The sequence below is a fragment of the Providencia manganoxydans genome, assembly GCF_016618195.1.
Classification (GTDB): domain Bacteria; phylum Pseudomonadota; class Gammaproteobacteria; order Enterobacterales; family Enterobacteriaceae; genus Providencia; species Providencia manganoxydans.
In genome coordinates this window covers 3,863,985-3,921,655 of the sequence record NZ_CP067099.1, presented here as the reverse complement: position 1 = coordinate 3,921,655, position 57,671 = coordinate 3,863,985, and the positions used below count along the sequence as shown (strand labels likewise).

The 57,671-nt window shown below is 37.3% G+C and carries 49 protein-coding genes and 1 pseudogene (2 of these 50 cut by a window edge); 30 read left to right on the top strand and 20 right to left on the bottom strand.

The window, feature by feature from the left end; genetic code table 11:
• Positions 1-309 (top strand): annotated as a pseudogene (locus JI723_RS17840) (tyrosine-type recombinase/integrase) (it extends 445 nt beyond the left edge of the window).
• Between the two features lie 574 nt (positions 310-883).
• Entirely contained in the window at positions 884-1,228 is a 345-nt protein-coding gene (locus tag JI723_RS17835) for a type II restriction endonuclease (RefSeq protein WP_337979623.1), read from the top strand.
• A gap of 81 nt (positions 1,229-1,309) precedes the next feature.
• On the opposite strand, the gene dcm is transcribed toward JI723_RS17835, so the two are convergent.
• Entirely contained in the window at positions 1,310-2,614 is a 1,305-nt protein-coding gene (dcm, locus tag JI723_RS17830; protein WP_337979622.1) for a DNA cytosine methyltransferase, read from the bottom strand.
• A 69-nt stretch (positions 2,615-2,683) separates the two neighbouring features.
• Between dcm and JI723_RS17825 the strand changes: the two genes are divergently transcribed.
• The gene (locus JI723_RS17825) at positions 2,684-4,348 is read left to right on the top strand and encodes an AAA family ATPase (RefSeq protein ID WP_337979621.1); all 1,665 of its coding nucleotides are present in this window, start codon (positions 2,684-2,686) and stop codon (positions 4,346-4,348) included.
• Positions 4,341-5,597, top strand: a complete 1,257-nt coding sequence (locus JI723_RS17820; RefSeq protein ID WP_337979620.1) for an LlaJI family restriction endonuclease — start codon at positions 4,341-4,343, stop codon at positions 5,595-5,597. The genes JI723_RS17825 and JI723_RS17820 overlap by 8 nt, the downstream gene beginning before the upstream one ends.
• 312 nt (positions 5,598-5,909) lie before the next feature.
• Here the strand turns inward: JI723_RS17820 and JI723_RS17815 are convergent, their stop codons facing one another.
• The 7 genes from JI723_RS17815 to JI723_RS17785 form a co-directional block, all read right to left on the bottom strand.
• Entirely contained in the window at positions 5,910-7,067 is a 1,158-nt protein-coding gene (locus JI723_RS17815; protein ID WP_337979619.1) for a sugar diacid recognition domain-containing protein, read from the bottom strand.
• A 174-nt stretch (positions 7,068-7,241) separates the two neighbouring features.
• Positions 7,242-8,387 carry a glycerate kinase gene (locus tag JI723_RS17810; RefSeq protein ID WP_337979618.1) on the bottom strand — a complete coding sequence of 382 codons (1,146 nt, stop codon included), beginning with the start codon at positions 8,385-8,387 and terminating at the stop codon, positions 7,242-7,244.
• Between the two features lie 82 nt (positions 8,388-8,469).
• Complete coding sequence (locus JI723_RS17805; protein WP_140183071.1) at positions 8,470-9,792, bottom strand: MFS transporter; 1,323 nt, start codon at positions 9,790-9,792, stop codon at positions 8,470-8,472.
• A gap of 130 nt (positions 9,793-9,922) precedes the next feature.
• Entirely contained in the window at positions 9,923-11,425 is a 1,503-nt protein-coding gene (locus tag JI723_RS17800; RefSeq protein ID WP_140183070.1) for a xylulokinase, read from the bottom strand.
• Positions 11,426-11,445: 20 nt separating this feature from the next.
• Positions 11,446-12,486: a zinc-dependent dehydrogenase gene (locus JI723_RS17795; protein WP_140185908.1), complete on the bottom strand. Its 1,041-nt coding sequence runs from the start codon at positions 12,484-12,486 to the stop codon at positions 11,446-11,448.
• 36 nt (positions 12,487-12,522) lie between these two features.
• A complete protein-coding gene (locus tag JI723_RS17790) occupies positions 12,523-13,332 on the bottom strand; it encodes a class I fructose-bisphosphate aldolase (RefSeq protein WP_070925331.1) in 810 nt (269 codons plus the stop codon).
• 31 nt (positions 13,333-13,363) lie between these two features.
• Positions 13,364-14,323: a D-2-hydroxyacid dehydrogenase gene (locus JI723_RS17785; protein ID WP_337979617.1), complete on the bottom strand. Its 960-nt coding sequence runs from the start codon at positions 14,321-14,323 to the stop codon at positions 13,364-13,366.
• 486 nt (positions 14,324-14,809) lie between these two features.
• Between JI723_RS17785 and JI723_RS17780 the strand changes: the two genes are divergently transcribed.
• From JI723_RS17780 to JI723_RS17760, 5 genes are all read left to right on the top strand, one after another.
• Entirely contained in the window at positions 14,810-15,394 is a 585-nt protein-coding gene (locus tag JI723_RS17780) for a HutD/Ves family protein (RefSeq protein ID WP_319067228.1), read from the top strand.
• Positions 15,395-15,543: 149 nt separating this feature from the next.
• Complete coding sequence (locus JI723_RS17775) at positions 15,544-16,215, top strand: heavy metal response regulator transcription factor (RefSeq protein ID WP_070925333.1); 672 nt, start codon at positions 15,544-15,546, stop codon at positions 16,213-16,215.
• A complete protein-coding gene (locus JI723_RS17770; protein ID WP_140185904.1) occupies positions 16,212-17,579 on the top strand; it encodes a heavy metal sensor histidine kinase in 1,368 nt (455 codons plus the stop codon). Before JI723_RS17775 ends, JI723_RS17770 begins: the two co-directional genes overlap by 4 nt.
• A 125-nt stretch (positions 17,580-17,704) precedes the next feature.
• Complete coding sequence (msrP, locus tag JI723_RS17765) at positions 17,705-18,712, top strand: protein-methionine-sulfoxide reductase catalytic subunit MsrP (RefSeq protein WP_070925334.1); 1,008 nt, start codon at positions 17,705-17,707, stop codon at positions 18,710-18,712.
• Positions 18,712-19,314 carry a protein-methionine-sulfoxide reductase heme-binding subunit MsrQ gene (locus JI723_RS17760; protein WP_140183065.1) on the top strand — a complete coding sequence of 201 codons (603 nt, stop codon included), beginning with the start codon at positions 18,712-18,714 and terminating at the stop codon, positions 19,312-19,314. The genes msrP and JI723_RS17760 overlap by 1 nt, the downstream gene beginning before the upstream one ends.
• Positions 19,315-19,398: 84 nt before the next feature.
• Here JI723_RS17760 and JI723_RS17755 read toward each other — a convergent pair whose 3' ends face one another.
• From JI723_RS17755 to JI723_RS17745, 3 genes are all read right to left on the bottom strand, one after another.
• On the bottom strand, positions 19,399-19,680 hold the full coding sequence (locus tag JI723_RS17755; RefSeq protein ID WP_070925335.1) for a helix-turn-helix domain-containing protein: 282 nt from the start codon (positions 19,678-19,680) through the stop codon (positions 19,399-19,401).
• Between the two features lie 88 nt (positions 19,681-19,768).
• Positions 19,769-20,227, bottom strand: a complete 459-nt coding sequence (locus tag JI723_RS17750) for a FidL-like protein (protein WP_337979616.1) — start codon at positions 20,225-20,227, stop codon at positions 19,769-19,771.
• A gap of 7 nt (positions 20,228-20,234) precedes the next feature.
• The gene (locus JI723_RS17745) at positions 20,235-20,981 is read right to left on the bottom strand and encodes a winged helix-turn-helix domain-containing protein (RefSeq protein ID WP_140183063.1); all 747 of its coding nucleotides are present in this window, start codon (positions 20,979-20,981) and stop codon (positions 20,235-20,237) included.
• 1,388 nt (positions 20,982-22,369) lie between these two features.
• On the opposite strand from JI723_RS17745, the gene JI723_RS17740 reads away from it, so the two are divergent.
• The 10 genes from JI723_RS17740 to olsF all read left to right on the top strand — a co-directional run bounded on the left by JI723_RS17740 (position 22,370) and on the right by olsF (position 32,448).
• Positions 22,370-22,636 carry a helix-turn-helix domain-containing protein gene (locus JI723_RS17740; protein WP_319067218.1) on the top strand — a complete coding sequence of 89 codons (267 nt, stop codon included), beginning with the start codon at positions 22,370-22,372 and terminating at the stop codon, positions 22,634-22,636.
• Positions 22,637-22,824: 188 nt separating this feature from the next.
• Entirely contained in the window at positions 22,825-23,373 is a 549-nt protein-coding gene (locus JI723_RS17735; RefSeq protein WP_070925338.1) for a fimbrial protein, read from the top strand.
• Positions 23,374-23,439: 66 nt separating this feature from the next.
• Positions 23,440-24,018 (top strand): fimbrial protein, encoded by a 579-nt coding sequence (locus JI723_RS17730; RefSeq protein ID WP_070925339.1) that lies wholly within the window; start codon positions 23,440-23,442, stop codon positions 24,016-24,018.
• A gap of 72 nt (positions 24,019-24,090) precedes the next feature.
• On the top strand, positions 24,091-26,619 hold the full coding sequence (locus JI723_RS17725; RefSeq protein WP_337979976.1) for a fimbria/pilus outer membrane usher protein: 2,529 nt from the start codon (positions 24,091-24,093) through the stop codon (positions 26,617-26,619).
• Between the two features lie 97 nt (positions 26,620-26,716).
• Positions 26,717-27,424 (top strand): fimbrial biogenesis chaperone, encoded by a 708-nt coding sequence (locus tag JI723_RS17720; RefSeq protein ID WP_404826928.1) that lies wholly within the window; start codon positions 26,717-26,719, stop codon positions 27,422-27,424.
• 30 nt (positions 27,425-27,454) lie between these two features.
• Positions 27,455-27,841, top strand: a complete 387-nt coding sequence (locus JI723_RS17715; protein WP_070925341.1) for a hypothetical protein — start codon at positions 27,455-27,457, stop codon at positions 27,839-27,841.
• On the top strand, positions 27,834-28,367 hold the full coding sequence (locus JI723_RS17710) for a fimbrial protein (protein ID WP_070925342.1): 534 nt from the start codon (positions 27,834-27,836) through the stop codon (positions 28,365-28,367). The genes JI723_RS17715 and JI723_RS17710 overlap by 8 nt, the downstream gene beginning before the upstream one ends.
• Positions 28,367-28,900, top strand: coding sequence for a fimbrial protein (locus JI723_RS17705; RefSeq protein ID WP_319067215.1), 534 nt, complete (start codon positions 28,367-28,369; stop codon positions 28,898-28,900). The genes JI723_RS17710 and JI723_RS17705 overlap by 1 nt, the downstream gene beginning before the upstream one ends.
• 14 nt (positions 28,901-28,914) lie before the next feature.
• A complete protein-coding gene (locus JI723_RS17700) occupies positions 28,915-30,033 on the top strand; it encodes an adhesin (protein WP_337979615.1) in 1,119 nt (372 codons plus the stop codon).
• Between the two features lie 687 nt (positions 30,034-30,720).
• Complete coding sequence (gene olsF / locus JI723_RS17695) at positions 30,721-32,448, top strand: bifunctional ornithine lipid synthase OlsF (RefSeq protein ID WP_070925344.1); 1,728 nt, start codon at positions 30,721-30,723, stop codon at positions 32,446-32,448.
• Between the two features lie 120 nt (positions 32,449-32,568).
• Here olsF and yegD read toward each other — a convergent pair whose 3' ends face one another.
• Positions 32,569-33,921, bottom strand: a complete 1,353-nt coding sequence (yegD, locus tag JI723_RS17690; RefSeq protein WP_337979614.1) for a molecular chaperone — start codon at positions 33,919-33,921, stop codon at positions 32,569-32,571.
• 140 nt (positions 33,922-34,061) lie between these two features.
• On the opposite strand from yegD, the gene JI723_RS17685 reads away from it, so the two are divergent.
• The 5 genes from JI723_RS17685 to JI723_RS17665 all read left to right on the top strand — a co-directional run bounded on the left by JI723_RS17685 (position 34,062) and on the right by JI723_RS17665 (position 39,343).
• On the top strand, positions 34,062-35,261 hold the full coding sequence (locus JI723_RS17685; protein WP_337979613.1) for a nicotinamide mononucleotide deamidase-related protein YfaY: 1,200 nt from the start codon (positions 34,062-34,064) through the stop codon (positions 35,259-35,261).
• Between the two features lie 420 nt (positions 35,262-35,681).
• On the top strand, positions 35,682-36,650 hold the full coding sequence (locus JI723_RS17680) for a siderophore ABC transporter substrate-binding protein (RefSeq protein ID WP_140182957.1): 969 nt from the start codon (positions 35,682-35,684) through the stop codon (positions 36,648-36,650).
• A gap of 3 nt (positions 36,651-36,653) precedes the next feature.
• Entirely contained in the window at positions 36,654-37,616 is a 963-nt protein-coding gene (locus tag JI723_RS17675; RefSeq protein WP_140182958.1) for an ABC transporter permease, read from the top strand.
• Positions 37,603-38,586: an iron chelate uptake ABC transporter family permease subunit gene (locus tag JI723_RS17670; protein ID WP_140182959.1), complete on the top strand. Its 984-nt coding sequence runs from the start codon at positions 37,603-37,605 to the stop codon at positions 38,584-38,586. The genes JI723_RS17675 and JI723_RS17670 overlap by 14 nt, the downstream gene beginning before the upstream one ends.
• Before the next feature lies 1 nt (position 38,587).
• Positions 38,588-39,343: an iron ABC transporter ATP-binding protein gene (locus JI723_RS17665; RefSeq protein WP_070925350.1), complete on the top strand. Its 756-nt coding sequence runs from the start codon at positions 38,588-38,590 to the stop codon at positions 39,341-39,343.
• A 128-nt stretch (positions 39,344-39,471) separates the two neighbouring features.
• Here the strand turns inward: JI723_RS17665 and JI723_RS17660 are convergent, their stop codons facing one another.
• The 3 genes from JI723_RS17660 to JI723_RS17650 form a co-directional block, all read right to left on the bottom strand.
• On the bottom strand, positions 39,472-39,963 hold the full coding sequence (locus JI723_RS17660) for a RidA family protein (protein ID WP_070925351.1): 492 nt from the start codon (positions 39,961-39,963) through the stop codon (positions 39,472-39,474).
• Between the two features lie 163 nt (positions 39,964-40,126).
• Positions 40,127-41,548, bottom strand: coding sequence for an NAD(P)/FAD-dependent oxidoreductase (locus JI723_RS17655; RefSeq protein ID WP_319067207.1), 1,422 nt, complete (start codon positions 41,546-41,548; stop codon positions 40,127-40,129).
• A 1,024-nt stretch (positions 41,549-42,572) separates the two neighbouring features.
• Positions 42,573-42,893 carry a helix-turn-helix domain-containing protein gene (locus JI723_RS17650; protein ID WP_319067206.1) on the bottom strand — a complete coding sequence of 107 codons (321 nt, stop codon included), beginning with the start codon at positions 42,891-42,893 and terminating at the stop codon, positions 42,573-42,575.
• 517 nt (positions 42,894-43,410) lie between these two features.
• Here JI723_RS17650 and JI723_RS17645 point away from each other — a divergent pair.
• On the top strand, positions 43,411-46,437 hold the full coding sequence (locus JI723_RS17645) for an autotransporter domain-containing protein (RefSeq protein WP_337979612.1): 3,027 nt from the start codon (positions 43,411-43,413) through the stop codon (positions 46,435-46,437).
• A gap of 55 nt (positions 46,438-46,492) precedes the next feature.
• Here the strand turns inward: JI723_RS17645 and JI723_RS17640 are convergent, their stop codons facing one another.
• On the bottom strand, positions 46,493-47,815 hold the full coding sequence (locus JI723_RS17640; RefSeq protein WP_319067202.1) for an MFS transporter: 1,323 nt from the start codon (positions 47,813-47,815) through the stop codon (positions 46,493-46,495).
• A gap of 843 nt (positions 47,816-48,658) precedes the next feature.
• Here JI723_RS17640 and dmsA point away from each other — a divergent pair.
• The 4 genes from dmsA (at position 48,659) to dmsD (ending at position 53,443) form a co-directional block, all read left to right on the top strand.
• Positions 48,659-51,103 carry a dimethylsulfoxide reductase subunit A gene (gene dmsA / locus JI723_RS17635; RefSeq protein WP_404826921.1) on the top strand — a complete coding sequence of 815 codons (2,445 nt, stop codon included), beginning with the start codon at positions 48,659-48,661 and terminating at the stop codon, positions 51,101-51,103.
• 11 nt (positions 51,104-51,114) lie between these two features.
• A complete protein-coding gene (locus JI723_RS17630; RefSeq protein WP_070925356.1) occupies positions 51,115-51,732 on the top strand; it encodes a DMSO/selenate family reductase complex B subunit in 618 nt (205 codons plus the stop codon).
• Between the two features lies 1 nt (position 51,733).
• The gene (locus tag JI723_RS17625; protein WP_319067200.1) at positions 51,734-52,591 is read left to right on the top strand and encodes a DmsC/YnfH family molybdoenzyme membrane anchor subunit; all 858 of its coding nucleotides are present in this window, start codon (positions 51,734-51,736) and stop codon (positions 52,589-52,591) included.
• Between the two features lie 237 nt (positions 52,592-52,828).
• Complete coding sequence (gene dmsD, locus JI723_RS17620; protein WP_319067199.1) at positions 52,829-53,443, top strand: Tat proofreading chaperone DmsD; 615 nt, start codon at positions 52,829-52,831, stop codon at positions 53,441-53,443.
• A 130-nt stretch (positions 53,444-53,573) separates the two neighbouring features.
• Here dmsD and JI723_RS17615 read toward each other — a convergent pair whose 3' ends face one another.
• The 3 genes from JI723_RS17615 to JI723_RS17605 all read right to left on the bottom strand — a co-directional run bounded on the left by JI723_RS17615 (position 53,574) and on the right by JI723_RS17605 (position 55,083).
• Complete coding sequence (locus JI723_RS17615; protein ID WP_337979611.1) at positions 53,574-53,903, bottom strand: hypothetical protein; 330 nt, start codon at positions 53,901-53,903, stop codon at positions 53,574-53,576.
• 422 nt (positions 53,904-54,325) lie between these two features.
• Positions 54,326-54,526 (bottom strand): helix-turn-helix domain-containing protein, encoded by a 201-nt coding sequence (locus tag JI723_RS17610; RefSeq protein WP_070925360.1) that lies wholly within the window; start codon positions 54,524-54,526, stop codon positions 54,326-54,328.
• 2 nt (positions 54,527-54,528) lie between these two features.
• Positions 54,529-55,083 carry a hypothetical protein gene (locus tag JI723_RS17605; RefSeq protein ID WP_319067197.1) on the bottom strand — a complete coding sequence of 185 codons (555 nt, stop codon included), beginning with the start codon at positions 55,081-55,083 and terminating at the stop codon, positions 54,529-54,531.
• 442 nt (positions 55,084-55,525) lie between these two features.
• On the opposite strand from JI723_RS17605, the gene JI723_RS17600 reads away from it, so the two are divergent.
• Positions 55,526-56,845 carry a polysaccharide deacetylase family protein gene (locus JI723_RS17600; RefSeq protein WP_319067195.1) on the top strand — a complete coding sequence of 440 codons (1,320 nt, stop codon included), beginning with the start codon at positions 55,526-55,528 and terminating at the stop codon, positions 56,843-56,845.
• A gap of 68 nt (positions 56,846-56,913) precedes the next feature.
• On the opposite strand, the gene JI723_RS17595 is transcribed toward JI723_RS17600, so the two are convergent.
• A protein-coding gene (locus JI723_RS17595) for a fatty acid desaturase family protein (RefSeq protein ID WP_319067193.1) crosses the window boundary here: on the bottom strand, positions 56,914-57,671 show its 3' portion. 340 nt of this gene lie beyond the right edge of the window; only the last 758 of its 1,098 coding nucleotides appear in the window; its start codon lies beyond the right edge, outside the window — the gene reads right to left on this strand; it ends in the stop codon at positions 56,914-56,916.

Below are 57,671 nucleotides of genomic sequence, written 5' to 3'. Positions count from 1 at the left end.
AACACAGTAAACAATGCATTAGGTGTGATGGGATATGACACCAAGACGGAAGTGTGTGGGCATGGTTTTAGAACAATGGCATGTAGCTCGTTGCTCGAGTCAGGGTTATGGTCGAAGGACGCAGTAGAACGCCAGATGAGCCACCAAGAACGCAACTCAGTGAGAGCGGCTTATATTCATAAGGCAGAACACATTGAGGAAAGGCGGCTGATGGTGCAGTGGTGGGCGGATTATTTGGATGCGAATAGGGATAAGGAGATTTCGCCGTTTAGTTTTGCTAAATTGGGTAATCCATTAAATACAATCTAAATTAGATAATTGAATTGTTGGGATATAAAGGAAAGCTTACTCGGTATGGTTTTCGCCCTATGATGAGATCAATTTTGCATGAGAAGGGATATAACTTTACATGGGCTGAGCTGGGTATATCGATAGGTATGCGATTTGTGGTATGTATAATCACGTTCAGTATTCAGTATTCAGTATTCAGTATTCAGTATATGGATGGGTGTAGAGTATTGACGTAGTAGTATACGGATTACACGGATAAATTGTATGGGGGTATTTTTTATAAAATGATCACAAATTTATGAAACTTACAATAGGGCAATAGGATATGGTAAGTAGTACGAGATACAGTCGTAAAAATATAGTACTATTGGGAGTAATATGCTCCCCCCCCCCTAATATGTATTCAGTAGCATTGAAGTAATCATTCTACTCAAAGTAGTTTTACCCAATAAAGTTTGAATTTTCATTGAAAAGACATAATCAAAATTTATATACTCATAGGTTATTTTTACAGATTTTTGATAATGATCTGAGAAATATTATGAATCCTGTTTAATATATTCACTTTATCTGAATTTAAAAAAGGTTTTTTATGATAGGTGCGTTAAATTTAAGTCCTTCGTGTGTGAAAACTTTATCAGCGGTAGAAGCCCTTCCTTCTAGCTCAAATCAGCATGAATTGAATGGGGTTTCTGAATTAAAGAATATATTAGGTCTTGATAGAAAAACTTTTAATGTTAAATTTTCTCTTAGGGGAAAAGATGGGTATGTAGAATCTAGAGTCACTTGGTATGATGCTAGAGAGAATCATGTTTCTCGTTCTGAATACCGACTTTATTTTCAAACCAATACAGTGATGAGTATGGCTAGAGAGGGGAGTACATTAGTTTTTGGAATTGGTCGTGATAACCAGTTTTGGGCAGAACTGATTTTATAGATCAGAAAAAACAAATTATATTGAAACACATTAATTCATTGGTGAGCTATGTAAGTATATCTCACCAAAGTTCTGTAAAAATCAATTCTTTTTTGAAAGAACTAATAGCGTATCAATCATTTTTGTAGCTACTGCTTCTACCACTTTAACACATACAGAATTACCGAACTGTTTATAAATTTGTCCTTGTGATACAGCATCAACAATGTAGTTTTTGGGGAAACCTTGGAGATTCGCACATTCTCTAGGCGTTAGTTTTCTTGGATTTTTACCAAGATGACTTTGGTCAATCAAGATCTCTGAGCCATCTTTATAATAGCGGGCACTGATTGTATTAGTATATTCACTTTTCGAGTTAAATAATGTATATCCGAAACCATTTCCTTTTATCTTATGCTCTTCTTTTCTTTTTTTATGTCCATGCCATAGTTGGTCAGAAATAGTATATTTGTCTTTACCTGTTTTTTTGATCTCGGCTTCTAATTCTTCCTGTGGTTGAAGAATATCGCCAACTCGAGTGTCTGATTTTGGTGGGATAGGCCATTTAAACAAGCTATCAAAATCGATACCTTTAAAATAATCTCGATCATATCCAACGATAAAAATACGTTCTCTATTTTGAGGAATACCAAAATCTGCAGCGCGAAGTATTTTAAAATCAACCCAATAATTAAGTTTTACTGAGAGAGCATGGCGCGCTTCTTCACTCATTGGAATCTCGTTAGGTATACCTTGATTATGCTTCCCTTGTAATATGTTAATGATGGTTTGTAGTGTTCGGCCTTTGTCGTGCCCTTGAAGTTGTTTTACATTTTCTAAGAGGAATGCTTTAGGCTTTTTTTCTGCAAGTATCCGCTGTATCTCAAAAAACATTGTTCCTCGAGTATCATTAAAACCTTGTTTTAATCCAGCTTGTGAGAATGCTTGACAAGGGAAGCCACCTAATAAAATATCATGGTCAGGTATATCTTTTGCTGAGATTTGAGTAATATCTCCGTTCGGCATTTCTCCATAATTCGTTAAATACGTTTTTTGAGAAAATTTATCCCATTCGGATGAAAATACACAGTGCCCATTAAGATTTTGGAATGGTAACCGTATCCCACCGATCCCTGCGAATAAATCAATAAAAGTAAAATCAGCTTCTTCTAAAGATTTTTGTTTGAATGGTGCATTTTTTGAATGTTTGGCTAAGGATTTTTCTAAATCAAGTATGCTCTGCCATTTTGCAGGTGTTGGAGTATGTTCACCATTTTCCCAACCACGTATAGTTCTTTCTCCTGTTGCATTCATGCCTAGAAGATTTGCCATTTCTGTTGGGCCTAATCCAAGTTTTTTTCTCAATAGTCTGATATATTCTGCTTTATCTAGGATTTCAATTGTCATAGGTGTCTACTTATCCGGTTTTACTCCCGGTGATACTAGCACTGTATATCTAAACAGGCAAGGTGAATTGTGCTAAAAAATTTAAATGATGTAATCCATCAATGTCGAGAGTCTTTTGATAACTTAAACCATCGTAGTGATATACACATAGATTTGGTTTTAGCATCACTTTTGAAGAATGCATTAGCGGAAGTTGAACCGAGATCTTCATTTGAGATTCAGCCATTTTCAATACTATTAATAAATGAGAATGGTCTCCGTACAGATTTACCTTCTTCCTTGCTTTGGTATGGAGCAACCTTCTGGGAATTAGATGAAGCGTTGTGTGAATATCAGCAAAAAATTAAAGAACTCAGAGAGTTTTTAAAAAATAAAGAGCATAGTAGTGTCTCGATCAAAGAGTTCTTAAATAAGTTGCCATCTGAAGAACTTAATAATACATCTGAAATTGCTAACGATACTAAATTATTCTTGAGGGCTATGGAGCCTAGTGATGCTATATTATTTGAACGGTTTTTAACGGATCGAGACTGGTGGTTTCAACCTCTTAAAAAAACAGATCAAATGAATGGTAAAACATTGGATAGAGGTGATGTATTTCAATCATCTTTTGATTTAGCTGCTCGAGTTATTGTTGCCAATTCATCACGGCTTTTAACTATTGTTAAGGCTTTTACAGCATCTGGAGATTTAAGGCGTTATTTTGAAACTCTGAGTAAAGAGCCAGTAAAATACTTAGACGAAGATACTTCAAGCATAATACATTTGGCTCCTACTAAACCTGCTAAAATAGGATGTAACTATATCTATTATGGAGCACCTGGTACAGGTAAAAGCCACCAGCTTAATGAGCTAACAGAAGGTGATAGAAAAATTGTTACCGTTTTCCATCCTGATACTCAAAATTCAGATTTTATTGGTTCTTTGAAACCAACGAATGTAAGTGGTGCTGTTACTTATGCTTTCAGGCCCGGCCCTTTTACCACAGCATTACTTGAAGCACTAAAGAATCCAGAACAAAATGTTTACCTAGTTATTGAGGAGATTAATCGAGCACCTGCTGCTGCGGTATTTGGTGAGTTATTTCAACTCTTGGATAGAGAAAACGGAGCAAGCAAGTACGAAATTGATTTCACTGATCCTGATATGCAGGCTTACATTAATGAGCAACTTAAAGCCGCGGGTTTAGGCTATCTTCCAAAATTATCAATACCTGCAAATTTGTCTTTACTTGCAACTATGAATAGCAGCGACCAAGCGGTTATGCCTTTGGATACTGCATTCAAAAGACGTTGGTCGTTTAGATATATAAAGCTTGATTTTGATAATCCTGCAGTTAGTTTACAAAGGCTGCGAATTATGACTAGTCAAGGTGCTTATGATATTACTTGGAAAAATTTCGCTAATAAAGTGATCAATCATCAACTTAAAGAAATGAAAGTTCCAGAAGATCGCTTAATTGGCCCATTTTTTCTTAATAGTACTGAATTATCAAATAGTGAAACATCTCATGAAGCAATCAGCGGAAAATTATTTGTGTATCTTTGGGATGATGTATTACGTCATAAGGGGCGGAATATTATTTTTGATAAAAGTATTGGTACATTTGGTGAATTGCATGAACAGTTTATTGGGGGAAAAAAATCTGTTTTCAGCGAGATAGTTGAATCGCTAATTATCTCGAATGGTAACACAGTTGATGATAGTACAGGAGTTGCGGAAGGAGATGAGTAGCTTTCAATTTTACAGAGATCGTTCTATCATCAGCCAGTTACCTGATGAATTGTCTTGTAAGATGCGTGAAATGGGATTAATAGCCCCAGATCATTATAGGATTCGTTTTTGTGGTTTCTTTTCTTGGTCTGGGACTACAGCAGTTTTCCTACCGGTAAACAGCGTGCTAACAGATAATGGAGAGTTAGCCGCTCATTATTTGTTTCAGTCACTAAATCGTTACTATTCAGATAAATTAACAGGTATACAAGATACTGATGGTGATTCATTGATTGGGGGTAATTTAATTTTTACTTCAATCAGTTTATTTGAAGACTATATAACAAATGGTTTATATGTTAGGAGACATAAAATTCAGTCAGTTAATAAAGGTAAAACAAACTGGTCCCGTACAGTATCTCGACATATACCATTTATATCCGACTCATCTCCTGTTTATTTAGAACTTGAATCATCTCAGATAAAGAATATATCAGATAGTGAAACCGCTAGGATCCATGCTGCAATCATTAGAGACATTAAGAAAAAATTTGGTGTGCTTATAAATGGTGAAGAGATTCATTTTGATGTAAATCTAGAGGAAATGCCAGTACCCTCCGGCGACCAAGAAACTCAACTCGCTCATTTAAATCGTGAACTCTCTTTAAGTTATTCTGAACGAGATATTAACTTAATCAGATTATTAAAACGATATATTGAAAGCATAGATGGTATAAACAATAACATATTGATAATAGGTACTCGTCATTTTCAGAATGTGTGGGAGAGCATGCTACATAAAGTGCTACTCGGAGAAAAAGCATACAATCAAAAATTACCTGTTCCTTATTATCTACAAAACTCTAAATATCATGAGGTTGCAGAAAAAGGACAAAGAACTGATATAGTCATTAGTGACAAGTCTAATCAACGGGTTGCTGTCGTCGATGCTAAATATTATTCCGCTTTGACACCAAAAGATGCTCCTGGTTGGCCTGATTTAGTTAAGCAATATTTTTATGAAAAAGCTGTCAAATCTACAGTAAGTAGAGATGTTAAAGTTACAACTCACTTTGTATTTCCTGGAGCAGAACAAAAATTAATATCGGCTCATGTTGGAAAAAGAGGACAAGGGGGAACAGATTTATTTATTGGCGAATTAGAGTATCCAGTAATTTATTGCCATTACTGCGAGCCTATAGGAGTAATGGAATCTTATGTTAACCATAAGATTTGCTATGAATTTAAGAAGCAAATTTTTGAAGTATGATTGTACATTAATTCAAAATTTATTCCTTTATGGAAGATCGTTCTAGACTTATCTACTCTTTTGACCTCTTGATACATTACGTGAACCTCATTGTATTTTAGGTGCTTGTTTTATCGTGACGAGAGAACATTTATAGTTGTTAAGTGCCTTCTCGGTACTATTATCACATCATCAAGCTTAGCTAATACCACAACACTACCCATCCTATCCGAAAAACCGCCATTATTGTTGAAAATTTATGAAGGATATCCGTTTGGTGATGGCATTATAGCTTAGGAGAAAACGATATTTTCGTCCTAAGCCATTATTGAATTAATTTTTCAGCTGTAGCGCAACATACAATAAAACTTTACTTTCAATGGTCAATAAATCTAACTTTGTGATATCTGATATTCTTTTTAGTCGGTAATCTAATGTATTGCGATGAATGAATAATTCTTTAGCAGTCTCACTCATGATTAAATTGTTTTTAAACCATATTGTTAATGTTTTAATTAAGACACCATTTGCATCTTCATGTAGTAATATATTTAGCGGCTTTAATAGTTCTTCTGATGACCATTTGAAATTTAGGCCATATAATAAAACAGGTAACATGATATCTTGGTAGCAATAAACCCTTAATTTTGGTTTTTTAGCTTTTCCTACCTGAAGGGTTATTTTGGCTGTTTCATAAGATTTTTTTATTGCTTCTTCTGGTGATTCAAAGAAAAAATTACCCAATGCGATTTTTACTTGTAATTTAAACAACCTTTGGATATCAGATTCTAGACTGAAAATTTTCTTTTTTTTCTCTTCAATATCCCAACGATTAAATTTATTTAATGCTGGGCTTAAGCAGATAATCTCAGTCAGTGATTGAATGGCGACTAAATTATCTGAATTATTATATTCAATTAATTTTTTAATTTCCTGTAATTCACTAAATGCACTATTTACCCCTAATTGACCACTATCAACCTCAATAATGAAAGCAACTCTTGGGATAGAAAAATTAATATTAAGTTTTTTAGACCATTCAGTTATGTTATCGGGTATAGTGCCATTGTCGATATAAGCGAGAATAATCTCTTCTTTAAAACGGTCATTTAAATTTAAATGATTATAAATCTCTGCCTGTTCTAGCATCATAACCGCAGTCATAGAAACAAGTTCACCAAATTGTTTAATCTGTGTAGGTTCTCCGGTTAAACCAATCACACCAACAATTTTACTGTTCAAATAAAGCGGCAAATTAATACCTGGCCTAACACCATGTAAATGATTTGCCATCGCTTCATCAATAACAACTGTTCGTTTTTGTTTGATTGCGAGCAAAGCTCCTTCATGAAATTCACCTAATCTATTACTATCTCCACTTCCTATTATACATCCGTTCTCATCCATAACATTAATATTGCAATCAATAATGTTCATTGTTCTATCAACGATTTCTTGAGCTAATTGGGAGGTAAGACAATAATCATACATATTTCAACCTCTTTACTGGTGCTGTAAAATAGAAATCAATTTTTAAATCATAAGTTTTAATAATATTTATTTTTTAATTTAATAACTTCAGTATTCAATAACTATTAAAAAAATCAAGAGAAATAAACTCAGTTTAAAATATAGTAGATAAAGTTAAATTTTAAGTGTGTCACTTCAGATCATGTCACTTATTTTAATATTCAATGTGTTCGCAATGTTTTTAGTGCAATTAAATAAATTACTTTCAGCGCTATTTAGCGCTTCTGGTAGCGTACTGACTTTATGTAAAATGCTAAATGCGGCATCAATACCATATTGTTGTAAATGACAGAGATCATCGCCAAGGCTTCCGACAATAGCAATCACGGGGATGTGATGTTTTTTCGCTAATTGAGCGACACCAAAAGGGACCTTACCATTTAAACTTTGGCTATCTAATCTTCCTTCTCCAGTGATAACTAAATTCGCCTTTTTGATTTTCGACTCAAGGTCTAGTGTTTTTGCGATAATATCAAATCCTGGCTTTAATTCTGCTTGAAAGAAAGCCAGCAATGCAGCGCCCATTCCACCTGCTGCGCCTGCACCTGCAATGTAGTGAACTTCAACATGTAAATCGCGCTTAATGATGTCGGCAAAATGTTCTAAATTTTTGTCCAATATTTGGATATGCTCATCTGTCGCACCTTTTTGAGGGCCGAATATAACGGATGCTCCATTTTTACCAATTAATGGGTTAGAAACATCACAAGCAATACTGAATTGGCACTCTTTTATCCTAGGATCCATCATACTCACATCAATGTGAGCTAAATCAGCTAGTGCTAACCCCCCAAGTTTAATTTGTTGCCCATGTGAATCCAACAATTTGGCTCCTAGAGCCTGCAACATTCCTGCACCACCATCATTAGTTGCACTTCCACCTATACCAATAATAATTTGCTTTACCCCAGTATCTAGGCAGGCTTTTATTAACTCACCAGTGCCATAAGAGGTTGTTAATAAAGGATTTCTTAATTCAACAGGTACCAGTTCTAGACCGCTGGCCGCAGCCATTTCAATAAACGCCTGTTGTTTATTTTGGGATAATCCATAAAACGCTTGAACACTAGTTCCTAATGGGCCTATCACATCAATAAATCGTATTTCCCCATCCGTTGCCTCAATCATCGTTACTACCGTTCCTTCTCCACCATCAGCGATAGGGCATTTAATATAAGTAGCTTGAGGAAATACCTCTTTGAACCCGTCTTCAATAATCGTTGCGACTTTCAATGCAGATAAACTCTCTTTAAATGAGTCAGGTGCAATGACTATTTTCATACAAATAATCCTTTTGAAATTTTATGTTCAATAATTTTAAAATTCAGGTGAGTGTTAGCTACTCACCTGAGACGGCTTTTGATTATTTAGGTTCATCAAGTAATAGGATCATAATTAAGCCAATCACCGCACAAATACCAAAGTAGGAGAAGACTGCGTCAAATTTACCTGTCATGTCTAATAACAGCCCAGCCATCATAGGGGAAACAAAACCGCCCAAGTTCCCACCACTATTGACTACTGATATCGCAATTGGGTAGTTGTTATTATCAGCCACTCCCATTGGATAGGCGGTAAATGCAGGCCAACCAATATTGAGAAATAGACCAACAGAGAACAAAGCGACTGCAACGGCGGTGGTACTTTCAGGAACATTCAGCATGACTAACATCATGGCGATGGTAGCAACGGCGGTGAATAGCATGGTTGGTTTACGACGACGACCAAAAACTTTATCGGAGATCCAACCGCCAAATATGGAGCCAATAAACCCGCCGATAAATGGCATGGAAGCAACAAATCCCATTTTCATAAATGAAAATCCTTTTTCATTTACCAGATAAGAAGGGATCCACGTTAAAATTCCATAGAGAATACTGACCATCATGAAATAAGAAATGGTATTACACCAAATATTTTTCGATTTAAATACTTGAGATGCGGAATTTAATGGTGTAACTGATTTAACACGAATGAATTTATCCAACGTATTAAATTTAGGGTTAAGAACGATATTTCCTTCTACTTTCTTTTCTGCAATTTCTGAATTATCTGCACGAATATAATCTAATTCACTCTGTGAAACAAAACGACTTTCTTCTGGTTTTGTTCTAACAAATAAATACCAAATAATTGCAAGGAAAATACCTGGAATAGCAAATAGAATAAAGACCCAACGCCAACCATAAGTTAATGCAATCCAAACGACTAAAGGGGGAACAATAATTGGTGCAAACATTGTTGAGGCGATATAAACCCCTGTTGCTGTCGCCTTTTCTTTTGCTGGAAACCAGTTGTTAATCGTCGATGTTAGCCCAACGGGCGTTGGTGCTTCTGTCATACCTAAACCTAGGCGTAACCATTTAATGGCAAAGGCTGATTGTGCTAGACCAATAAACCAAGTCATGGCTGAGAAACCGAGTATAGATAACGATACCATACCCCTTATCCCGCGTTTCGCCATCCAAAAACCTGCGGGTATTTGGCATAACGCATAACCGAGAAAAAACATACTGGCTAGAGAGCCGGCTTCGAGGTTAGTTAATTTAAACTCATCTGTAATAAAAGGTAAAACAGCACCAATATTACTTCTATCTGCATAATTTACAGCATAGACGATAAAAATCAGGGCTAATACAACCCAACGATAATTCGTCTTTGGTTTAATCGGATTTGAATTTATCATTATTTTCGCTCCAGAGCAGCTTATTATTTAATACACGTTTTATTACCTGCTTTTTTTAGAATGAGACAATTCCTGTTAATTAATAAATTAACATTAAGAATTTTTTTAGTTTAAAATCTATGTAATGAATCTATTTATTCGACAATCTATGCATTGTTTCTTTTAATAATGGATACAGTTCATTATAAATCGTAAATTGTTTGTGATAAGTATCTTGTATTTTCTTATCTTGATTTGGTGCGAAGGTAATATCTTCAGTTTTTATAATCGGTAAGTCTGGATCATTAATACCACAGAAAAAACCGGCGCCAGTTGCACCAACCATTGCAGCACCAAAAGCCGCTGCATCTGCTGTTTGAGCAATATTGTATTCAACCTGAAGAATATCCGCTTTAATTTGAGTCCATAACGTATTGCGTGATCCTCCTCCGACACTCAGTAGCTCATCCAATACGACTCCCCATTTTTCATTAGCAATATTCAAAATTTGTTTTAAACCATACGCAGTACCTTCAAAAGCGGCTCTAACCATATCATCACGAGTATGATTCAAGCGTAGGCCAATCCAAGCACCTGATGCATTCACATCCCAAATAGGGCTACGTTCTCCAGCTAAATAAGGCAAATAAATTAATCCATTTGCGCCAGGCACTGATGATTTCGAAAATATTTCTAATTGCTCATGGTCATTTACCTCAGGCCAAATAGCTTGATTTAACCAGTTAAAAGTTCCTCCTGTTGTCGACATTGCCCCATGCGCTAACCACTGATTTGGCACAATGTGGTAGCGATTCATAAAGCGGGGATCAAAGTTTGGCTCTTCTAGGCAAAACGTAATCACCCCAGATGTTCCTGTTGATTCAAATGCGGTTTCAGGATCAAGTAACCCAACTGCAAATGCAGCTGCTGCTGTATCTGCTGAGCCTAAAATAATCGGTGTATTTTCTTGTAGTCCCGTTTCTTGAGCAGCTTCATGGCTCACTTTCCCTACAACAGAAGTACACTGATAAATAGGTGGTAAAATATCGTGGTTAAACTTCCAATATTTTAATAATTCCTTTGACCACTTAGGTGCCTTGGCCAGTACTACAGCCCCTGAATAGGCAGCTTGAGTCGGGTCAATGGCCGCTTTCTTACTGCCTAACTTTAAGGATAAAAAACTATTGAGTAGGACAACTTTATGCACTTTCTGCATGAGTTCGGGGTGTTGTTGTTGCAGCCAACCCAATGTACCTACCCAGCATGCAGATGGACTTGGACTATTACAAGAAAGTGCCCGAACATGCGTTAAATTTTCCCCGAGTGTTTGCTGTATAAAACTTTCAGAACGCCCATCAAGATACGTAATACCATTTGCGACAGGTTTATGATTTTTATCTAATAAAACCAGCGTTGGACAAGCAACAGAGAAGCTCACAGAAACAATATTCTTCACTTGAGTCGTGATTTCTTTGACTGCGTCTGCGGTCTTTTTCCAAAAGTCATTTAAGTCAATTTCATGGTTTTTGGGAGATTTGGAAATAATATTGGTGTCGCGAGAAGCCTTTGCCAGTAATTCGCCATGAAAATTAAAAGCGCATACTTTTACACTACTGCTGCCCGCATCAATTCCCAAATAGACACTGTCCATCATGTTGCCTCCAACGCCTGTTTTTAATTGTTATGTATAATAATTTTAATCGCGTCACCTTTTTGGGCGGTTACCATTGCTTCATTAATGTCATCTAGTGCGAATCGATGTGTCACCAATTTCTCAATATCAATTAATCCAGAAGAAATCAGTGTTAATGCTTGCTGATATCCCTCGCGACTTAAAGCACTGGCACCAGTCAAAATGAGCTCGTTATAGTGGATAATATTGACATCCACTTGTGCCATATCATCTTTTGAGAAACCGGCAAACAGGTTAACGCGCCCACCTTTTCTAGCGAGCTCTAAGGCTGGATTGACTAATGCAGGGATCCCTATCGCAATAATTACAACATCTGCACCAACGCCTTCTGTTAAGCCTTTCACAACCTCTAGCAAGTTTTCTTGCTGGCTATTAACGACGCGTGTGGCACCACAATTTAATGCAGCTTGTTGGCGTTGCTCATTGAGTTCACTGACAATAATATTTGTTGCACCAGAGAAACGAGCGAGTAGTACATGCATTAATCCGATTGGTCCTGCACCAATAATTACCACCGTATCTCCAAGCTCAATACCCACATTTTTCTGCCCATTGATGCAGCAAGCTAATGGTTCTGCTAATGCTGCGGCTTCAAAAGACATCCCTTGAGGGATTTTAAAGACATTGCCGGATGACAAAGCGGCTTCAGGTATTCGTACATATTCTGCAAAAGCACCATCAAATTCATAGCCGATAGCTTGGCGATTTAAACAGACATTTTCTTTACCTATGCGGCAGTAAATACAAGAACGGCACGGTACAACAGGGTCAACCGCAATTGCATCTCCTACTTTAAGGTCAGTTACATTTTCGCCGACCTCAACGATTTCTCCTGAAAATTCATGGCCTATCACAGAGGGATAACGTACACCTTTGGTTTTTTTACCTGAAATAATTCGTCCATCGGTTCCACAAATCGCGGCTGCTTTAACTTTAATGACGACATCACCCTTACCAACTTGTGGATATTTAATTTCAGCCACTTTGAGTTCATTGGGTGCATACAATACCGCTGCTTTCATTTTTTCCTCCCTATGCACTGTCGTGATGAATGTGGATTATTTTCCGCCTGCTTGCTTATATTCAGCGATAGCTTGCTCAACTGAACAATCATCATTAATAAGTGCATTCAAAGCCTTAATCACAGCTGTTGGGTTTTCGTGTTGCCATACAAAGCGACCGTATGTCACACCACCCACACCAATATCGAGTGCTTTACGGGTATTGGTTAAAAAGCTTACGAGGTCATTACCCATATCACCCCCTGCTAAAGCGACCATTGCAGGGCAGCTATCGACTACAGATTTAAATGTTTCAGGAGAGCCTGACCATAGCGTTTTGATAATATCAACGCCTAGCTCTGCGCCTGCACGGACACAATAGGCTAAGTTTTTAGCATCAAAACTGTCTTCAATCATTGGGCCTTTTGGATAAATATGCGCAACTAAAGGTAGACCCGCAGAAGCCGCGGCTTTAGATACTTGGCCTAAGAATGTGAGTTGTTGTGCTTGTTCTGGACCTCCCATAATACAACCAACTGAAATCGCATCCGCTCCTAAACGAATGGCTTCTTCCACATCCGCAACTGGCGTGTCATAGGCTTCATGGTAAGGAATTGAGTAGCTAGTCGCTTTCATGATGATAGAAACATCAGAAGCAACATACGGAGGATAGACTTTTTCAATAATGCCTTTATGCATGGTAATAGCATCAGGCTCTCCTGCCACAACTTGTTTCATCACTGATTTAATATCGCCAATTCCAGGTAATACACCGCGCGTAATTGGATGATCCATAGTAATAGCAAGAAGGCGACCCGATTTTTTATTTAATAATCTTTTTAAACGAATTTCTTTTCCTAAAAACATATTAATGACCTCTTTTAAATCAATGAGTAAATTAATTAACTAGATTCTTGGGATGACCGGATAAAAAGGCTTCGATGTTATCCATCATCATATCTGATAATGTTTGTATAGCTTCAAAACTTGCCCATGAAATATGTGGAGTAAGAATGAAATTTGGTAATTGAGTCATTTTCATTACATCGCTATCTTTTTCCGGTGGTTCTGAAATACAAACATCAAATCCTGCCCCTAATATCTTATTGTTGATAAGTGCGTTATATAATGCAGATTCATTAACAATCCCACCTCTAGCCGTATTAATTAAAATACAAGAGGGTTTCATTTTTTCGAATTCGGGGAAGCTAATTAAATCTTTTGTTGATTTTAATAATGGGCAATGAATCGAAATAATATCACTGTTTGCAATAACCTCTTCAAATGGCGTATATAAAGGCCCCATATTATTAGTACCTTTGTAGCTAGAAAATAGCACTTTCATACCAAAGGCTTTTGCAATATCAGCCACTGCTTTCCCTAAAACGCCATCACCAATGATACCTAGAGTTGAGCCTGCTAAATTATTAATTTTATAATCAAAATAACAAAATTGCCCCGACTCTTGCCAACGGCCATTTTGGACGGATTGCGTGTAGGGGAGTAAGCTACGACGCAAGGCTAAGATTAGGGCAAAGGTATGTTCAGGTACGGTATTGACGGCATAATTTCTGATATTGGAAACTAAAATGTTATGCTCATTGCAGGCATCAATATCAATTATATCGGTTCCCGTTGCCGCTACTGAAATAAACTTTAATCGCTTTGCAGATTCAATAATTTCTTTGGTGATTTTTACTTTATTAGTAATAATCACATCTGCATCTTTTACCCGTTCAATAACGTCACTATCTTGTGTTTTTCCATATAAACTTAAGTTATATTCTTTGTTTATTTTCTTAATATTAATGCCTTCAGGGAAGGTATCATGATCGAGAAATACGATATTAACTGTCATTCTTATTACCACCCAATTAATTAATAAAAATGAATGCTGGTGAGCCTTTTTTATTTAATAGAATTATATAATTCAGCTATTGGTAAGGCATTGTTAGGATGACTAGTTTTCATGCGCTAATAATGAATATAATTGTGCAAATGTACAATTTGTTATGAATTCGATCACAATAATAGGTTGAGATATACTCAAAATAGTTCGAGGTGCAGGTAGGCGACAAGCGAAGATAGGGGGAGCATAGATAAACTATGTGACTTGGCTAGCAATACCCTCGCAACTTGCAGTATAACGAGTATGCAAGAATTTAGATTGTGTTAGAGCCTGTAGAAGGAAACACTCAACATGCTTCGCTCACGTTGATCTACCATAAGAGGCTACGTTTTGTTTTAATAAGTTATGTTAGAGTGTTGAATATCGTCCATTTTCTTATTTAACAAAAAATAGATAGATAGTTATAACCACCATTAAACCAAGGTTGATGTATCTATGATCCAAGTATTAGCTGTTGAAAATTATAAAAAAATGCCATGGAAAAATGGCCAAGGTTTTACTTTAGAAATTGCTCGTAGTCATGGTACAGGGCTTTCTGACTTCGATTGGCGTATCTCTATTGCAGATGTGAAATCAGCAGGCGCGTTTTCGTATTTTCCAAATAGAAAACGGATCATAGGTGTTCTTGATGGTGGTGCTGGGCTAATATTAAATGTTGATCAAAAAGCACCTGTTACTCTGCATCAAAAACAGTTTTTTTCTTTTGATGGTGAAAGTGATGTTTATGCGGAGTTACTTGATGAGCCAATTCGTGACTTTAACCTAATTTATAATCCTGATAGATATTGTGCTCGGTTACAGTGGATCAATGCCCAAGCTATGTCCTCATGGATAAGTGATGCCGATCGGGTAATTATTTTTAATGCTACGGATCAACTTGATCTTTATGTTAATGATGAGCAGCGCCAATTAACGCTATTTGAAACTGCATTGGTTGAAAATGATGGAAAGTCATTGCAATACGTTATTGGTTCTCAAACAGCACATGACTTTTGTCTTATTGAGTTATTTATTCGGTAGTTTACATGTCATCTGAGCTATTTGCTGCTATTTACAAATAGTGGCGATATCTTATGTTTCGCAATGGGAATCTAATTAATTTAGGATAAGTTGTTAGTATCGTTTTTGCTCTTCAGGTAAATTAGTGTTCACAGTAACTTGGGGGTAGCATGAAGATACTATTGATTGAAGATCATATTAAAACCCAAAGTTGGGTTAAAAAAGGATTAGAAGAAGCGGGTTTTGTTGTTGATATTGCATCAGACGGCAGAGATGGCCTCTATTTTGCGCTCGAAAACGATTATCAGTTGGTAATATTAGATATTATGCTACCGGGGATGAATGGCTGGGATATTTTAAAAATATTACGTACTTCTAAATCGGTGCCTGTAATTTGTTTAACGGCAAGGGATGCGGTTGATGACAGGGTTAAAGGGCTTGAATTAGGTGCTAATGATTATTTGGTTAAACCTTTTTCTTTTTCTGAATTATTAGCAAGGGTTAAAAATCAACTTAAAGTTAACCAACATTCTTCGACTCATATCGAATTAGCTGATTTAAAAATAGATCTTACTCGCCATGATGTTGAGCGTGGAGGAAATAAGATTATTTTGACTCGCCAAGAGTATTCATTACTACTTTTCTTTGTCTTGCATGCTGATGAAATATTACCAAGAACGCTGATTGCGAGTGAGGTATGGGGAATCGATTTTGAAAGCGATACAAATATCATTGATGTTGCTATCAGGCGATTAAGAAAAAAAATTGATGATGATTATGACGTTAAATTAATAGAAACCATCCGTGGTATGGGATATCGATGTAATAGGCCAAGTGTATGAAGAAAAAATCACTCCGCTTTCAGCTCATTCTTTCTTTTATTTTACTGATGATTGTCAATGCAGGATTGGTGACTTGGGTACTTTATCATTCCTTGAAAAATGAATTGATCGAGCGAGATGATAACTTACTTATCAATCGTACAGATCAATTGGCAAAGTTGATCGCAAGCGGTATAGATATCAAAACACTACCGATGTATTTCCAGCGCATGATGGATATGAGACAAGACATTATCCAAATAAAAAATGCTGAAAATCAGATTATTGTTGCGACAAATGCTGATATGTTGGCTTCAGGACATCTAAAATTAGTACAGTTAGAGACTCTTGATTCAAATAATATTTCTCATTGGCGAACATCTTCAGGGATCCCTATTTCCGCCGTAAATTTTAATATTGATTCACCGATAGGTCGTTTGAATATCGTATTAGCTAAGGCATCAGTGGATCGTGATAGTGTGTTAGCTAAGTATTTGACACAAAGTTTAGTGATCTCATTGATCTCAATTATTTTAATGGGGCTATTAAGTCTTTGGTTAATTAAAAAAGGGCTACGTGATATACAGTTCCTTAGTCAAACAACGGCCAATACCGATCTTCAGTCATTAAATCATTCAATCGAAATCGCACAGCTTCCGAAGGAGTTAAAAGAGCTCGGGGAATCACTTAACATTATGCGGTCAAGATTGAAGGGAGATTTTGTTAAGTTAACTCAGCTTGCTGATGATCTCGCTCATGAGCTTAGAACACCCATTAATGCTATTCGGGTGCAAAATGAAATTGTTCTTCAGCGCTCACGCAGTGTTAGTGAATATGAATCGGTGATTGCCAGTAATATTGAAGAGTTAGATAAATTAGCACAGATAATTCAAAGTATTTTGTTTATCGCTCGTGCGGAAAATAGAAATATTGCACTAAAACGAGAAGTACTGCCGCTGTTTGATCTGGTTAATGAAGTTTATGAGCTATTTTCTGTTTACGCTGAAGAAAAAAATATTGTTTTGTTATGTCATCCATCAAAACTAAGTCTTAATGCAGATCGCGTGTTGTTGGTTCGAGTATTAATAAATGTCATTTCGAATGCAGTTAAATATGCCCAGCCTCATACTCAGGTAATCACTAATATCTCAGCAAAGCACAATACGCTATCTATTAGTATTGTGAATCATGGCGAAGTGCTGCCAGATAGCGAAGAAATTTTTACACGTTTTTGGCGAGGAGATAATTCACGAACTTCTGAAGGTAGCGGGTTAGGGCTATCAATTGTTAAAGCGATTATTGAGTTGCATGGTGGTTGCGTCGCTTTTAGGCATCAGGCAGGGCAAAGTACGCTCATTTTGAATTTTCCTTATGATAATGATTAAGATGACAAATTTGTCATCTTAATGTCAGTGTTTTCTCTTTTTCTTCAGGTATAACAGGCATGATATAGAAAGAACATTTTTTCTTTTTAAACCACGGCCCATGTTTTTGAGTAATGGAGAGCACCATGAAAAAACGAGATAAAATTTCTTCGTCACAAATTACCCCTGAATCTGTATTTTTTATGAAACGTAGAAAACTACTTAAATTGTTAGGGGTTGGAGTGTCGGGAATTGCATTATCATCCGCAGTTAAAGCGGATTTATTTTCATGGTTTAGTGATGATAAATCTACGGTTCCGCAGGTAGATAGAAAGGTCTTAACATTTATTCAACCTGAAGAATATCAATCATCCTTGATATTGACACCAGAAGATAAAGTGACTGGTTATAATAATTTCTATGAGTTTGGATTGAATAAATCAGATCCTGCTGAATATGCACATACGATGAAAACAGATGAATGGACGGTGACTGTTGAAGGAGAAGTGAACCGACCAATGACGTTAAATCTAGATGATATTCAAAATAAATTCACTTTAGAAGAACGTATTTACCGTATGCGTTGTGTTGAGGCTTGGTCGATGGTGATCCCTTGGGTTGGTTTTCCATTAGCGAAGTTATTAGCACTTGCTGAGCCAACAAGTCATGCGAAGTATGTTGCGTTTGAAACACGTTATGCACCCGAAGAAATGCCCGGTCAAAAAAGTCGTTTTATTGGCGGTGGATTAGATTACCCTTATGTTGAAGGCTTACGGATTGATGAGGCGATGAATCCACTGACATTATTAGCAACTGGAGTGTATGGAAAATCATTACCAAATCAAAATGGTGCTCCTATTCGTCTGGTTGTGCCATGGAAATATGGATTCAAAGGTATTAAATCAATTGTAAAAATTCGTTTAACTAGCGATATTCCGCCAACAACATGGAATCTTTCTGCACCAAGTGAATATGGATTTTATGCAAATGTAAATCCACAGGTAAACCACCCACGTTGGTCTCAAGCAACTGAACGTTTTATTGGTTCAGGTGGCTTTGGACAAGTAAATCGGCAGCCAACATTATTGTTCAATGGGTATGGTGAGCAGGTCGCTGATCTCTATAAAGGGATGGATCTACGGAGATATTTTTAATGCTGACAGAAAATCGTGCAGCTGTTTTGATCACTAAAGTTATTGCTCATACTGCGGCATTATTGCCTTTACTATGGTTGGTTTATGCAATAAATAGTCAGGCTTTAGGAGCTGAACCCACGAAAGATATTCAACATTTTACTGGGCTCATTGCATTGCGTTTATTGATTACGGTTGCACTGATCCCAATATTGGCTCATTTTTTGCGATTTAATACGCTTTTTCAGACGCGTAAATTACTTGGATTATGGTGTTTTGTTTGGGCTCTATTGCATTTATGCAGTTATTTATTACTAGAGATTGGCTGGAATAATCTGTCATTGTTTTTCTCTGAAGTTTTTTCACATTTATATTTAGTAATAGGCGCTGTATGTTGGTTGAGCTTATTTATAATGGCGATAAGTTCATTTGGCTGTATTCGATCACGACTAGGGATGTGGTGGAAAAGGATCCATTATTTGCTTTATCCAACATTATTAATGATTATTTTCCACTATGTTTTATCGATGAAAACAATGACGCCAGAGCCTATTTTATATGCTATTTTGACTATGGCTGCCATTGCTTATCGATATAAAAATTTAATAGTAAAGCATAAATAACGATTGATATTGCGTTATTTTTTGAAAGTATAGGTGTTTAGTAATGATTTTTATTACTATTTTTGTTAAGTTTTATGGCCTAATTTAATAATGATAGTATCCATTATCTCTATTAAGCTCTTTATTCAACATGAAAATAAAATCATTAAGATTTAAATCTAATTCTATCAGTATAGTGAATAGCAACTTTAAGCTAATATTATTAACACCTCGTTCATAACTGGAAATTTGTTGTTGTGAGATGTTAATTTTTTTACCGAGTTCTATACCTGTATATTTTTTTGATTTTCTTGCGTTTTTTAGTATTTTTCCAACTGCTAGTGATGTTTTTTGTGGATTTTCGTTTAATGCTTTAGTGATGTCCATAATTACTCCTATTCTAGCAAATATCTAAATTTATGAGATAAAATTGTAATATAGTAGAGCTTTTCATTCGCTCAAATATGTTAAGTCACTACTCTGACTTACAGATAAAGTATGGTCCTAATGTACCTGAAATGAGATAGTCCCCATCTTTTAGTGAGCTGATATTTAAATACATGATGCTATCATCAGATACAACTTTAAAATATTTGTTAAATAATTCATCAGAGATGTTATCTTGTGGTGATTTTCTGATGGATGTTATCTTTAATGTTAGCAAATCATTATTTTTTTCTAATACCTTGAAATTCATCACCCTGTATATGGCGCTCTTTTTCTCATCATGTACATAGCCTGTAATACGGAAATAGCCTGTTTTATTTTTTTTATAGACTATCCTATAGTCTAATTGATATGAGTCAGCGGAATTAACAAACTCAGAGTCTATTTTGGCATTACAATAAATAGTTTTTGGATAAAATAAAAAGTAGTAGGATAATATTGGTAAACATACAAGCAATAGTACTAGTAAAAATAATTTTGCTTTCATATTAACCTCAAAAATTAAACCTCGTTGTAACACAAGTGTTATCATTACATTTTGCAAGGAAGTCATGTTTAATATAATCGGTACTTTCATTGTTGTCATAGTAATAAAAGTAATCACCATTTTTACAAGTAATATTAAATCTAGCGACTTGCCTTTTAATCGTACTGATTACTTGTGCCTTATCGCTGTACTCCTTGAATGCATAAACTGGGCATGTATTTATTTTACTGAGCTGATAAAAACCAATAGATTGAAATGAATTTTTTTGTATGACTATGTATAACCCCATGGAAATACAAATAAAAATTAAAATACAACATAAGGCATACACACTGATTTTTTTACGATCTATGGTGTGGCTAGGTTTAGCGGTATGCTTTGTGCTTTCTTCTAATATCTTATCTGAGGTTTTTGATTCTTCTTTCTCTATTAAAAGCTCAGATGACAACATCATTCCTTTTTTAGGGATCGTTAAAATTGCATTATCAACATTAAGGTACTGAGAGAACAGTTTTCTTAACATACTTATGTATTGGTTTAGGGTGTTTGATGAACTCACTAACCCATGTTTATCCCATACCAATTCTAGTATCCTATCTCTAGGCATAACTTGTGACTTATTCTCTATTAGAACTTTTAAAATTCTATTTAGCACAGGTGTTAATGTTGCAATAGGCTCAGAAAGATTATCTAAACCATAGATGCTACCATCCTCAGAATTATATTTTAATTGGCTATTAATTGTGTAAATCATTTTTTGCCTTTAAATACCCATTCTTCATAGTACTATTTTACTCTTTTTAGGTGTGATTAACAAACTCAATCTATTGCATAATTTATAAATTTATATGCATAAAAATAGAATTACAGGCTATAAAATTGATGTCAGTGCTTCCATTCTATGACAGAATGTCTATAGCTAATTGACACTATTTACTGCCAATAAATAGATTGGTCCGTAGTGTATAAAAATCAATAAACAATAATCATTTTTAGCGCTATAATGTTTATGTCTTCAAGTTTTATCTTTCCTAATAACGAGGGGAACTTAATTATTGCATAATCACTTCTTTTTCTGACACTCCTTGTGGGCTAAGCAGTTTTTTTATACTTATAGCTATATCTAAACTTTGCTCTATAGCTTTAGTTAATATTAAGGTAAGAAATGAGCAAACAATATTCAAAATACAACTCAGTGGAGTAATTTTAAGAGGGATTTTTTTAAAACGAAAGTATATAATTACAAAAGTTGTAATTATAGAAAAATACTCTACATATACAAAAAATATAGATTTTAAATCTACTTTAACTCTTATTGTGCGTAAATTATCTTTATAATATATGATGTTTTTTCCGTAATTAAAGGTAAATGAAGCTTTTTATAAATTTATAACTACCGTGATTAACTATTTTGAAATTTAAATTCATATTATTTGTTTATCTTCAATACTTTTTTTGTTGCAAAGTTAATTATTAGTGTTTCTAAATGTTTGTTTCTGATGGTTGTTATGAAAAGTATTTTTCCTTGAAAAAGGAATATCTAAAATAAAAATTTTACTATTTACGGTTCTTTTCCTCTTGATAATTATTTTTGATGACTTGAACTTCTACTCGTTATACTTTTAAAACTCAACTAGTCAAAAAAAGTTATAATGTTACTTTTGGCTATATATAAAGATATGAGTTTATATCGGCTATATAAATTATATTTTTACTAATTTAAAAAGTATTTCTCATGGTATTTTTTTAGAATTATTTTTTCAAAATGATTTGAATTGTAACAAATTAGTAATGGATAGTGGTGGTACTATCTAAACCAGTAAATATTTAACTGGTCTAAATAGTATTTTCAATATTGCTTATTTGAGTTGATTTTTATAATTTATTGATAGTTTTATCATTATATAGGTTGTTCTTGCTCCTCTGGTGAGTAAAAAGGCGTTTTTGATAGATTTTACTTATTAATAACCAGTGATTTGATTGTTTTAAATGTATTTACAGTATGATTTTATCACCCTATATTTCAAATCAAATTTGATTCAGACACTTGTTATTTTTATTTGATAAGGGGACTTCATGCCTTATTAATATAATATGATTAGTTATGTGGGTTTCAAACTGTCAATCATTGGTTTTAATATTATGAAGAGTAAGAATTCATTAAGGATAGATATTGGTTTATTCCTAAGGAAATCTCGGATAAATAAGTCATTAACTGGTTTGGAATTAGGGAAGTTATTAAATGTTAGTCAGCAGCAAATATCACGTTATGAACGTGGTGAAACGGGTATAAGTATTGAATTATTAGATCTTATGCTTAAGGCTTTAGATAAAAACTGGGTGGATTTCTTCTTTTCAGTAATAGCAAATCATGCGGATGAAGTTTATAAGTTAAAGATGTTTGAGTGAGTTTTACTATTTTATAATATGGTTGGGTTTTATATCCATAGCCATCGGTTATGTGTTAACTATTAAATGGAATTTAATAAATTAAGGATGATTTAATTGAGAGTTATTTAGTCAATAAATCTGAAATTAGCATGGCGTAGATATACGTTATGTATTATTTCAAATTACTTTTATCCTAAGGAAATAATATGAAATGTTCTAAATTAGCGATTGCTTCTGCATTTTTTGCATCTGTAGTGTCATTTAATTCAATGGCCGATAATACAGGCTCTGTTGAGTTTGTTGGTTCAGTAGTGAATACCCCATGTAATATTGAGCAATCATCGCTAAAACAAACTGTCGATTTTGGACAGCTTTCTCGTAAAGCGTTAGAAGGCGGTAATGTCGCTGAAGCCGATTTCGATATTAAGTTTGTTGGCTGCGATTTTAATAATTTTGATAAAGATGATGAAAATAAACCTGTTGCTGTGAAATCAATGCAATTGGTATTCACTGGTCAAAATTATGCAGATGATAAAAATACACTACTTACAACTTCTGTTGGTAATACAAATAACTTAGGTATTGCTATCGATGGTTTTGAATTTGGTAAGGCTAAAAATGTATTACCAAATGGCAATACACAAGGTGACATTACATTGACTTTTAAAGCATTAGCTAAAGCTGTTGATGCATCTAAAGATATTGTTGAAGGTAAATTCAGCGCTATTTCAAACTTCCGTATTACTTACGAGTAAGTATCAGTACATTGCATTGCCGCCAGTATTTTCTGGCGGTTCTTTAATCGCATAAAAGAGAAAATAATGAGCAGTTGTCAGTGCTTTATTCTTCAGTTAATTAGCGGTTTTTTCGTCTTTCATGGTGGAGCTTCTATTACTTATGGCGCAAATGAAAATGGTATGCGTCATGAAGGGAACGCTCAACTTGTCGGAAGTGTTATTTCAACACCGTGTTCAATTGTAATGAAAGATCGTTATCAAACAGTGGATTTTTCGTCATTAACATTAACCGCATTATCGTCGAAAAATTTTCGAGAGCAACACTCTCAGCCATTTGACATTGAGTTACGTGATTGTGGGAGTCTTTATTCCCTCATTGACAGTAAGGCATGGTCAATAAAGTTTGATGGGCAGAGCGCAACAAATGTCAATGCGTTTGTTTTACATGGTCCATCACAAGGGTTAGGCGTTTCGGTGTTGGACGATAGTAAGCAAGTACTAACTCCAGGTCAAAATTATCCTTTGTATGACAGTGTGTTACGGCAAGATAAATTAGAGCAAACACTTTTTTTACGTTACTTCTTGCAGTTAGAACTGACTGGTGAACCCATCCAAGCAGGAAGCTATCAAGGACTGGTTCGTTTTTTTATCGATTATCAATAAAAACAAATAAAAGTAGCCGCAATGCGCTCAGCATTGAAAGGGCATTTTTGTAGCGTTTGGGATGGTACAGGCATGATGTTCAAACTTAGCAAACTCAGGCAAGCCATTTTATGGGCATTTAGTATTACGACATGTACAGCGTATGCGACTGAATTTAATACGGATGTATTAGATGCGGAAGATATTGAGAACGTTGATATGAGTCAATTTGCCATTGCTGGGTATGTACCCCCTGGTCACTATTTTTTAACCGTTTTTGTTAATGGCCAACGTTTAGGTATGGCACGAGAGATCGAAGTTCTTGAACAAAACAATCATGAACAAAATTTACTACAAGCTGTTTGTATACCAACGGATATGCTTGATTTGTTTGGCTTGACGTCTGAAGCGAAAGAAAAAGTGATATTTTTTCATGATAATCAATGTCTGGATTTTACTGCATTGACAGGCACTCAGCTGACTATTGAACTATCGACACTATCTCTTAAAGTCGTTATTCCTCAAGCGTGGATGGAATACCGTGATCCTTATTGGGTGCCTCCCGCATTGTGGGAAGAAGGGATTAATGGTGCATTTTTTGATTACAATGCCAATGCCTCTGCGACCGAAGAAAATAGCGGTGATAAGCGTGTTTATTTATCTGCTAATGGTACAGCAGGGCTAAATTTTGGTGCTTGGCGTTTGCGTGGCGACTTTAACACTTCTTATCAAAAACAGCATGGTGGCAACAACACACAAGAAACACATCAGTTTGATTTTAGTCGGCTATATGCGTTCACTTCCCTCAAGAATCTTGCTTCGATCTTAACGATTGGTGAAAATTATTTTTATTCAGATGTATTTGAATCATGGCAATACAGTGGGATCTCATTAGAAAGTGATGATCGTATGCTCCCGCCTAAATTAGTGGGCTATGCACCAGAAATTGTTGGTATTGCCAATACTAATGCGACCGTGACAGTTCGCAGTAAAGATCGTGTGCTTTTAGAAACGACAGTTCCTGCTGGCCCTTTTCGTATTCAGACATTGGATAGTGGAGTACGTGGAGTATTAGATGTCACCGTCCGTGAAGAAAATGGCGAAGAGAAAAAATTTAGCATCAATACAGCGTCACTGCCTTACTTAACACGCCCAGGCCGATTTACTTATAAATTAGTGGCGGGTAAAACACGTTATAACGGTCATGATCTTACTGGTGACCCCGTTGTTGGTGGCGAGATTTCTTATGGCATATCTAACGAATGGTCATTATATGGTGGCTCACAATTAAATGGTGATTACCAAACTGCTGCATTGGGTATTGGCCGTGATCTATTTGCTTTTGGTGCACTTTCTGTAGATATCACTCAATCTATTGCTCATTTAACACATGAAACATTACAAGGTCGTTCATATAGACTGAATTATGCTAAATCATTTGATGAGATCCGTACTGATATTACTTTTGCTGGATATCGCTTTGCAGATCGAAACTATCGTACGTTAAGCCAATTTATGGAGCAGGAGCGAACGGGATATCAGCCACGGACAGCAAAAGAAAACTATCAAATTTATCTTAATAAGTATTTTGATGATTTTAATCTTTCATTGAATTATCAATACAGTACTTATTGGCAGGACAAACCACAAACACAATATGGCTTATATGCAAGTACTAATATTAGTATCCCAGGTTTGTCACAACAAAATGCCACATTATCGTTGTCGGCAACTCGTACGGAGCGCGACAAGGGTTATAAAGATGATTCCATCAACCTCTATTTAACCGTGCCATTTTATAGTGGTCATAGCGTGACATTCTCTGAGTCGTATTCACGTTCAGGAGGGAGTAGTCAATATAACCACAATATTGGTTATAGCGGCTACGGCGACAATGACAGTTATAGCGTCAATGTTGGTTACAACCACGGACAAAACCGAGACAGTGAATCGAGTGTTAGTGGCTACTATTCACGCGATCTTTCTCAGGCCAATGTTTCTGTGAATGCCAGCTACGTTCCGCAGCAGTATCGCAGTATTGGTGGTTCGATTAATAGTGGATTCACTGCGACAGCACACGGTGTTGCGATGCACCGAAGTGCAAATGGTGACACACGTCTGATGATTGATACTTCTGGGATTGGTGATGTACCACTTGATAATGGTGTTATTAAAACCAATCGATTTGGTTTGGCGGTACTTCCTAATATCAATAGCTACCGCAAGTCTGTTGCGTCGATTAATACGAGTCAATTACCCGATAATTTAGACACTTTAGATTCAACGACCGATGTCACTTTAACAAAAGGGGCAATCGGATACCGTAGCTTATCTGTTATGAAAGGTGAAAAATTATTTGCCATTTTAGCGTTGAGTAACGGTAAAAACCCGCCTTTTGGTGCGAGTGTACGCAATGCTGATAACCGCGAATTAGGCATTGTTGGTGAAGATGGCGTGACTTGGTTAGTCGGCATTTCACCGCAGGAAACACTTTCTGTTTATTGGGGTGGTAAACCGCAATGTGGATTACATCTTCCCGCAAACTTAGATACCTCAAGTAGCATGTTATTGCTGCCATGTTCAACAATTAATGATGATGTAATAGCGACTATTCAGCCTTAGCTGAGTCCATGTCATTTAAAATTATATTAAGTGTTAATTAATATTGATGAGATTAGATTTTATGAAATTAAATATTTTAAGTTTACGTAATGGTCTAATGACTGCTGTTATTTATACCATGTTATTTATGAGTTCGAATGCATATAGTGCCGTGACACTCGATAGAACACGAATTATTTTTCCAGGTTCTAAACCTTCTATTAATGTGACTATTTCTAATGATAATCCTGAAGAAGCTTATTTAGCACAAAGCTGGATTGAAGATCTACAAGGTAATAAATTAACTAAGGGAGCGATATTAGCAACACCTCCTTTACAACGTATTGAGCCTAATAGTAATAGCCTTGTGCGTTTAAGTGTGACCCCAGAAGTCAGTAAATTACCTCAAGATAGGGAATCGGTGTTTTATTTCAATTTACGTGAAGTCCCACCTAAATCTAATGAAGGAAATACATTACAAATTGCTTTGCAATCGCGGGTGAAATTGTTCTATCGCCCAAGCAGTATTTTGCCTGAATCAGAAACTAAATGGGCTCATAAAGTCACTCTAACGAAAACAGCTAAAGGCTATCGATTGAATAATACGACCCCGTTTAATTTAACGGTTATTGGTTTTGGTGGTAGTAAATCACAGTCAGAGAAGAGTGCATTTGATGTGGTAATGTTGCCCCCTAAATCGACTCATGAGCTTTCTTCTGCGGCATTGGCGACACCTTATCTCACTTATATCAATGATTATGGTGGAAAACCAACATTGGTATTTAATTGCCAAGGGGATACTTGTTCTGTGACTGGTGAAAAATAGTTTATATCCAAGTCATGAGAGGGCAGTGAAATGAAAAAGAAATCGATATGGTGGTTGTTATGCATATTGGCTAGTCAATATACCATTGCAGCGACACCAGTTGCTAATACCCCCGTTAATCAAATGGATTATGAATCGATACATTCAGGGCAGATACAGGTAAATGCAATTGTCTTTAATTCTCCCTGTAATTGGTCTTGGCAAGGCGTCGAACATATTTTGTTGACCAAGTGTGGTGCTGGGGCTGAGTTTGTAGGTGTAAGTACCACACCAGCTACTGTGCAATTTTATGACATACAACGAGGTCATTTTTTTCCTCTTCATTTTCTGCAACTCATTGATGGTAATAATAAGATCCGTATTCCATGGGCAGCAAATAAATATCGATTACTTAGGCTTGAGGTAGGATATGAATAATAAAGTTGTTTCTAATTTCATATTATTGCTGCCGTTGCTAGTAATAAGCCCAATAACATTGGCATCAAATAGCTTAGATGTTGAGTTTAATGGGGAACTAGTAAGCACTGCATGCCAAGTTGCACCTGATTCATTAAAACAAAAAATTACCCTTTATAACTTGCGCTGGCAATTTATAAATGAAAATGAAAAAAGTGCAATAACTCCTTTTTCCATTGCGATTAATAAATGTAGTGAAACAGATTTACAGAAGAGCATTAAATTAACTTGGCAAAGTAATCAGTTAGTTAATATTGGAGATGAGAACTATATAGCAACTAAGGGAGATAGTGGCATTTTATTAGGCCTTGTTGATAAGGACGATAAAATCATTGAATTAAACAAACCAATATCACTTGGGGTGGTTTCTGTTGTTAATAATATGCAGCAATTTGATTTCGGTGTTTTTGTGCGTAAACCAGCAACAGCGGATGCGAAGGTAGGCGATTTTGTTGGTACGGTGACTTTTGCTGTGGAGTATGAGTAATGAAACTTAATAATCAAATACGCCACTATTGTTACAGTTTATTGGTGCTTGTTCCTTTAATTAGCCAAGCCGATATTGAAGTTAATGTAACGGCAACTATGGTCGATCCGATTTGTGATTTGCGTAGCCAAGACAATAGCTCCCCATTAAAAATAAACTTTGGTGTACTCAAAACGGAAGCCCTTAATACGGTGGATGCGACACAAGATTTTTCCTTATATATCTCTGGGTGTAATTTTAATCGCACACTGGCGATTTCTTTGAATCCAAAAGGAACCAATTCGTTGCCCTATGAAGGAAAAAATATTTTAGCAACCAGTATCGATGGATTAGGTATCGAATTCGCTGAAACAACGGGTGATAGTAATAGTGTATTAGAGATTGGTAAGACCCAACAAATTTATCCAGCGCGTGTTGAAGACACAAAATATCGTATTGATCTGCAAGCTAAGTTAGTGAGCGCAGTACCTCTAGAGAAATTGGACGTGGGGAAATTTACCTCCGCAGTAACCTTTTCTGTGACTTATTATTAATAGGATTTCCCACCATGTTTAATTTTTTTAGTTTAATTTGGCGAGCAATAATGATGAGCCGTCAAAGGTTATCATTGTTCTATATTTGTAGTGGCCTGATATCTTATAGTTTTTATGCTCAAGCAGACTATGCGGCAAAGATAATAAATCCAAGTGATGGCTATTATTTAAGGTTAACTAACAGCAGTACTGTAGCGCAAACTCCAATTTATGGCAGTGATGGCAGAGAATACTACCAAGTTGGTAATCCAATATCAGTGGTTAATGATAACTCTATTGTCAGTGTAAGAGGGAGAGTTAACTGCATTGGGCGCGAATGGGGAGATAAGACTAATACGCAACTTGGTACAAATGCATATCACCGTTTATTTGTTTATGCACCTGAAACTGGCGCAAATATTAATGGTAAAAAACTCTATGATATTAATACCAATGTGTATATGACTATTGAAAGTAGTTTTATTGATATTTGGCGATTGTTATCAGATTCTCAGGCTTGCTCAAATGCGAAACCTGGGGATACGGTAAATGCGTCATCGTTTTATACCCCACGACAAATTACCATCACCTTTTATGTTCGAAATAGGATTATTGATGGGCAAATTATCATTCCAGCAATGGATTTAGCGAGTTATGTACGTGCTTTTACGGGCGAAAACAGTGCTCCACTTGATACGACTTGGTCAATTGGTGAGTCGACGGTACCCATCAGAATATCAGCTTCGCAATTGAATATCGCTGAGCTCTGTACAACCACAACCAGTACAGGGTTACCGAGTACACTTAATCTGCGGCATGGGGCATTAAATACCATTAACTATGACAGCACAGTCACGGAAAATGTCACTTATAACTGTAAATTTGCGGAATCAACATCAGTGAGACTACGTTTAGATTACACCACTGATGATGATCCAAAACAGCGCTTGCCCATGACCAATAGCCTTGATAGTAATAATAAAATCTACAGTGAATTAGAGCTACTTGATGATGTGACAGGACAATCAGGTAAAGATTTCAAAGTGCAAATTCAAAATGTAAGAACAATAAAAATCCGCAGTCATCTTCATGGCAGCAACGCGGTTGCCGGCGAGTATAGTGGATCGGCTTGGCTTATAGCTACATTTGACTGACATACTCGTCATACTTCAAGTTGCAACGTTGTTGACTGCGTTCACTCGCGCCAGTCACATACTAATGTATGCTCCTAGCGTCTCGCTCACTGGTCGCCTAGTTGCACCTCGAATTATTTAGAGTATGTGTTGGGCGGACTTCAAGTTACAACACTGTTCGTTGAGGTATAAGTGACTGCGTTCACTCGAGCCAGTCACATACTAATGTATGCTCCTAGCGTCTCGCTCACTGGTCGCCTAGTTGCACCTTGAATTATTTAGAGTATGTGTAGGGGGGGAGACTTCAAGTTACAACACTGTTCGTTGAGGTACAAGTGACTGCATTCACTCGCGCCAGTCACATACTAATGTATGCTCCTAGCGCCTCGCTCACTGGTCGCCTAGTTGCACCTTGAATTATTTAGAGTATGTGTTCGTCATACTTCATTTTTCGTGATGGTATAGAGAGTACTCATCCCAGCTATTTACTTATAGTGTATTGAGTGCCTATTAAGCATCTCAAATTATTTAGACTACACTATAAATGTCTCTCTTATTTAATCCCTAACCTAACCTAATATAGTGTTAGGGGGAAAATAAGATTGGGTTGTCATTTATTGAATAACTTCATTATTCTGTCATTAAACTGACATGCTAGCGTCATTACTTTGGCTTAGTTTTGCAATAACTAAGCTAGGAGATATGATAATGTTTAGTTTGGATACTCTGCTGCAAGATGCATTCCCAGACCGAGCGCCTCCCGCTTGGCAACGTAAATTACTCAGAAGCCTGCTATTTGAAAAAGAATTTAAACAATTTGCTGAAGATTATCCGCATCTGAAAGGTTTGGATTTAATTGAGCAAGTAGTCGAGAATTTTAATATTAGTTGTGAACTGGTGGAGGGCGATCTCGAAAATATTCCTTCACAAGGGCCAGTGATGTTAGTAGCCAATCATCCGATCGGTTCATTAGATGGCTTGGCTCTATTACGTACTGTTGCAACCATTAGGCCTGATGTAAAAGTCGTCGCTAATCAGCTTCTAAGTTATATTGAACCACTCAGTCATTTATTTGTTCCTGTAGATAATTTAAATAACCGTACTAGTCGAAAGCAAATTGAAGCCATGCAAACGCATTTAGAGCGGCAAGGTGCCTTGATTTTATTTCCGGCTGGTGAGGTTTCGCGTTTAACGGCTAAAGGGATCCGTGATAGTCATTGGCATACTGGTTTTTTACGTTTAGCCGCGAAAGCGCGAGCACCAATTGTTCCCATTCATATTAGTGGTCGTAATAGCCACTTATTTTATATGACTTCATTTATTTACCGCCCATTGTCGACGCTATTATTAGTGCGTGAAATGTTTAAGCATCAAGGTGGGCGGATCAAAATTCGTATTGGCGGTCGTATTCCATTTGCACATTGGCACGATGGCCATACTCGAGCTCATGATCTCGCTGAGCGTTTTCGACGTCATGTCTATTTATTAGGACAAGGTAAAAGTGGTTTGTTTACTAGCGAAGCGCCGATTGCCTTGCCTGAAGATCGCCTTGAGTTGAAAAAAGCATTAATGGCATGTGAGCGGCTCGGTACCGCACCCGATGGTAAGGCAATTTTTCTGTATCGTCGCAAAAATGAAGCAAGAGCACCGATTTTAAGAGAGTTAGGTCGCTTACGTGAAATTGCGTTTCGTGCGGTTGGTGAAGGTTCTGGTAGGCGGCGTGATTTAGATAGTTATGATGATGACTATTATCACTTGGTATTATGGGATGAAGAAGAATTAGAAATTGTAGGTGCTTATCGCTTTATACCCACCTCGGAGCAATTAACGAATAAAGGTATTGAAAGTATCTATAGTTATACTTTGTTTCATTACGATCAAGAAATGCGCCCGATCCTTGAGCAAGGTATTGAGTTAGGGCGGAGTTTTATCCAACCTGCTTATTGGGGAAAACGTGGTCTCGACTATTTGTGGTTAGGGATCGGGGCATATTTAGCAAAATATCCGCAATATCGTTACTTATTTGGTCCCGTTTCAATGTCAGGAACCATGCCAATTGCAGCGCGTGACCTATTAATTGCCTTTTATCGCCTCTATTTTTCCCCTGAACATGCCATGGCACAATCTCGACAGCCTTATCCAGCATCATTACCACAGGTGCTGGCACAGTTTTCTGGTGATAATTATCAAGATGACTTAATTAGGTTGAAAAGCTTATTGAGCAATATTGGCAGCTCAATCCCAACATTGTATAAGCAGTATACCGAGCTGTGTGAACCCGGTGGAGTACAGTTTATTGATTTTGGTACTGATCCTGCGTTTAACAACTGTATAGACGGATTGGTGCTGGTGGATCTCACTAAGTTAAAACCAACACGTTATCAGCGATATGTGGCGGTGCATTTAGGTAATGAGTCTAAAGAAGCGGAGACGTGACATGTCAAACCATTTATATTGGTGATACTTCAAGTTGCAGCACCTTCCGTTAAGGTATGGTGACTATACTCATTCACTGGTCACCTAGCTGCATCTCGAATTATTTGGAGTCTATATTGATTATTTAAAGCAAATCTCAGCCCAACGAGTGAGGCCTGCGGTCACTGAGCCGAAATCATTACCACGTACAATCGGGATATTAGGCAACTGTTGTTCAATCGCCTGACATAACACAGGCGATTGCGCTGATCCGCCAGTCATAAAAATAGCATCGGGTTGAACCCCTCCTTGGCTTACTGCTTCTTTGACTAACTCAATCATTTTGCTTTTCGGCGATTCAATTGCATCGACCATTTGTGCTCGGCTAATATCAACTTCCAATATTTCATTGAGTAATGCGATGCGTACCAAGTAATTATCGTCTTTAGAAAGCGCGATTTTAGCCTCTTCTGCACGACGAACAAGGCTATAGCCTAATGTTTCATTATAGACTTCGATTAAACGTAATAGCTTCTCAGGCTCTTGTGCGTCTTGGCGTAAGCGATTAAGAGCTGCAAGATTTTGTTTTGCATAGAAATCTTTTTGTGCTTCAACATTATTAATAGCAATTGGGTTCCAAAATTGGCTGATTGGCATTTTGATCCCCGATACCATTTGGCTACTCATGCCAAAGTGATCCATCAATTTCTTTAATGCTAAATAAATATCAAGATCGTTCCCACCAACACGTTGGCCGCTATGTGCTAATAAGCTGTCGGCTCTATCCGTTTTTCCTCTGTAGCTAGGGCCCATTTTGATTAATGAGCAGTCGGTGGTTCCACCGCCAATATCGACGACCAGCACGGTTTGGTCTTGTGCTAACGCGGCTTCATATTCAAGGCCTGCGGCAACAGGCTCAAATTGAAATTCAATATGCCTAAAACCAGCCCGCTTTGCTGCTTTAATTAAGATAGCTTCAGCTTGTTGATTGGCGAGATCACCACCGCGACCGTGGAAGTTGATAGGGCGACCAATCACTGTATCTGTGATGGTGTGCTGAAGCTGTTGCTCTGCGGTGTGTTTAATATTGGCCATCATCGCGCAAACAAGATCTTCAAAAAAACTAATCTGCACTTCATGTAGACCAGATGCCCCAAGAAAGGATTTTGGAGATTTGACATAATAAACATCACGTGGATCTTTAAGGTACAGATCTAATGCAGCTTGGCCGAACACGATGTCTTCCGGTACTAGCTCAATACCTTCTTCGCGGTTATAAGCTATTGAGCGTCTAAGAATTTGCTCACCAACCACGTCGGACGGTGCAATATTTAAGTGGCGAAACAAATGCTCAGAAACCGATTCGCGAGTGGGGGCGCATAGAGTAGAAGGTATGTAGGTGCTATGACCTTCTAATGGTAGTAGGGTCGGTTTACCTTGATCCATAATTGCAACAGCACAGTTTGATGTACCATAGTCAAAGCCAATAAACATTTCACCTCCTCGTCTCTTTGTATTGCTGAAAAAGGCGGCAAACTTTACCGGAAGCGATGGTGAATTGCTACAGGAAAAGTGTGCTTAATTAAGTTAGATTAGTCTAACTACATTTATTAATGACAAACTGAGGTTCCTCAATGCCAATTGTTGAAATGTTAAGTACAGGGGATGAAGTACTGCATGGGCAGATCATCGATACCAATGCAGCTTGGTTGGCAGATTGTTTTTTCCAAGAAGGTTTTCCTTTAAATGGACGAACGACGACCGGTGATAACTTAGATGACTTGGTTAAGACACTGTGCGAACGCAGTCAACATGCCGATATTTTGATTGTTAACGGCGGGCTTGGACCAACCAGTGATGATTTGAGTGCATTAGCTGCTGCGACAGCAGCGGGTGTTCCTTTGGTCGAACATGTGGAATGGATTGCAGTAATGGAACGTTACTTTGCTTCAAGGGAGCGAGTGATGCCGGAAACCAACCGTAAACAAGCATTGTTACCAGAAGGGGCTGAATTAATTGATAATCCAGTAGGTACGGCATGCGGTTTTGCCATGGAGCTCAATGGTTGTTGGTTATTTTTCACTCCTGGTGTTCCATCTGAATTTAAAGTAATGGTCGATGGACAAATTTTGCCACGGCTACGTCAACGGTACCCACTTAGTGAGCCACCTTTGTGTTTACGTTTAACCACCTTCGGCCGTAGTGAAAGTAGCTTAGCAACACAGTTTGATCCGTTATCTCTGCCTGAAAGTTGCGTACTTGGCTATCGTTCTTCCATGCCAATTATTGAATTGAAGTTGACGGGGCCGGCAATACAAAAGCAGTTAATGTTATCGCAGTGGCAAACTATTAAGTCTGAGGTGAATGAAAACCTGATTTTTGAGGGAACCGAAGGCTTACCTAACGTTATCTGTCACGATTTAAATCAACAACAATTACGTGTAGCAATCAGTGAGGAGTTTAGTGCGGGGTTATTGACTTGGACATTGAATTCTGTATCGGCTCCCCTTAATGGCAGCAGTGTGCTCAACCAGCAAGAAGATCAAAGTTTAGTTGCCTTGATAACACGTGCCAGCACGATGGCTAAGCAAGAGGATGCACAAATTGGCTTGGCTGTCGGTGGTCATTATGATGGCTGTTTAAACTTAGCGTTATATACTCCACAACAAAGCTATGCACAGCGTGTTCGTTATATGCCAAGTAACCATAGTACTAAAATAAAACAGGATGTGAGTGTGATGTTGATGCTGGATATGTTGTTACGTTGGCTAAGAGGGCGGAATGTATTTGGTCAATACGAATGGTTAGAGCAGTCAGAGACGTTAGTATTGTAGCCTGAACTATCATAATTGATTACATAGAATATGGATAAGGGACTTCTTAATAGCCTTGATAAATTTAATGAAATAGTGGGCAGCACAAACGTTTTACAATCAATAATTCATTTAGCAATATGTGCGTGTGATTACATTTTTCGCGAATGCAAATGCAAACTAATATCATTTGTGCTAATGACAAGGTAATATATACCCGTCATACTTCAAGTTGCAGCGTTGTTGACTACGCTCACTCGTGCAGTCACATAGTTTTCTATGCTCCTAGCGATTCGTTCACTTGTCGCTTAGCTGCATCTCGAATTATTTAGAGTATAGACGCCATTATTTGTATTATGGGCACAATTAGCACTCAACCTAGGTTGTGAACGATGATGCTAACCGTTGTGTTTATTGAATGAAAAAGACGGAGGTTATTGGATGTTTGTAAAATCATTAACATCAGGGTTGGTATTGTTATCGGCGTTGGTATTAGCGGGTTGTGATCAATCGAAAGAAACGACAACAACGTCCGCACCTGCTGAGAAGCAGGTGATGACAATTGAACATGCGCAAGGTAAAACAGAAGTACCGCGTCACCCTGAAAAAGTGTTTGTAATGAATATGGAAACGCTCGATATCATGGATGCATTAGGTGTTCCTGTTGCAGGCCTACCACAAACAAACGTTCATCTTCCTAAGTTTCTTTCTAAATACAGCGGGACCGAATATATCAACGCAGGGACGCTGTTCGAACCGGCTTACGAAACGATTAGTAACGCTCAACCAGATCTAATTTTAGGTGGCAGCCGTGCTCGTGATGCGTATGACAAATTGAGTGCAATCGCACCAACAATTTCAATGGATATTGATAATAAGCATTTTATTGATAGCTTAAATGAGCGTACTAGCGAACTTGGTGTGTTGTTTGGAAAAGAGCAGCAAGCCGAGCAACTGGTTGCTGATTTCAAAGATAAAATAGCTAAAATTAAACAAAAAACACCTAATGCAGGAAAAGCGATGGTGATCTTGGTTAGTGGTGGCAAGATTTCTGCTTACGGCCCAGGTTCTCGTTTTGGTTTTATCTTTGATGAATTAGGTTTCGAACCTGCTTACGTGTTCCCTGATGATACTGGCAGACATGGTAATATTGTCAACGCAGAGCTGTTAGTCAAGTTAAACCCTGATTGGCTATTTGTGATTGATCGTGATAGTGCAATCGGCCGAACTGATGCTCAGCCAGCAGCGCAAGTCTTGGATAATGCATTAGTGAGAAAAACGTCTGCATGGAATAAACAACAAGTGACTTACCTTGATCCAACAGCGGTTTATATTGCGGGTGGGATCCAAACATACTCTCAATTAATGGACGATGTTAATAACGCATTAGAAAAAAGCCAAACAAATTAATCAATGAAAACGCTTTATCTCTTTTTTGGAATTATCGCATTATTGGTATTAGCCGTGATTAGTTTGTTTATCGGAGCGGGTGACGTGTCACCCGTTTCGCTTTTCACTGATCCAGAGATGCAAGATATCTTTTTTATCAGCCGAATTCCTCGAACCGTTTCTTTAATCCTTGCGGGTAGCGCGATGAGCGTAGCAGGGTTGATCATGCAACTGCTTACTCAAAACCGTTTTGTTGAGCCTTCGTTAGCGGGAACAACACAATCAGCGAGCTTAGGCTTGTTATTTGTGATGGTGCTTTTCCCAGCGGCAGGTATTATGACTAAAATGGTGGTGGCAAGTGGTTTTGCTTTGCTAGGCACCATGTTGTTTATGTTGCTGCTACGTAGAGTAATCTTAAAATCAGCCTTAATCGTCCCACTCGTTGGTATCATGCTTGGCGCTGTAATCAGTGCACTGACTATCTTCACAGCCTACTCTTTCGATTTATTACAATCTTTAGGTGCTTGGATGAGCGGTGATTTTTCTAGCGTTATCCAAGGCCGTTATGAGCTGTTATGGCTAGTTGGATTACTGACATTATTAGCCTGTTGGATTGCCGATAGTTTTACTGTTGCAGGTATGGGGCGTGAATTTGCAGTCAACGTCGGTTTAAATTACCGCAAAGTGATGACGATTGGCCTATCAATAATCGCATTAATTAGTGGTGTCGTGGTTGTGGTGGTAGGTGCGTTGCCGTTCTTAGGATTGATTATTCCAAACCTTGTCAGCTTAGTGATGGGGGATAATATTCGTAAAACACTGCCTTGGATTTGTATTGCGGGCGGCGGACTAGTTTTACTCTGTGACATTATTGGTCGCTTGGTTCGTTATCCCTTTGAGATCCCAGCTAGTGTGGTTTTAGGTGTGATTGGTGCGGTTATTTTCCTTTTTTTATTGTTGAAGCAGCAACGTTATGCAAAAAGTTAATGCGTCAGTGGTGTTACCTAAAAAAAGTATGACACCATTACAAAGAATATGGCTGTTATTAGGGTTATCAATTATCGCTATTGTCCTGTTTATGACGATTAACCTTGGTAATAATCTGGCTTATATTCTACCTCATCGAGGTTATATGGTACTGACGATGATACTTGTGGCATTTGCTTCAGGGGTTTCGACGGTACTGTTCCAAACTATCGCTAATAATAAAATTTTAACTCCCTCTATTATGGGGCTAGAAGCGTTATTCATTTTATTACAGACTATTTTCGTGTTTTATACCGATAGTCTGCCTGCGTCTTGGTTACTGAATATTGGTAAATTTTTATTAGAATCCTCTCTATTAGTATTATTTTCTGTGCTGCTATACCGCTGGTTGTTCGTATCTGCAAAACTGAATATTAATCTAGTACTGATGGTCGGTATTATTTTAGGAACCTTGTTCCAAAGTACAGCGACTTTGTTGCAACGTTTGATGGATCCTAATGAATTTTCGATCCTACAAAGTCGTATGTTTGCCACTTTTACTCGAGCAACACCTGAGTTAATTTTATTTACCCTTGTTATTACCTTGGTTGTCGGTATCTTGTTGTGGCGCATGCGTTATTGCTTTGATGTTTTGGCATTAGGGCAAGCGAATGCAATTAATTTAGGTATTAATTATCGCCAAAAAGTGACGGTGATTTTATTACTTATTTCTATTTTAGTGGCGGTGTCTACAGCCTTAGTTGGACCGTTGACTTTTTTAGGTTTAATGGTCGCTAACCTAGCCTATTTCATCAGTGGTAGCAGCCAACATCGTTATCTATTACCTGTCTCCTTTTTATTAGGTGTGATTGCATTGATTGGCGGGCAATTGATCCTCGATTATGGCCTAAATATGGCAGGTACGCTCTCTGTCGTGATTGAGTTTATCGGTGGCATATTCTTTATTTATATGGTGTTAAGAAGGTTTTAGTATGATTGAAATTAATCAGATATCGAAAAGTTATCAGGATACTAAGGTCTTAGATAACATCACGACCACCATTAAAAATAGTGGCATTACCTCGATTATAGGGCCTAATGGGGCGGGTAAATCAACGCTATTGTCAATCATTGGGCGTCTGCTCACCGCAGACTCGGGGCATGTAAAAGTCAATGAATTAGATGTTGTAAAGACGCCAAGTGATAAATTAGCGACGTATTTATCGGTGTTGCGTCAAGAGAACCAATTTGCCAGCCGATTAACCGTCGAAGAGCTGGTGGGGTTTGGGCGCTTTCCTTATACTAAAGGGCGCTTAACTATTGATGATAAAAAGAAAATTGATGAGTCACTCAATTTTTTAAATTTATCTAATTTGCGTTATCGTTATTTGGATGAATTATCAGGGGGACAACGCCAACGTGCTTATGTCGCAATGGTACTGTGCCAAGACACGGAATATGTGCTACTGGACGAGCCACTTAACAACCTAGATATGAAGCATGCAGTGATTATGATGAAGTTGTTACGCCGTGCCGCAGATGAATTAGGTAAAACGATTATCTTAGTGATCCACGATATTAACTTTGCGTCAGTTTATTCAGATCATATCATCGCGATGAGAGCGGGGAGATTGGCTTATCACGGTGCGCCGAATGACATTATGAAAGCAGAAATTATCGAAGATATTTTTGACACGCCGATCGAAGTAAAATCCGTCGATAATAAGTTAATTGCGATGTATTACTAGGGGGGTATTTATCTTTGCAGGTAAGTTTTGATGTGAATTAAAGCCATTTTAGTCAAAGGAAATAGGCTTGCCACCTAGATAAGTTAAGGATAAAGCCGCGTTCAATATCTTGAAGCGGCTTTATAAAATTATTTCTTAGGGCGAACAGCAGTCACTTCGATCTCTACACGCCAAGCTGGATTTGCTAATTTAGCCACTTGGAATGTTGAACGAGCAGGTAGATTCTCTGATTTGTCATTATAGAATTTTGAATATCCAGCCATAAAGCCAGCAAAATCCATATTTCCTTGGGTTTCATCACCACCGACCAAGAAAACTTGCATTTTGACAACATCATTCATGGTCAGACCTAATTTTTCTAAGTGGTCTTTGATTTGATTCATGATGTTAACAGTCTGAACTTCAGTGTTACCGTAAGACTCTAAAACACCTTCAGGTGCATCTTTAGAGATCTTAGTAGGAACTTTCCCGCTTAGGAAAATGATATCATTGTTAGCGCTAATTTCTACGGATTCAGCGATAGGCATTCCTTGTAGCTTATGGGTTTTAACACCTTCAGCATTTGCACTTGCTACACCCAAAATCAACGGAAGGGAAAGCAGTAAAGTTTTATAGCGCATGTAAGCTCCTTAACATTATCAAAATTATATACTCTTCATAATTCAAGTTGCAGCCTTTCCCATATAGGGAGTGACATCGTTGACTCACACTAGTCACCTAGCTGCACCTCGAATTATTTAGAGTACATTAAGTGTATAAATACTCGTAAAAAAAGCGTTCTTATTACTCAGTAAAACGAGATAGCCTGTATGGATGTGGATCGATAACGGGTTTGGTATCCATTAATAGATCCGCAGTCAGTTGACCAGACGCAGGGCTTTCTGTCATACCCCAACCTGTTGCTGTATTGATAACAAGGCCCGGGTATTGTTCAATTTTAGAGATGATTGGTATTTCATCATCTGTTGGGCTAACGGTACCACCCCAACGTTCAACTACTTTAGACTCTTTAAATACTGGGAATTCTTTTCTCAGTCGTTCCAGTACTCCATCAAGATGTTCAGTATTTGGTGTATTGGTTGCGGTACGGAACTCTTCAAATGGTGTCTTCTCATCTAATTGCCATGAAGTTGCCATGGTAAATGAGTTAAAGAGATCTTTACCGATAGAGAATTCTAATGGCAGCTCACCACCTTGTAGCAGGTGCATAAAGCGTGGCCCTAGCAGGAAGCTATCTTTAACAATTGAGCTGGTGAAGATGCGAGGAGCAACTGCATAAGTCCCATCAGCTTGTTCACGGAAGTGGATACCATTTGGTAAGTGTACGTTACCTTTTGGTGCACCAGGTACGCCAGTAATGCGTTGCTGAGACAGATAAACGTTCAGTGTTGGAACATCAATACCAAGGTTGCCCATAAATAGGCGAGACCAGATACCGCCGGTCAGAACAACGTTAGAGGTTTTGATTGAGCCTTTTTCGGTGACAACATCAGAGATTTTGCCGCCAGCTGTTTCAATACCGCGTACTGCACAATTAGTGTAGATGCGGATACCCAATGATTTTGCGTAGTTAGCCATCGTTGGTGTCACAACTTCAGGGTCAAGGCTACCTGAGTCTTCTTCAAAGCCAGCGATTTTCCAAGGTGTTTGAGCACCGGCAAGGCGTTGAGCTAGCTCATCACCTTCGATCATACGGGTTCTAAGTGGAGTGTCGAAACCTGGATTTTCCGCTGTTTTTCTGATCCACTCTCTTGAGATTTCTAAGTCTTCTTCACTAGAAGGAACCTCTACACGGCCTTGAACACGGAAACTGGTGTCAGCACCAATTTTTTCATTCATGCCATTCCATAAAATTTTTCCATAGTGGTGTAATGGAAAAATCTCTGGCGAGGTTTTGTAGCTAATAATTTGGCTATAGGCACGGCCTGATTGCTCGCCACCTACAACGCCTTTCTCGCAAATAACAACATTCATTCCTCTTTCTGTAAGATTAATTGCAGTCATTATTCCTTGAAGGCCGGCACCGATAACTACGGCATCAGCAGCTTTTGGTAATGCGCCTTCAGTACCTGCTACCGCAGGAACACGAGATTTAGTAGTTTCAAAACGACCTTCTCTGCGGATCATTGGAACAACCGCAGCACCCCCTGCGAGAACACCCGCAGCACCGACCCCTAAAAGTAGTTTTCTTCTCGAGATTTTCATCTATAACCTCAATAATAACCTTAGTTTTTATATAGTAAATTATTACAATTTAAGATAATCATATTACCATAATTCACTGTATTGTTAATTAGGGGTATTATTTGTTAATGATATTAAGTGAAATGCTAATATTCGTAACCGAATATAGTCAAGCCTGTAAAGGCTTTACGCGGTTTCTTGATAAAAAGGGCTATTTTAAGGAAGGAAAAAACGCAGGTTAATGTCAGATTAAGTGTACAGTCATTATTTTTCTGACTAAAGTAAAGTTAAAATTAGTTTCATTTGGTAAGTAATAAACAAAAATACTTAAATTAGCCAAATAATGTTCAGTTTTTTATTATGTGTTTAATCGATAAGGTTTGATAAATAACGTAATAAATTTGCGGCTTCAATGAATTTAATTTGCCTTATGGATTGATGGTGTGGTTGAAAAATAACTTTCTATTGCATAAGGTTTTCTAAATATCACTATTTATGTGGTTTTACTTATTTAAAATGATATTTTGGTTTTGTCTTGTTTTTATATTTAAATAGCGTCACATGTTGTTTACACTATTTTTTAATAAAATAGATAAATATATTTATCATAATTTTTTCCTTTATATACAATTGGTTGTTGTTTTCTTATTTTGTTTAAGTACGTGGTTAGTCATTTTTACTGATAAATTTATTAAATTTGAATCTAGTTGTTAACTCATTCTGTAAAATATACTAACAATTTATTTGGGGTTATTGTGAGTACCAAATTCATTAATATTGGAAACAACCTTTTTATTCCAATATTAATTTCGCTTGTTTTTTGAGTAAATATTGTATCTAAACTAAGCTAATTCGCGAGGAAATTAATGATACTCCCTACTGTGAGTGATTTTTGGGAAAATACTTTCATTTAAAGCCTTTTTGTCGAATTCGCGGTGCAAAATAGCGATGAATAAACATAGATTTGTTCTATATTGGTTTATTATTTTGCTGTCGCAATAAAAATGAATTTATGAACAAAAGTACGCGGAATAATTAATCGTATTTAACAGCTTTTATCTTTAATAAAGTGTTTAATGTATTGGCTTAGCGGTGGTGGGCTGGATAGTGTTTCTGGTTTATTGCTAATACTACCATGGTACTCGTGGAAAATTTTTTGCATGAAAGTTAATCCATCCTGATCTAGGGTTAATAAGAATCGGTGTAATAGATCAAGTGTTAATGGTGTTATGCCATTCTCATAACGAGAAATTTGTTGTTGGCTAATTCCCATTAACTTTGCGAGTTGTTTACCCGTGATGTTTTTTTCTTTTCTTGCTTTGCGTAAAAAAAGACCTGCTAATGCAGTCAGTCTATTTTCTTCCATATTCAGTTTCTATCAAATTTTCTGTGTGAAGGTAATGTCATGGTTGGCTATATATAGCATTTACTATAGCGAGTTAATACCGGATGTAAAAATGTTTGTATCTAATTAGATGGTGATTTTTGATAGGTTAATTCTATCATACATGTATTTTCGATCGTTTTTTTCGATGTAAATGGTTTGTGTAATCTCATTTTTTTTGTTTATTGAAAGGTTAAATATATGATAAAAATAGTCATTTTAGGAGTTGTTTTTATCTTAAATTCTAATTATGGTTTTAAAATTAATGTAATCGATCTTTAATTTTCTTTTGTTCGATATTAAATTTTTGAATCATTTTGTTTCAATTTATTACTAATTGAAATGATTTTTGTGAGGCTAAAAAGAGGGAGACGCAAAGTGGATAGGCTTTTTGTGCTTTTGTAGCAATAATTTTTCATGTACCACGTTATTTAATTTTTTAGTCATATTTCGACGATATTGTTTTGCACCTACAATATCTGAATATGGCTAATTTATAATGTTTATTTCACGAAAAGAATGCTTACTTATGTTAGTGTTAGGTGCATTAGCACCTGCTTATGCAGTCGAAGAACGGATCATAAACGCAACCGAATTAATTATTAGTTTTAGTCAATTAAATAATACCGATGCAGGAAAAAATATTTTAAGTCAAAATATTGCAACAGTTATCTCTATCAATAACTCTTCTACTGAAGAACTACGCCAACAAGCGATTTATGATAATACCATTGCTGCATTGTTTGGTTCTATGTCAAATGGCTTACTGGTTTCTGATGCTTTAGGGGAAACAATGAGTCAGATATTTGCTAAAAATAATAGTATTAATGAGAACATGTATAGTGCTTCAATATTCTCATCAAGTTTCGAAAAACTATTATTTGAAGCTAATACACTGACTCAGGAAAATACGACCTTTGCTAAAAATTTTTATGCCAATGGGAGTATTGATGGCGATCTTAATAATCTCGCAACGGATATTACATTGCCTGAAGATGGTTTTTATAATATTTATGATATTGCTTACCAACCGGATAATGAACATAAAAATACAGTGGGGAACTCTCGTCCAGTTCAAGTCTCTGCTGATAATATCGAAAGTTTTGATGGTATAGATTTTTTTGGTCATGTGGTTGATGGACAAAATGATATTTTATCTACGGTGGTCAGTAATGCCGCCTTCCCTAGCGGCCACTCAACATTTGGTTTTACGACAACGTTACTGTTTGCTGAAATGATCCCTGAATTATTTCAAGCATTTTTATATCGTGGGGCTGAGTATGCTAACAGCCGTGTAGTGTTGGGAGTGCATTATCCTCTAGATGTCATTGGAGCGCGTATAATGACACTCTATACGTTAACGCAACTATTGAATAACAACCCTGATTATTTAAATCAAGATACCGTATCGTTGTTAGGGCAAACTGTAACAACATCAAATGATTTTCAATCATTAATAGCAGATGCACAATTGGATCTGCGCTCACTACTTGAAATGGGATGTAATAGCACTATCGCTGACTGTATTGTCGATAACAGTACTGCTGATGAGTTGCAAAAGAAAAAAGAACAATATACATGGAGCTTAACTTATGGTTTATCTGCGATTGGCCCAACAGATTTAGCTCCTGTTGTTCCTGAAGGTGCTGAAATATTGCTTGCAACTCGGTTTCCTTATTTAACTAATGAACAAAGGCGAGATGTTTTGGCGACAACTGAAATTGAATCAGGCCACGCCCTAGATGATGGTTCTGGTTGGGCTAGGTTAAATTTATATGCAGCCGTGGACGGTTATGGAGCATTTAATGGTGATATCCATATCATCATGGATAGCAGTAAAGGTGGTTTTAATGCCTATGATGTATGGGGAAATGATATTACTGGTGATGGACACTTTATTAAAGATGGATCAGGTGCTCTTGAACTGACTGGTAACAATAGTTTTTCAGGAACGACAACAGTTATGGAAGGTGGCCTAATTATTAATGGCTACCATGGTAATTCACTCGTTAATGTTCAAGATAATGGGATCCTTTCAGGCACTGGCACCATAGGTGCATTGAATGTTGAAAAAGGCGCAGTCATTGCTCCGGGTAATAGTATTGGCACTTTATCTGTGAAGGGGGATGTGATATTTGATGAAGGCGCTTTCTATTTAATGCAATATTCCCTTGATGGAGGGAATGATTTAATTCAAAGCGATGGTATGGCACAAATTAATAATGCTGACCTTATTATTTCTCTCTCTGAATGGGGTAATTTACTGCAATATAACAATGTTAATAGCTTTCTTAATCAAGAGATGACTATTTTAACAGCGCTGAAGGGGCTAAGTGGTGAATTTAATCAGTTAGAACCTTATTCTTTATTTCTAGACTCGTCATTAAATTACACAGAGAACTCTGTCATATTAAATTTTAAACGTAATGATGTTCTCTTTACCGATATCGCTTTGACTAAAAATGAGCGTTCTATTGCTAGCGCTATTGATTCAATGGCTGCCGGTCATCCTATCTATGAAAGTATGTTGATACTAACTAATGAAAATGAGGTTAGAGACATATACCATCAATTATCAGGTCAAATTTATGCGGATATCACTTCTGCAATGATTAATGATAGCTACTATTTACGTGACACACTCAATCAGCGGCTATTGCAATCCAGTGGTCGTAACGTCGCACCGGATATTAAAGTAAACTCAAGTGGTGCTTGGGCTAAAATACATCGTGCTTGGGGACATGCTTCAGGAACTTCGAATTCAAGAGGTTATCGAACATCAAATTATGGTGTGTTATTAGGTATTGATTCCGTTTTTGATCATGGCTGGCAAGGGGGGATAGTAACCGGCTATACACAAGCAACAGTTGACAATGGCTATCGTACGAATGCCGAAGCTCATCAATATCATATCGGTGTTTATGGCAGTAAAAATTTTGATAATGTGATGATACGTTCTGGTGCGACATACTCTTTATATAATATAGATACTCAACGTTCTATTCAGTACTACGAACAACAGGATTATTTAACAGGTAATTATTCAGCAAATGTCTCGCAAATATTTATTGAGGTGGCACAGAAGACTACCTTTAACAATGTGAACATAGAGCCTTTTTTTAATCTGGCTTATGTGAATATGCGAAGTACTGATATTAACGAGATGGGAGGGATTACAGCATTGCATGAAAATAAACAAAGTGCAGATGCTAAAATATCGATATTAGGATTAAGAGCGGAAACTGAATTACCAATAGGGCAATCATTGTACTTAAATCTTCATAATGAATTGGGTTGGCAGCACCAACTTGATAATGTTAATCGAGATATGTCTTTGGTACTGAAAGGATCAAATCAACATTTTACTGTGAGTAGTGTCCCTGCCTCAAGAAATGGTGCTGTAGTAAACGTTGGTGCTGATTTGTTCATGAGCAAAAATGCTAAGATATATTTAGATTATTCAGGAAGCTTATCTTCAAACTATCAAGATAATAATGTTGCTCTTGGGATTAACTGGACGTTTTAAAAAATAAATTAAAAGGTTTATAGCGAAATATTGCTATAAACCCTTTTTAAGCTACCTAGTGTTTATCATTTAAATATTTAGGTTCTTTAGGTAATTTAAAGCAACATAACAAACAGATAACGAGTACGACCATGACATAAATAAAGAATGCATTTTCTGCGCCACTGGCTTTAAATTGTAATGCAACAGACGGGGCTGAGCCGCCAAATATTGCATTACCAATAGCATAGGAAACACCGACCCCTAGCGCACGTAAGTGAGGGGGAAACATTTCTGCTTTTACCAACCCACTAATCGACGTATAGAAGCTGAGTAACATCATTAAAAATATTAACAGTAAGGCGATAATGATAGGGGATTGAGCGAAATGGCGCATGCCTAATACCATCACCGGATAGATAAATATAATCATCGACAATGTGAAAGTGATCATAGCTGCGCGGCGACCTATTTTATCGGAAATGATACCAAATAATGGTTGAGATATCATGAAGACAAACAATGAGGTGGTCATGATATAGCCGACGACTTTACTATCAATACCGATGTTGGTGAGATAGGTTTTTGAGTAAACGGTAATAATATAAAAGCATAAAGATCCTGCCGCAGTATAGCCAATAACTAATATAAAGGATTGCCAATGCTGTTTTAGTAGGGCAATTAAAGATCCGGATTCTTTAGATTCTGATGCATCATTACTTAATGTTTCATCTAACCGTTTTCTCGCAATCAGCGACACAATAGCTGCAAAGCCGCCAAGAACAAACGGGATCCGCCAAGCGCCATCATGCAATTGTTGTTCGCTGAGAAATGCTAACATGATGACACTGAGCAAACTGGCAAGTAATTGCCCGCCAGACAGAGTGACATATTGGAATGATGCAAAAAAGCCCCGTTGCCCTTTAAGACCGAGTTCGCTCATATAGGTTGCAACAGCACCATATTCACCGCCAACAGATAAACCTTGCAGTAGGCGTACTAACAACAATAAAAGAGGCGCTAACATACCGACCTGTGCATAAGTTGGGAGAGCAGCAAACAGGAAAGAACTGAAGCCCATTAAATAGATTGAAGCGACCATTGAGCGCTTTCTGCCATGTCGATCGGCGATACGCCCAAATAACCAACTACCAATCGGGCGCATAAAGAAACTTGCAGCGAATACTCCCCAAACATAAATAGATTGAGTGAGCGGTTCCATCGTTTGTGGGGTGAGTGCTTTGGTAAAATATGCAGCAAACACGGCATAAATATAAAAATCAAACCATTCAACCAAGTTGCCCGAAGCTGCCCCAACGATCCCACGAATACATTTTGCTTTTGCGTTTGCATCTAACGAGGCATCGGCTTTTTTTGCACCAACTTGAGATATTTCCAATTTATCACCACCGCAACAAAATTAACAATAATTTAACTAATAGCGATATTCACTTATCGAGTCAATATTTGACCGCTCATTAAATTAAATATTGAGATCAACATCCTGTTTTTAATGTCTCTTTTAGATAAATCATAGTGTTTAATTTTAATAGTAACTCTGTGTTTTAAAAGGTTTTTTTAAGTGTTTTATTTAGTTGTTATTCTAAATTTAATTTGCTCAGACTTTAAGCAGATAAAATTGGATTAATCCTAATAGGTTGTCTATAAATCTATAGATAAGTCTAAATAAGATTTTGTTTGACGGAAAACACTAACGGCCTTATAGCGCAAGGGAAAAGAGAGGGTTAAATCTAATTAAGTTTATTTAAGGAGAAAATAGAACATTTAAGCTAGGGAATGAAAATGGAAATTATTTCTATTTAAATACCTTTTATTAAGTTTTTGTTAGCTAATTGATATGTGAATATTTGTTAACATCAAGTTTTTGCGCATATCATGATATATTAAATCAGAAGCTGTTTTCCTTGTATATTGTTATCTCCTAGCATCAATTTATCATTTCTTTTTTTTATAAAAACACGCGCTATATATTTTATTATATAAATAACATTGATAATTGATATGTTAAGTCAATGATTTTGTGTGATTCATTGACTTTATAATCGGTGCATTTATTGATGTAAGACAATCTCTTAAATTTAATGATAGGTATTATTAATCATATCAAAATTTAATTACCTTCAATTATGCGGGCAATCGTTTTATTGAGAATAGCACGCATCATATTTGATAGAAATCGCTACTTCTAACACTTTAAAAAAATTAATTGAGTGAGTTATGTATGGCAAATATGAAAGAGAAAGCATCGGTTTTTGCTCCTCTGACCCGTCGAGGATTTGTTAAGGCAAGTACGATCACGGGTTTGGCTGCGGCGGCTGGGGGATTTTCTCTTCCATTTCGCGCTTCAGCAGCGACAGAGCAAAAAGTAGCAACTCCAATAGCAGATGAAAAAGTCGTTTGGAGTGCATGTACTGTAAACTGCGGCAGCCGCTGTCCATTGCGCATGCATGTGGTTGATGGCGAAATCAAATACGTCGAAACCGATAATACAGGTGATGATGTTTATGAAGAGTTGCATCAAGTGCGTGCGTGTTTACGTGGGCGCTCTATGCGTCGCCGTGTTTATAATCCTGACCGTCTACGCTATCCAATGATGCGTGTAGGTAAACGTGGCGAAGGTAAATTCAAACGGATCAGTTGGGATGAGGCTTTTGATGTCATTGCCGACAACATGAAACGTTTAATTAAAGACTATGGCAATGAGTCTATTTACCTCAATTACGGTACTGGTACCTTGGGTGGCACCATGACCAAATCATGGCCGCCAGGAGCTACCTTGATCGCCCGATTAATGAATTGTTGTGGTGGCTATTTAAACCATTATGGTGACTACAGTACCGCACAAATCGCCGCAGGTTTAAATTATACCTATGGCGGCTGGGCTGATGGTAATAGCCCTTCTGATATTGAAAATTCTAAATTGGTCGTGATGTTTGGTAATAACCCCGGTGAAACACGTATGAGTGGCGGCGGGGTGACTTATTATGTTGAACAGGCTCGCGAAAAATCCAATGCTAAAATGATCATCATCGATCCTCGTTATACCGACACAGGTGCTGGTCGTGAAGATGAATGGATCCCTATTCGCCCAGGAACTGATGCGGCATTAGTCAGTGCGCTTGCTTATGTCATGATCCAAGAAAATTTAATTGATAAGCCGTTTCTTGATAAATATTGTGTCGGTTATGACGAAACAACAATGCCCGCAGGCGCACCTGAAAATGCGCACTACAAAGCTTACATTCTTGGCGATGGGCCTGATGGTCAACCAAAAACGCCTGAGTGGGCGGCTGCGATCACGGGGATCCCCGCATCACGGATCGTAAAATTAGCGCGTGAAATTGGTACAGCAAAACCTGCTTATATTGTGCAAGGTTGGGGTCCACAACGTCGCTCTAATGGTGAATTAGCTTCTCGCGCGATTTCAATGTTAGCAATTCTGACGGGCAATATTGGTATTAATGGCGGTAATACGGGCGCTCGTGAAGGATCGTATAGCATTCCTTTTGTTCGTATGCCTACATTAACTAATCCAGTGACGACCAGTATCTCTATGTTTATGTGGACGGATGCAATTTTACGTGGCCCTGAAATGACGGCGACTCGTGATGGTGTTCGTGGTAAAGATAAACTAGATGTGCCAATTAAAATGGTATGGAACTATGCAGGCAACTGTTTGGTTAATCAGCACTCGGAAATTAACCGTACTCATGACATCTTACAAGATGAGTCGAAGTGCGAGATGATTGTGGTGATTGATAACCATATGACAGCGTCTGCAAAATATGCCGATATCCTACTACCTGATTGTACAGCATCAGAACAGATGGATTTTTGTATGGATGCTTCTGCTGGCAACATGTCCTATGTCATTTTTGCCGATCAGGCAATTAAACCGCGTTTTGAAAGCCGCAATATCTATGAAATGACCAGTGAAATTGCTAAACGTATGGGCGTTGGTGAGCAGTTTACTGAAAATCGTACCCAAGAAGAGTGGTTACGCCACCTGTATGAGCAGTCTCGCGCTGCATTGCCTGAGCTACCAACATTTGAAGAGTTCCGTGCGCAAGGTATTTTCAAAAAACGTGACCCTAACGGCCATCATGTGGCTTATCAGAGCTTCCGTGAAGATCCTGTTGCCAATCCACTAACCACACCTTCCGGCAAAATTGAAATTTATTCAGCACAGCTGGCGGAACTGCAAAAGACATGGGAGCTGAATGCAGGGGATGAAATACATCCATTACCAATATATTCCGTTGGCTTTGAGCAGTACGGCGACCCATTAATGGAGAAATACCCATTACAGTTAACCGGTTTTCATTATAAGTCACGTACACACTCGACGTACGGTAACGTTGATGTATTAAAAGCGGCATGTCCTCAAGAGCTATGGATTAACCCTCAAGATGCGGCAAAACGCGATGTAAAACATGGCGATTTAGTGCGTATATTTAATGATCGTGGTGAGGTTCGCGTTAAAGTTAAAGTGACACCGCGTATTCTGCCAGGCGTTGTAGGTCTCGGTGAAGGTGCTTGGTATGACCCTGATGGGAATCGAGTGGATCATGCAGGAAGTATTAATGTATTAACCACGCAACGTCCATCGCCTTTGGCGAAAGGTAACCCATCACACTCTAATCTTGTTGAAGTTGTGAAAGCTTAAGGATGCCAGTTATGTCAACGCAATATGGTTTTTATATCGATTCAAGTCGTTGCACTGGCTGCAAAACCTGTGAGCTAGCGTGTAAGGACTTTAAAAATTTATCTCCGGAAGTTAATTTCCGTCGTATTTATGAATATGCGGGTGGTGATTGGACAGAGCAGGATGGCGTATATGGGCAAAACGTATTTGCTTATTATTTGTCGATTTCCTGTAATCACTGCGACGATCCTGCCTGTGCAAAAGTATGCCCAAGTGGGGCCATGCATAAACGCGAAGACGGTTTCGTGGTCGTTGACGAAGAAGTTTGTATTGGTTGTCGTTATTGCAGTATGGCTTGCCCTTATGGCGCACCGCAATTCGATGAAGTGAAAGGTCATATGACCAAATGTGATGGCTGCTATGAGCGTGTTGCTGAAGGTAAAAAGCCAATTTGTGTCGAGTCTTGCCCATTGCGTGCATTAGATTTGGCGCCAATCGAAGAGCTACGGGCAAAATATGGTAATTTGGCCGAAATCGCACCGTTGCCATCTGCGGAATATACTCATCCAAACATTGTTTTAAAATTGAATGCCAATAGTCGTCCTGTCGGTGATACCACCGGGCATCTGGCTAACCCGGAGGAGGTATAATATGGGATCGGGAATTCATGAATGGCCATTAATGTTTTTTACTGTTATAGGCCAAAGTGTCGCGGGTGCTTTTGTCATGATGGCAGCGGTACTATTGAGTGGAAAGTTATCGGCTGATCTAAATCGCAGGGTACATTACAGCATGTTTGGACTCTGGCTATTGATGGGCATTGGTTTCTTATTATCGACTATCCATATGGGGAGCCCATTACGCGCTTTTAATGCATTTAACCGCTTAGGAGCGTCTTCGCTAAGTAATGAAATTGCCAGCGGAGCTTTATTCTTTGCATTAGGTGGCCTGTATTGGTTATTAGCGGTGTTGAATAAAATGCCAGCCGCATTGGGTAAGCTATGGTTGATCGTGGTAATGGTTTTAGCAGCCGTATTTATTGTAGCCATACCACGTGTTTACCAAATCGAAACGGTGCCAACATGGAATAATAGCTACACCATAATCAACTTTGTATTAACGGCATTCCTTGGTGGGCCAATATTAGCTGCACTCTTACTGCGAATTGCTAGATTCGACTTACAATGTATCCGTCGCGTGCCTGCGTTAAGTATTGTGGCATTGTTAGTGAGTGTAGCAGTGGCTATTTCACAAGGCTTTGATCTGGCTAGTATTGAAACGCCAGTACAAAGAGCGGTTGATTTGGTTCCTGATTACGGGATCTTGATGGATATTAAGATCGTCGCAATTGCAATGGGGTTGGGCTGCTGGATCATGCCGTTAGTGGCAAGACGTAATCCCTCCGTTCTGAATATGATAATAGGTTTTTTATTCGTATTTGTAGGGGAAATTGTCGGACGCGGTGTTTTCTATGGTCTGCATATGACGGTGGGTATGGCTGTTAATTAATATACTCTTAGGCTTAGCAATCTTGTTGCTAAGCCTGTATTCTCTCACATCAGTCACATAGTTATAGGTTTTAGGGGATATATATCCGTTATCTTTCAAGTTGTAGGATTTTTCGTTAAGGCATAAGGGACTAAGCTCCCGACTATTTTCGTTTGTCGCCTACCTGCAACTCGAATTATTTAGAGTATAATCCCTTTTATTATTAATAGTTATATAAAAAGTGAATAGAAGCACATCATGAACGAACAATCTTTGAACAATATTTCTTTGACGGCGCGGGTTCTTGGCGCCGCGTTCTATTATTCGCCAAATGAGGTGCAAGACATTATTGGCTTACTGTCATCACCTCAATGGGCTGAAGATTGGCCATATGGTTCGGCAGAGCAAAAACAGACTATTGGCCGTCAATTAGCTGTTTTGCAGACAGATAATGAAATCTTAGATGAAGCTTATCAGCGGCTATTTATTGGCCCTTACGCATTGCCATCACCGCCATGGGGTTCTGTGTGGCTAGATAAAGAAAATGTCATTTTTGGTGATTCCACACTGCAATTACGTGAATGGATGCAACATAATCACATTGATATTTGTTTAACGCAAAATGAACCTGAAGATCATTTTGGTTTGATGTTGATGATGGTGGCATGGGTTGCTGAGAATGAGCCGCTTAAATTAAATGAGTTATTAGCTCAGCATTTATTGCCTTGGGCGTTTCATTATCTCAATAAACTGCAAGCTAATGCCAATTTTCCATTTTATGTGGGGTTGGCAGAGTTAGCGCAATTGACGCTGACAGGTTGGCAGAATTCATTAAAGATTGATGTGGCCGACAAAGAGATCTTTTTCCGCTAGAAAATATGAGTGAACGATATAGCCATTTTAATGGCTATATCGTCATTGTTATTAAATAATAACGTTTGTTATTTGAAATAATGGCTTTTCTAATTCAACATTTTTGAAGTGAAAAATATTGATACAGCTATTAATTAAATGGAATTATTATACCCAAGTTATCTGAATAGTGATTCAATGCTCGAGTTCCCCCTTGATAAAATTGCTCTTGTCGGTCATCAAGATATTGTCTGTATTCTTGGTTATTAGTTACATTAAAATTAAAGTATTTTGATTGATTTGTGTTTTTAATCATGTAGTTGTTGGATGGTGACTCACCGAGCTTCCCATTGAAAATCAAGGGGTCTTTCTTTGGGTAAATATAGTTATAAATTAATTCATTATTATTGTTTAAATCATTCAAAGCAAAGCTATGAACTGGAATAAGAAAGGTCATGAAAATAAATAGTAATTTAATCATGTTTAAAGTCTCATATCAACTTGGGTTAGAATGTAGTGTGTTTTTAGTTTAATAACGCAATTAAATTAAGCGGCTGTAATAAATTTTTTCTATTGATTTTTTTATTGTTAAATATAAGCCCTCAGAATTATTTTTATATTTTAAATGAGAGATAATATCTCCGTTTGAAATATAGTTAGATGTATTGTAATTCAAAATGTAGCTACCTAACGAATAATATGATAAGTATAAAAACAGTGCAAAAATAAAGTATTTTATTTTCATTTTTAAAAGCTTATTAACGATATGTATAAGATAGCATTTTTATTTAATTTTGTTATTTTTATAAACGAGTTGTTTGGTTTAACTATTTGATATATGGTGATTTTTTATTGTACCATCATTTTTTGTAAGTAATTTTTATCAATAATCTTAATAAAGGTTTAAGTATATTTAATAATATCTCCAGGCTGACAATCTAAAATTTCGCATAGTTTTTCTAGTGTGGAAAATTTAATTCCTTTTATTTTCCCATTTTTGAGCAAGGATAAGTTTGCCTCGGTGATACCTAGCTCTAAAGCTAAATCCTTTGATTTTATTTTTTTCTCAACCATCAAAACATCTAGAGTTATTATTATAGGCATAGTTATATATACTGTTGATTTTCATCACTAATTTTTTTTGCTTCTTTCATTATTAGTGCGAGAGAGAGGATCATAATGCCGTAAATTATCTCACGCATTGCATTTAAAGAAAACCCTAAATAAAAGACAAAAATGCGTTCACCAGGCGGTAAACTTATTGATAATGCTAAACTTGTTAATGAGCCTAACATGCCATTCACGATAGGTGTTATGACTGCTAATATTCCACCAATAAAGAGTGTTTTGATATTTCGTTGTGTCCAAATTTCGCCTTTTGATGCTTCAAAAAAGAAATAACCAACAAAAAATAGGCTTATAGAAGAAATTAAAACAGGAATATGTGTTAGTAGCATTAGTAATATTACACTTATGGAACTTAGTTCGATACTCTTGTCTAACAACGTCGGATCAATGTTTTCGATTATCCCGTACAACATTTGTTCTTTTTGAGTTGCCCAAAAATAGTAATCACAAACTAGATCTGCGATTGCCATTATCCAAATTATAAAAGCGACTGATTTAGAATAAAAAAATAATTTTTTCTTACTTTTGCTCATTTCCGTTTATCCACATAGACCTTGCGTTAGTACATTAATTATCAAATTATAATAAAAAATTATCGTAGTAAAGAAAAAAATTATCGTTTCACGATAATTTTATTTTCTGTATATGCGGTGTTTAAGAATGAGGTTTATAAATTTGAGTTAGGTTGAGTTGTTTTGTCTGGCCATGATGGAAAATATATCAGTTGTGATACCAATTTGACGGAAATAGGGAGGCCATATCCGATTATTTTTTCTTCGGGGTATAGGGGGAATCAAAGAGTCGGTTTAAAATCTATTTGTCTTATTTCGAGGTTGTAGCACAACTTGTTGAATTATCGTGTTCGCTATTGAACATATAGTTTGCCAGCGCTAGTGGCTTGTTTGCTGATTGCTTAGCTACTCCTCGTATGATTGAGAGTATAAACTGTGTTTGAATAGTCATAATAGGTAGGATATGCGCAATCAGTTGTGGATGTTGGTCGTTGCTTTTATTTTTTTATTGATACCGAAATCGTATGCACAGGTATTGCCACATAGTACCAAGGATTGGCAACTTGCAGACATCCCTCCAACACTTATGCAAGTCAAACAAGATGAGGCTATTTTTGCTCCGATTGCGGGTGAAATGAAGGCAGTAGCGGAGCTTTATGCAGAACATGGCTTTTATTTGTATAGTCCCGCAGGTGATTACCGACCGATGCAATTCGGTAATGATTATGCTTACGTGAATGTCGACGCAATATCGACTCAAAAACCACGCTTAGCCCCTGTAGATGATCGGCTGAATGATTTAAATAATCCAATTTATGATTATTTACTGACAACGCAAAATACCCCGGTTTACCGTTCCGCTAAAGAAAGCAACCAGCCAATCGCGATGTTGTTCAGTAATCTGCGCTACCCAGTGTTAGATCGTATGATCAAAACGGAAAAAGGGGGGCAGAAGATAGCATGGCTGATTATTCGTTTAGGAGATCGCTTAGGCTATATCAAATTAGCGGATGTTGAGATGGATAAAGGGATCCCAATTTTGACCTATCACCATCTATTAAGAAACAGCGAAAATAAAAAATTTCAGCATACTTCGACGACGACTTCAGTTGAAGCATTTCAAACGCAAATGAATTATTTGAAGCAAGCGGGTTACCAGACATTAGCTTTGGAAGATATTGAAGGTTATCTAAATAAGTCTGTGAATTTACCCGCCAAATCGGTCGTGCTTACTTTTGATGATGGCTTAAAGTCAGTTTATCGCTATGCGTATCCGATTTTAAAAAATAATCAGCAGCAGGCGACCTTATTTGTGATTTCATCACGAGTCAAAACAATTCCTCAAAAATGGAGCCCAGATGGGTTGCAATTTATGAGTAAACAAGAAATTAAAACCAGCCAAGATGTCTTTAATATTCAGTCGCATACGCATTTTTTACATAAGTTAGATTACCGCAATAGCCCAATTCTATTTAGCCGCAAGGAACATACTATTTTTCTCGATTTCCAACGTTCTATGCGGGTATTACAGAAGTTTGAGCCAAACCAACGTTATTTAGCTTACCCATTTGGTGGTTTTAATCAAACTGCCATGATAGCGGCAAAACAAGCGGGGCTAGGCCTTGCTGTGACAACAATTCAAGGTAAGGTTCATTTAGGTGATAATCCATTTGCGCTAAAAAGACTTTATGCACTGAAAACAGATCCCATTGAGAAATTTGCCCAAATGGTTGGTAATAGTGGTGATGAAATTATCAATCAAAACATTGTGGTAGATAGATAGTAAGATTTAATTGATACGTTTAAATATCATATTCAGACAATAAATCACAAGGATTAAGTCTTTGTGATTTATTTTTTACCTTGCCCCATTTCTTTTAAGAATCGTTGCTGGTAACTAAATAATTCTTTAGAAGAAATACAATGATAATCCATTGAGAATTGTTTGGCGGTATCTTCAATGATTAATGCTAAAGCTGGATAATGACGATGATTCCAATTTGGAAATAAATGATGGGTTAAATGTAAGTTCAAGCCACCTAACCAATAAGTTAACCAGCGGGGTGTGGTATGCCAATCGTAAGTGGTTGAAAAAGTATGATGGTAAAACCCATGTGGCATATTGCCTTGTTCTGGTGGTGTATAGAAGGTGGCTTTTGCCCAGTGAGTTCCCAATATCAAGACGACAAACACCAAAGAAGCCAACATTTGACTCAATAAATAGATCAGTAATAGGGTTCCAAGGCCAATGTGTTTATCGGCAAGGGCGTAAAATGGAATAACAATCGCCACGACAATATGCAGCAGTTTGGCCAATAAAAATGCCATGATGCCGCGTTGCCCTTGATGGCGCATATGTGGAGCGACTCGCGTAAAGTGGAATCGGTCTAACCAATCAAATAACCAAATCAGCGCTGGGAAGGTTAATGCTGCAACAAGTGGCCAATAAAGATGTTGCGCCCTCATAAAAGGGTACCAACGTTGGTGAGGTGTTTGTCGTAATACAAAGTTTTCTTCAATATCCAGATCATAATGGCGAATATTGGTGTGAGCATGATGGAAAATAATATGTCGTACTCGCCAACATTCAGGATCGAGGCCTAGAGGGA

Excerpts from the sequence above, each read along its gene's own strand:
- JI723_RS17835 (WP_337979623.1), top strand. The coding sequence starts at position 884 with ATGATAGGTGCGTTAAATTTAAGTCCTTCGTGTGTGAAAACTTTATCA.
- dcm (WP_337979622.1), bottom strand. The coding sequence starts at position 2,614 with ATGACAATTGAAATCCTAGATAAAGCAGAATATATCAGACTATTGAGA.
- JI723_RS17820 (WP_337979620.1), top strand. The coding sequence starts at position 4,341 with ATGAGTAGCTTTCAATTTTACAGAGATCGTTCTATCATCAGCCAGTTA.
- JI723_RS17815 (WP_337979619.1), bottom strand. The coding sequence starts at position 7,067 with ATGTATGATTATTGTCTTACCTCCCAATTAGCTCAAGAAATCGTTGAT.
- JI723_RS17810 (WP_337979618.1), bottom strand. The coding sequence starts at position 8,387 with ATGAAAATAGTCATTGCACCTGACTCATTTAAAGAGAGTTTATCTGCA.
- JI723_RS17805 (WP_140183071.1), bottom strand. The coding sequence starts at position 9,792 with ATGATAAATTCAAATCCGATTAAACCAAAGACGAATTATCGTTGGGTT.
- JI723_RS17800 (WP_140183070.1), bottom strand. The coding sequence starts at position 11,425 with ATGATGGACAGTGTCTATTTGGGAATTGATGCGGGCAGCAGTAGTGTA.
- JI723_RS17795 (WP_140185908.1), bottom strand. The coding sequence starts at position 12,486 with ATGAAAGCAGCGGTATTGTATGCACCCAATGAACTCAAAGTGGCTGAA.
- JI723_RS17790 (WP_070925331.1), bottom strand. The coding sequence starts at position 13,332 with ATGTTTTTAGGAAAAGAAATTCGTTTAAAAAGATTATTAAATAAAAAA.
- JI723_RS17785 (WP_337979617.1), bottom strand. The coding sequence starts at position 14,323 with ATGACAGTTAATATCGTATTTCTCGATCATGATACCTTCCCTGAAGGC.
- JI723_RS17780 (WP_319067228.1), top strand. The coding sequence starts at position 14,810 with ATGATCCAAGTATTAGCTGTTGAAAATTATAAAAAAATGCCATGGAAA.
- JI723_RS17775 (WP_070925333.1), top strand. The coding sequence starts at position 15,544 with ATGAAGATACTATTGATTGAAGATCATATTAAAACCCAAAGTTGGGTT.
- JI723_RS17770 (WP_140185904.1), top strand. The coding sequence starts at position 16,212 with ATGAAGAAAAAATCACTCCGCTTTCAGCTCATTCTTTCTTTTATTTTA.
- msrP (WP_070925334.1), top strand. The coding sequence starts at position 17,705 with ATGAAAAAACGAGATAAAATTTCTTCGTCACAAATTACCCCTGAATCT.
- JI723_RS17760 (WP_140183065.1), top strand. The coding sequence starts at position 18,712 with ATGCTGACAGAAAATCGTGCAGCTGTTTTGATCACTAAAGTTATTGCT.
- JI723_RS17755 (WP_070925335.1), bottom strand. The coding sequence starts at position 19,680 with ATGGACATCACTAAAGCATTAAACGAAAATCCACAAAAAACATCACTA.
- JI723_RS17750 (WP_337979616.1), bottom strand. The coding sequence starts at position 20,227 with ATGAAAGCAAAATTATTTTTACTAGTACTATTGCTTGTATGTTTACCA.
- JI723_RS17745 (WP_140183063.1), bottom strand. The coding sequence starts at position 20,981 with ATGATTTACACAATTAATAGCCAATTAAAATATAATTCTGAGGATGGT.
- JI723_RS17740 (WP_319067218.1), top strand. The coding sequence starts at position 22,370 with ATGAAGAGTAAGAATTCATTAAGGATAGATATTGGTTTATTCCTAAGG.
- JI723_RS17735 (WP_070925338.1), top strand. The coding sequence starts at position 22,825 with ATGAAATGTTCTAAATTAGCGATTGCTTCTGCATTTTTTGCATCTGTA.
- JI723_RS17730 (WP_070925339.1), top strand. The coding sequence starts at position 23,440 with ATGAGCAGTTGTCAGTGCTTTATTCTTCAGTTAATTAGCGGTTTTTTC.
- JI723_RS17725 (WP_337979976.1), top strand. The coding sequence starts at position 24,091 with ATGATGTTCAAACTTAGCAAACTCAGGCAAGCCATTTTATGGGCATTT.
- JI723_RS17720 (WP_404826928.1), top strand. The coding sequence starts at position 26,717 with ATGACTGCTGTTATTTATACCATGTTATTTATGAGTTCGAATGCATAT.
- JI723_RS17715 (WP_070925341.1), top strand. The coding sequence starts at position 27,455 with ATGAAAAAGAAATCGATATGGTGGTTGTTATGCATATTGGCTAGTCAA.
- JI723_RS17710 (WP_070925342.1), top strand. The coding sequence starts at position 27,834 with ATGAATAATAAAGTTGTTTCTAATTTCATATTATTGCTGCCGTTGCTA.
- JI723_RS17705 (WP_319067215.1), top strand. The coding sequence starts at position 28,367 with ATGAAACTTAATAATCAAATACGCCACTATTGTTACAGTTTATTGGTG.
- JI723_RS17700 (WP_337979615.1), top strand. The coding sequence starts at position 28,915 with ATGTTTAATTTTTTTAGTTTAATTTGGCGAGCAATAATGATGAGCCGT.
- olsF (WP_070925344.1), top strand. The coding sequence starts at position 30,721 with ATGTTTAGTTTGGATACTCTGCTGCAAGATGCATTCCCAGACCGAGCG.
- yegD (WP_337979614.1), bottom strand. The coding sequence starts at position 33,921 with ATGTTTATTGGCTTTGACTATGGTACATCAAACTGTGCTGTTGCAATT.
- JI723_RS17685 (WP_337979613.1), top strand. The coding sequence starts at position 34,062 with ATGCCAATTGTTGAAATGTTAAGTACAGGGGATGAAGTACTGCATGGG.
- JI723_RS17680 (WP_140182957.1), top strand. The coding sequence starts at position 35,682 with ATGTTTGTAAAATCATTAACATCAGGGTTGGTATTGTTATCGGCGTTG.
- JI723_RS17675 (WP_140182958.1), top strand. The coding sequence starts at position 36,654 with ATGAAAACGCTTTATCTCTTTTTTGGAATTATCGCATTATTGGTATTA.
- JI723_RS17670 (WP_140182959.1), top strand. The coding sequence starts at position 37,603 with ATGCAAAAAGTTAATGCGTCAGTGGTGTTACCTAAAAAAAGTATGACA.
- JI723_RS17665 (WP_070925350.1), top strand. The coding sequence starts at position 38,588 with ATGATTGAAATTAATCAGATATCGAAAAGTTATCAGGATACTAAGGTC.
- JI723_RS17660 (WP_070925351.1), bottom strand. The coding sequence starts at position 39,963 with ATGCGCTATAAAACTTTACTGCTTTCCCTTCCGTTGATTTTGGGTGTA.
- JI723_RS17655 (WP_319067207.1), bottom strand. The coding sequence starts at position 41,548 with ATGAAAATCTCGAGAAGAAAACTACTTTTAGGGGTCGGTGCTGCGGGT.
- JI723_RS17650 (WP_319067206.1), bottom strand. The coding sequence starts at position 42,893 with ATGGAAGAAAATAGACTGACTGCATTAGCAGGTCTTTTTTTACGCAAA.
- JI723_RS17645 (WP_337979612.1), top strand. The coding sequence starts at position 43,411 with ATGTTTATTTCACGAAAAGAATGCTTACTTATGTTAGTGTTAGGTGCA.
- dmsA (WP_404826921.1), top strand. The coding sequence starts at position 48,659 with ATGGCAAATATGAAAGAGAAAGCATCGGTTTTTGCTCCTCTGACCCGT.
- JI723_RS17630 (WP_070925356.1), top strand. The coding sequence starts at position 51,115 with ATGTCAACGCAATATGGTTTTTATATCGATTCAAGTCGTTGCACTGGC.
- JI723_RS17625 (WP_319067200.1), top strand. The coding sequence starts at position 51,734 with ATGGGATCGGGAATTCATGAATGGCCATTAATGTTTTTTACTGTTATA.
- dmsD (WP_319067199.1), top strand. The coding sequence starts at position 52,829 with ATGAACGAACAATCTTTGAACAATATTTCTTTGACGGCGCGGGTTCTT.
- JI723_RS17615 (WP_337979611.1), bottom strand. The coding sequence starts at position 53,903 with ATGATTAAATTACTATTTATTTTCATGACCTTTCTTATTCCAGTTCAT.
- JI723_RS17610 (WP_070925360.1), bottom strand. The coding sequence starts at position 54,526 with ATGCCTATAATAATAACTCTAGATGTTTTGATGGTTGAGAAAAAAATA.
- JI723_RS17605 (WP_319067197.1), bottom strand. The coding sequence starts at position 55,083 with ATGAGCAAAAGTAAGAAAAAATTATTTTTTTATTCTAAATCAGTCGCT.
- JI723_RS17600 (WP_319067195.1), top strand. The coding sequence starts at position 55,526 with ATGCGCAATCAGTTGTGGATGTTGGTCGTTGCTTTTATTTTTTTATTG.